This is a genomic window from Pseudomonas sp. NPDC090203 (assembly GCF_044746765.1).
Lineage (GTDB): Bacteria > Pseudomonadota > Gammaproteobacteria > Pseudomonadales > Pseudomonadaceae > Aquipseudomonas > Aquipseudomonas putida_AD.
Map to the genome: position 1 here is coordinate 1 of NZ_JBIVCV010000018.1, position 45,779 is coordinate 45,779.

At 61.1% G+C, this 45,779-nt stretch carries 40 protein-coding genes; 24 read left to right on the plus strand and 16 right to left on the minus strand.

Features of this window, described 5'->3' with window-relative positions; genetic code table 11:
- Nucleotides 1–310 precede the first annotated feature (310 nt).
- Together ACIPO9_RS24665 and ACIPO9_RS24670 are read right to left on the minus strand one after the other, a co-directional pair.
- Nucleotides 311–1,531 carry a CaiB/BaiF CoA transferase family protein gene (locus ACIPO9_RS24665; protein WP_400784038.1) on the minus strand — a complete coding sequence of 407 codons (1,221 nt, stop codon included), beginning with the start codon at nt 1,529–1,531 and terminating at the stop codon, nt 311–313.
- Nucleotides 1,532–1,541: 10 nt separating this feature from the next.
- Nucleotides 1,542–2,723 carry an acyl-CoA dehydrogenase gene (locus ACIPO9_RS24670; RefSeq protein ID WP_400611195.1) on the minus strand — a complete coding sequence of 394 codons (1,182 nt, stop codon included), beginning with the start codon at nt 2,721–2,723 and terminating at the stop codon, nt 1,542–1,544.
- 175 nt (nt 2,724–2,898) lie between these two features.
- On the opposite strand from ACIPO9_RS24670, the gene ACIPO9_RS24675 reads away from it, so the two are divergent.
- From ACIPO9_RS24675 to ACIPO9_RS24720, 10 genes are all read left to right on the plus strand, one after another.
- A complete protein-coding gene (locus ACIPO9_RS24675) occupies nt 2,899–3,795 on the plus strand; it encodes a LysR family transcriptional regulator (protein WP_400784039.1) in 897 nt (298 codons plus the stop codon).
- Nucleotides 3,796–4,233: 438 nt separating this feature from the next.
- Entirely contained in the window at nt 4,234–5,355 is a 1,122-nt protein-coding gene (locus ACIPO9_RS24680) for a Re/Si-specific NAD(P)(+) transhydrogenase subunit alpha (protein WP_274135294.1), read from the plus strand.
- Nucleotides 5,356–5,366: 11 nt separating this feature from the next.
- Nucleotides 5,367–5,693 carry an NAD(P) transhydrogenase subunit alpha gene (locus tag ACIPO9_RS24685; RefSeq protein ID WP_062386518.1) on the plus strand — a complete coding sequence of 109 codons (327 nt, stop codon included), beginning with the start codon at nt 5,367–5,369 and terminating at the stop codon, nt 5,691–5,693.
- Nucleotides 5,690–7,135 carry an NAD(P)(+) transhydrogenase (Re/Si-specific) subunit beta gene (locus ACIPO9_RS24690; RefSeq protein ID WP_274135290.1) on the plus strand — a complete coding sequence of 482 codons (1,446 nt, stop codon included), beginning with the start codon at nt 5,690–5,692 and terminating at the stop codon, nt 7,133–7,135. The genes ACIPO9_RS24685 and ACIPO9_RS24690 overlap by 4 nt, the downstream gene beginning before the upstream one ends.
- 190 nt (nt 7,136–7,325) lie before the next feature.
- Complete coding sequence (locus ACIPO9_RS24695) at nt 7,326–8,819, plus strand: acetyl-CoA hydrolase/transferase family protein (protein WP_400784040.1); 1,494 nt, start codon at nt 7,326–7,328, stop codon at nt 8,817–8,819.
- 320 nt (nt 8,820–9,139) lie between these two features.
- Nucleotides 9,140–9,355: a DUF1127 domain-containing protein gene (locus ACIPO9_RS24700; protein ID WP_274135287.1), complete on the plus strand. Its 216-nt coding sequence runs from the start codon at nt 9,140–9,142 to the stop codon at nt 9,353–9,355.
- Between the two features lie 465 nt (nt 9,356–9,820).
- Nucleotides 9,821–10,138 carry a DUF2388 domain-containing protein gene (locus ACIPO9_RS24705; RefSeq protein WP_274135286.1) on the plus strand — a complete coding sequence of 106 codons (318 nt, stop codon included), beginning with the start codon at nt 9,821–9,823 and terminating at the stop codon, nt 10,136–10,138.
- Between the two features lie 105 nt (nt 10,139–10,243).
- A complete protein-coding gene (locus tag ACIPO9_RS24710) occupies nt 10,244–10,549 on the plus strand; it encodes a DUF2388 domain-containing protein (RefSeq protein WP_400784042.1) in 306 nt (101 codons plus the stop codon).
- A 36-nt stretch (nt 10,550–10,585) separates the two neighbouring features.
- Nucleotides 10,586–10,906, plus strand: a complete 321-nt coding sequence (locus ACIPO9_RS24715; protein ID WP_274135281.1) for a DUF2388 domain-containing protein — start codon at nt 10,586–10,588, stop codon at nt 10,904–10,906.
- A complete protein-coding gene (locus ACIPO9_RS24720; RefSeq protein WP_400784044.1) occupies nt 10,903–12,864 on the plus strand; it encodes a DUF4105 domain-containing protein in 1,962 nt (653 codons plus the stop codon). The genes ACIPO9_RS24715 and ACIPO9_RS24720 overlap by 4 nt, the downstream gene beginning before the upstream one ends.
- Before the next feature lie 152 nt (nt 12,865–13,016).
- Here the strand turns inward: ACIPO9_RS24720 and ACIPO9_RS24725 are convergent, their stop codons facing one another.
- Nucleotides 13,017–13,418 carry a GFA family protein gene (locus tag ACIPO9_RS24725; RefSeq protein WP_400784046.1) on the minus strand — a complete coding sequence of 134 codons (402 nt, stop codon included), beginning with the start codon at nt 13,416–13,418 and terminating at the stop codon, nt 13,017–13,019.
- A 332-nt stretch (nt 13,419–13,750) separates the two neighbouring features.
- Between ACIPO9_RS24725 and ACIPO9_RS24730 the strand changes: the two genes are divergently transcribed.
- From ACIPO9_RS24730 to ACIPO9_RS24770, 9 genes are all read left to right on the plus strand, one after another.
- Complete coding sequence (locus ACIPO9_RS24730; RefSeq protein ID WP_274135275.1) at nt 13,751–15,058, plus strand: CitMHS family transporter; 1,308 nt, start codon at nt 13,751–13,753, stop codon at nt 15,056–15,058.
- A gap of 66 nt (nt 15,059–15,124) precedes the next feature.
- The gene (locus ACIPO9_RS24735) at nt 15,125–15,892 is read left to right on the plus strand and encodes a TerC family protein (RefSeq protein WP_274135273.1); all 768 of its coding nucleotides are present in this window, start codon (nt 15,125–15,127) and stop codon (nt 15,890–15,892) included.
- 260 nt (nt 15,893–16,152) lie between these two features.
- A complete protein-coding gene (locus tag ACIPO9_RS24740) occupies nt 16,153–17,805 on the plus strand; it encodes a Na/Pi cotransporter family protein (protein WP_274135271.1) in 1,653 nt (550 codons plus the stop codon).
- Between the two features lie 58 nt (nt 17,806–17,863).
- On the plus strand, nt 17,864–19,246 hold the full coding sequence (locus ACIPO9_RS24745; RefSeq protein ID WP_400784048.1) for a M16 family metallopeptidase: 1,383 nt from the start codon (nt 17,864–17,866) through the stop codon (nt 19,244–19,246).
- A 256-nt stretch (nt 19,247–19,502) separates the two neighbouring features.
- Nucleotides 19,503–20,678, plus strand: a complete 1,176-nt coding sequence (locus ACIPO9_RS24750; protein ID WP_274135268.1) for a DUF5924 family protein — start codon at nt 19,503–19,505, stop codon at nt 20,676–20,678.
- A 10-nt stretch (nt 20,679–20,688) separates the two neighbouring features.
- Complete coding sequence (locus tag ACIPO9_RS24755; protein WP_400784050.1) at nt 20,689–21,858, plus strand: MlaE family lipid ABC transporter permease subunit; 1,170 nt, start codon at nt 20,689–20,691, stop codon at nt 21,856–21,858.
- Between the two features lie 11 nt (nt 21,859–21,869).
- Complete coding sequence (locus ACIPO9_RS24760) at nt 21,870–22,661, plus strand: ABC transporter ATP-binding protein (protein WP_400784121.1); 792 nt, start codon at nt 21,870–21,872, stop codon at nt 22,659–22,661.
- Nucleotides 22,661–23,599, plus strand: a complete 939-nt coding sequence (locus ACIPO9_RS24765) for an MlaD family protein (protein WP_400784122.1) — start codon at nt 22,661–22,663, stop codon at nt 23,597–23,599. Before ACIPO9_RS24760 ends, ACIPO9_RS24765 begins: the two co-directional genes overlap by 1 nt.
- Nucleotides 23,596–24,234, plus strand: coding sequence for an ABC-type transport auxiliary lipoprotein family protein (locus ACIPO9_RS24770; RefSeq protein WP_400784052.1), 639 nt, complete (start codon nt 23,596–23,598; stop codon nt 24,232–24,234). Before ACIPO9_RS24765 ends, ACIPO9_RS24770 begins: the two co-directional genes overlap by 4 nt.
- On the opposite strand, the gene ACIPO9_RS24775 is transcribed toward ACIPO9_RS24770, so the two are convergent.
- The 6 genes from ACIPO9_RS24775 to ACIPO9_RS24800 form a co-directional block, all read right to left on the minus strand.
- Nucleotides 24,207–25,445, minus strand: coding sequence for a nucleoside recognition domain-containing protein (locus tag ACIPO9_RS24775; RefSeq protein WP_274135264.1), 1,239 nt, complete (start codon nt 25,443–25,445; stop codon nt 24,207–24,209). The two genes, ACIPO9_RS24770 and ACIPO9_RS24775, sit on opposite strands and share 28 nt — an antisense overlap.
- 222 nt (nt 25,446–25,667) lie before the next feature.
- Entirely contained in the window at nt 25,668–26,999 is a 1,332-nt protein-coding gene (gene gltP / locus ACIPO9_RS24780; protein ID WP_274135263.1) for a glutamate/aspartate:proton symporter GltP, read from the minus strand.
- A gap of 668 nt (nt 27,000–27,667) precedes the next feature.
- Complete coding sequence (locus tag ACIPO9_RS24785; protein WP_400784054.1) at nt 27,668–28,135, minus strand: inhibitor of vertebrate lysozyme family protein; 468 nt, start codon at nt 28,133–28,135, stop codon at nt 27,668–27,670.
- Between the two features lie 2 nt (nt 28,136–28,137).
- On the minus strand, nt 28,138–28,302 hold the full coding sequence (locus ACIPO9_RS24790; protein ID WP_025257796.1) for a DUF1328 domain-containing protein: 165 nt from the start codon (nt 28,300–28,302) through the stop codon (nt 28,138–28,140).
- A gap of 88 nt (nt 28,303–28,390) precedes the next feature.
- Entirely contained in the window at nt 28,391–28,675 is a 285-nt protein-coding gene (locus ACIPO9_RS24795; RefSeq protein WP_400784056.1) for a hypothetical protein, read from the minus strand.
- 336 nt (nt 28,676–29,011) lie between these two features.
- Nucleotides 29,012–29,866 (minus strand): BON domain-containing protein, encoded by an 855-nt coding sequence (locus ACIPO9_RS24800; RefSeq protein WP_400784058.1) that lies wholly within the window; start codon nt 29,864–29,866, stop codon nt 29,012–29,014.
- Between the two features lie 252 nt (nt 29,867–30,118).
- On the opposite strand from ACIPO9_RS24800, the gene algB reads away from it, so the two are divergent.
- Both algB and ACIPO9_RS24810 read left to right on the plus strand, forming a co-directional pair.
- Nucleotides 30,119–31,465 (plus strand): sigma-54-dependent response regulator transcription factor AlgB, encoded by a 1,347-nt coding sequence (gene algB, locus ACIPO9_RS24805; RefSeq protein WP_274135255.1) that lies wholly within the window; start codon nt 30,119–30,121, stop codon nt 31,463–31,465.
- 10 nt (nt 31,466–31,475) lie between these two features.
- Entirely contained in the window at nt 31,476–33,263 is a 1,788-nt protein-coding gene (locus ACIPO9_RS24810; protein ID WP_400784060.1) for a KinB sensor domain-containing domain, read from the plus strand.
- Nucleotides 33,264–33,366: 103 nt separating this feature from the next.
- Here ACIPO9_RS24810 and ACIPO9_RS24815 read toward each other — a convergent pair whose 3' ends face one another.
- The 6 genes from ACIPO9_RS24815 to ACIPO9_RS24840 form a co-directional block, all read right to left on the minus strand.
- Nucleotides 33,367–34,986: an EAL domain-containing protein gene (locus ACIPO9_RS24815; protein ID WP_274135252.1), complete on the minus strand. Its 1,620-nt coding sequence runs from the start codon at nt 34,984–34,986 to the stop codon at nt 33,367–33,369.
- A gap of 81 nt (nt 34,987–35,067) precedes the next feature.
- Nucleotides 35,068–35,844 carry an N-acetylmuramoyl-L-alanine amidase gene (locus tag ACIPO9_RS24820; RefSeq protein WP_274135250.1) on the minus strand — a complete coding sequence of 259 codons (777 nt, stop codon included), beginning with the start codon at nt 35,842–35,844 and terminating at the stop codon, nt 35,068–35,070.
- A 102-nt stretch (nt 35,845–35,946) separates the two neighbouring features.
- On the minus strand, nt 35,947–38,040 hold the full coding sequence (locus ACIPO9_RS24825; protein ID WP_400784062.1) for a diguanylate cyclase: 2,094 nt from the start codon (nt 38,038–38,040) through the stop codon (nt 35,947–35,949).
- Nucleotides 38,037–38,915 (minus strand): endonuclease/exonuclease/phosphatase family protein, encoded by an 879-nt coding sequence (locus tag ACIPO9_RS24830; protein WP_400784124.1) that lies wholly within the window; start codon nt 38,913–38,915, stop codon nt 38,037–38,039. The genes ACIPO9_RS24825 and ACIPO9_RS24830 overlap by 4 nt, the downstream gene beginning before the upstream one ends.
- Before the next feature lie 9 nt (nt 38,916–38,924).
- Nucleotides 38,925–39,560, minus strand: a complete 636-nt coding sequence (locus ACIPO9_RS24835) for a thiol:disulfide interchange protein DsbA/DsbL (protein WP_274135246.1) — start codon at nt 39,558–39,560, stop codon at nt 38,925–38,927.
- A gap of 202 nt (nt 39,561–39,762) precedes the next feature.
- Nucleotides 39,763–40,380 (minus strand): cytochrome c, encoded by a 618-nt coding sequence (locus tag ACIPO9_RS24840; RefSeq protein ID WP_274135245.1) that lies wholly within the window; start codon nt 40,378–40,380, stop codon nt 39,763–39,765.
- A 176-nt stretch (nt 40,381–40,556) separates the two neighbouring features.
- On the opposite strand from ACIPO9_RS24840, the gene yihA reads away from it, so the two are divergent.
- Entirely contained in the window at nt 40,557–41,192 is a 636-nt protein-coding gene (gene yihA / locus ACIPO9_RS24845; RefSeq protein ID WP_062386430.1) for a ribosome biogenesis GTP-binding protein YihA/YsxC, read from the plus strand.
- 325 nt (nt 41,193–41,517) lie between these two features.
- Here the strand turns inward: yihA and polA are convergent, their stop codons facing one another.
- Nucleotides 41,518–44,283 carry a DNA polymerase I gene (gene polA, locus ACIPO9_RS24850; RefSeq protein ID WP_400784064.1) on the minus strand — a complete coding sequence of 922 codons (2,766 nt, stop codon included), beginning with the start codon at nt 44,281–44,283 and terminating at the stop codon, nt 41,518–41,520.
- Nucleotides 44,284–44,355: 72 nt separating this feature from the next.
- Between polA and ACIPO9_RS24855 the strand changes: the two genes are divergently transcribed.
- Together ACIPO9_RS24855 and ACIPO9_RS24860 are read left to right on the plus strand one after the other, a co-directional pair.
- Entirely contained in the window at nt 44,356–44,646 is a 291-nt protein-coding gene (locus ACIPO9_RS24855; RefSeq protein WP_400610483.1) for a DUF2782 domain-containing protein, read from the plus strand.
- 33 nt (nt 44,647–44,679) lie between these two features.
- Nucleotides 44,680–45,630, plus strand: coding sequence for a homoserine kinase (locus tag ACIPO9_RS24860; protein WP_400784066.1), 951 nt, complete (start codon nt 44,680–44,682; stop codon nt 45,628–45,630).
- The last annotated feature ends 149 nt before the right edge of the window (nt 45,631–45,779 follow it).

Here is a 45,779-nt window from a genome sequence, read left to right on the forward strand (position 1 = left end):
TCAGCGGGAGGCGAATTCTACAGCGTTACAACCTGCTGTCAACCACCTTTTTCACCGCTGCCGATTCAGTGACCTGAACCGAAGCACTTCCTCGCTATCCTGAACGTCTAACTCGTTGATATTCAAGGAGTTTTCCGTTCCGACTGCGCCGGAAGTGGGGCGAATTATAGAGAGATTCGAGGGGGCGTCAACACTTAATGTGAACTTTCTATGAAATAAGCGAAACAGCAGGAAAATCAGCAAGCTCCTTCAGTTTATATATAGGAGGGCGGCTATCGCCGCCCACCTATCGCCCACCTATATAGAAGCGCTACAGAACACCCGCCTCGCGCAGCGCCATGACGGCCTCATCCGACAGGCCCAGAACACTCGTCAGCACCTCCAGCGTGTGCTGGCCCAGCAAGGGCGGCGCCCGGCGATACTCCACCGGCGTACCCGAAAGCCGGATAGGACTCGCCACCTGGGGCACCGTGCCGCCCAACGCATGGGGCAGCTCGACTTTCAACCCGCGCGCCTGCACCTGGGGATCAGCAAAGACCTGTGACACATCATTGATAGGCCCGCAGGGCACGCCGGCACGTTCAAGCGCTTCCACCCACTGCGTCGTGGTCTTGAATACAGTGGCCTGGCGAATCAACGGGATCAGCTCGGCCCGATGCGCCACTCGCTGCTTGTTGGTCGCGAACCGCGGGTCATCTGCCCACTGGGGCTGCCCGGCCACTTCCGCGAATTTGCGGAACTGGCTGTCATTACCCACGGTAAGAATGAAGTCGCCATCGGCCGTGGGAAAATCCTGGTACGGCACAATGTTCGGGTGCGCATTGCCAAGACGCTTAGGCGGGATGCCCGTGGTCAGGTAATTCATCGCCTGGTTGGCCAGGCAGGCCACCTGCACATCCAGCAGCGCCATGTCGATGTGCTGACCCACGCCGCCCTGATCGCGATGCGCCAAGGCTGCAAGAATCGCAGCAGTCGAATACAGCCCCGTCAGGATGTCGGTCAATGCCACGCCTACCTTCACCGGCCCTGCACCTTCCTCACCATCCGGGCGCCCGGTCAGGCTCATCAGGCCGCCAAGACCCTGGATCATGAAGTCGTAGCCGGCACGCTTCGCATAGGGGCCGGTCTGGCCGAACCCTGTAATCGAGCAGTAGATGAGCCTCGGGTTCTCGGCCTGCAGTGACTCGTAGTCCAGACCATAGGCCTTGAGGCCACCGACCTTGAAGTTCTCGATCACGATGTCGGACTTCGCCGCCAGCTCCCGCACCAGCTTCTGACCTTCAGGCCGGGTGAAGTCGATGGTGACCGACTGCTTGTTCCTGTTGGCCGAAAGGTAATAAGCCGCCTCGGACGTATTCTCGCCCCGCGGATCTTTCAGAAACGGAGGACCCCAGGCACGCGTATCGTCGCCGTTTCCCGGGCGCTCGATCTTGATGACGTCCGCCCCCAGATCCGCCAGGATCTGGCCCGCCCAGGGTCCGGCCAGGACCCTGGACAAATCCAGCACACGAATATGCGACAGCGCGCCCATGGCAGGCTCCTTAGTAGAAGGCCTGAATGCCGGTCTGCGCGCGCCCCAGAATCAGTGCATGCACGTCATGGGTGCCTTCGTAGGTGTTGACCACCTCAAGGTTGACCAGATGACGGGCAATGCCGAACTCGTCGGAGATCCCGTTGCCGCCGAGCATGTCCCGCGCCATGCGCGCGATGTCCAGGGACTTGCCACAGGAGTTGCGCTTCATGATCGAGGTGATTTCCACCGCCGCAGTGCCTTCGTCCTTCATCCGCCCAAGACGCAGGCAACCTTGCAACGCGAGGGTGATTTCAGTCTGCATGTCTGCCAGCTTCTTCTGGATCAACTGGTTTGCAGCCAACGGGCGGCCAAACTGCTGGCGATCCAGCGTGTACTGACGCGCGGTGTGCCAGCAGAATTCGGCTGCGCCCAGCGCACCCCAGGAAATGCCATACCGGGCGGAGTTCAGGCAGGTGAACGGCCCCTTGAGCCCGCGAACATCCGGGAAGATGTTCTCTTCAGGCACGAAGACGTTATCCATGACCACTTCACCGGTGATCGAAGCACGCAGGCCCACCTTGCCGTGGATTGCCGGGGCGCTCAGACCTTGCCAGCCTTTCTCCAGAATGAAACCGCGAATGTCACCGGCATCATCCTTGGCCCAGACCACGAACACATCGGCAATCGGGCTGTTGGTGATCCACATCTTGCTGCCGGTCAGCCTGTAGCCGCCTTCCACGGAGCGCGCACGAGTAATCATCGCGCCCGGGTCGGAGCCATGGTTCGGCTCGGTCAGACCGAAGCAGCCGATCCATTCGCCGGACGCCAGCTTGGGCAGGTATTTCTGCTTCTGTGCTTCGGTCCCGAATTCATTGATCGGCACCATGACCAGCGAGGACTGCACGCTCATCATCGAGCGGTAGCCCGAATCGACGCGCTCGACCTCCCGGGCGATCAGGCCATAGCAGACATAGTTCAGGCCGCTGCCACCGTACTGCTCGGGGATGGTTGCGCCCAGCAGGCCGACTTCACCCATCTCACGGAAGATTGCAGGGTCGGTCTGCTCATGCCGGAAGGCTTCGAGCACACGAGGAGCGAGTTTGTCCTGGGCGAACTGTTCGGCGCTGTCACGAACCATGCGCTCTTCTTCGGTGAGCTGCTGATCCAGCAACAGCGGGTCGATCCAGTTGAAGCTTGCCTTACCGCCCATGACGTTCTCCTCGTTGAATGGTGCTCTCGGGCCAGGCCGAGAAAAAGCTGTGGAGTGAGACTAGGCCCGGATCGGCGCCGGGGCAAACGAGGATTTCGCATAGTCTTGTGCTAATTTCTCACTCCGTAATAGCGAAAACAGCCCTGTTAGCATCCGACGAGTGAGGTTCACGTACATGCGTCGCAAGATCCCCAGCACTGCCGCACTCGTCAGTTTCGAGGCCGCCGCTCGCCACGAAAGCTTCACCAAAGCCGCCGAAGAACTTTCCCTCACGCAAAGCGCCATCTGCCGACAGATTGGCAGCCTGGAGGAGTTCCTCAACGTGGAACTGTTCCGACGCTCGCGCCGGGGAGTGAAGCTGACAGAAGCAGGGCTTTCCTACAGCCGACGGGTCGCAACGCAACTGGATGCCGTGGAACGCGACACGCTTTCGGTGATGGGCCACCAGGGCGCTAACGTGATCGAGCTTGCGGTGGTCCCGACCTTCGGCACCCAGTGGCTCTTGCCGCGCCTGAAGGACTTCCAGCAACAGAACCCCGACGTGACGATCAATCTGACCAACCGCACCCGCCCGTTCCTGTTCGCCGACACCGACTTTGACGCCGCCATCTACTTCGGAGATGCCGACTGGTCGGGCACGCAATCCCATCGGCTGATGAGCGAAAACCCCATGCCGGTTTGTAGTCCTCATTTACTGGGCAACAAACCCCGACTCAGCGCGCGTGAATTATCCGAGATGCCATTGCTGCAGCAGACCACACGACCCTACGCCTGGCGCCAGTGGTTCGGCTCAATGGACATGAATATCGCTCGCGACATGACAGGGCCGCGATACGAGCTATTCTCCATGCTCGCTCAGGCGGCGATGCATGACATGGGCGTCGCGCTGATCCCGCCGTTTCTGATTCAGCGAGAACTGGCGGAAAAGCGTCTGTTGGTGGCCAATTCCCACGCATTGTCGAGCGTGAAAGCCTATTACCTGATGATTCCAGAGCGAAAAGTCGAATCCGCGTCATTGAAAGCCTTCCGCGACTGGCTGGTGCAACAGGCTGAAACCTACGCCCTGCCTTGATTTCAGGCGATTGAGTCAAATTTACTGACCCTGTAGTCAATTAAATTCAAGGACTACAGATATCTTGTAATGTCGCATTTAAGAAACACCTCTGTTCTTTATCCAAAACAGGCTGCACACGTTATATGACGGGGCTTCCAGCCAGATTGACCACTGTTTTCACCTCGCAGACGAAAAAAACTTCAAACACTGAACATTTCGCTACACGCCTCTAAATACAAGGCCTGTAGCGGTTTGTTGCGTCAAACGGTCACAGGGTGACTTGTAGTTAAAGTCACGTCCCGTTACAGAATTCCTTGAAGCACCCCTGTTACACCTGCAAAATGCCGCGCCCCTCTTGTTATAGAGAGGGCGAGGTGATCGCTGCACCAGACGCGCCATACGCAGTGCGCTGGCCTACTTTTTAAAAGATAAAAAAGATCACGCAGGAGATTTGACGTGCACATTGGTGTCCCTCTAGAAACCCAGTCCGGTGAAACTCGGGTTGCTGCTACTCCGGAAACCATCAAGAAGCTCATTGGCCAGGGTCATAAGGTCACCGTCCAGTCAGGCGCAGGCATTACCGCCTCCGTGACGGACAGTGCCTATGAGGCGGCAGGTGCTTCGATCGGCGGCGCCTCTGATGCCTTTGGCGCCGAGCTCATTCTCAAGGTCGTCGCCCCAAGCGACAGCGAACTGGCCCTGATCAAGAGCGGTACCGTGGTCATCGGGATGCTCAACCCGTTCAACAACGAGATCATCGCCAAGATGGCCGAGCGCGGGATTACCGCCTTCGCCCTGGAAGCGGCGCCGCGCACCTCGCGGGCGCAAAGTCTCGATGTACTGTCCTCGCAAGCCAACATTGCCGGTTACAAATCGGTCCTGCTGGCGGCCCATCACTATCCGCGCTTCATGCCAATGCTGATGACTGCTGCCGGTACCGTGAAGGCTGCTCGCGTGCTGATCCTCGGTGCAGGCGTTGCCGGTCTGCAGGCCATCGCCACTGCCAAACGTCTTGGTGCAGTGATCGAGGCTTCCGACGTTCGCCCTGCGGTGAAGGAGCAGATCGAGTCGCTGGGTGCCAAGTTCGTCGACGTGCCTTACGAGACCGACGAAGAACGCGAAGCAGCAGTGGGTGTGGGCGGTTATGCGCGTCCGATGCCGGCCAGCTGGATGCAGCGTCAGGCCGTGGCCGTTCACGAGCGCGCCAAGCAGGCGGACATCGTGATCACCACCGCGCTGATTCCGGGCCGCAAGGCCCCAGTGCTGCTGAGCGCCGAAACCGTCTCGCAGATGAAACCAGGCTCGGTGGTCATCGACCTCGCAGCGGCCCAGGGCGGCAACTGCCCGCTCACTGTCGCTGATCAGGTGGTGATCGAGCACGGCGTGACCATCGTTGGCCACACCAACCTGCCTGCGCTGGTGGCTGCTGACGCGTCGGCGCTTTATGCACGCAACCTGCTGGATTTCCTGAAGCTGGTCTTCACCAAGGAAGGCCAGTTCGAGATCAACCTCGAAGACGACATCGTCGCCGCGTGCCTGATGTGCCGCGACGGCCAGATCGTGCGCAAGAACGGCTGAGGATAAAAACAATGGAAGACATGCTGATCTCTCACGGCGTCTACAACCTGATCATCTTCGTGCTGGCGATCTACGTCGGCTACCACGTGGTCTGGAACGTCACCCCTGCGCTGCACACCCCACTGATGGCCGTGACCAACGCCATCTCGGCCATCGTGATCGTCGGCGCCATGCTGGCGGCTGCACTGACCGTGACCCCGCTGGGCAAGACCATGGGGACCCTCGCGGTCGCTCTGGCAGCCGTCAACGTGTTCGGTGGCTTCCTGGTCACCCGCCGCATGCTGGAAATGTTCAAGAAGAAGGCTCCGAAAGCCAAAGCTGAGGATGCCAAGCAATGAGCATGAACCTCGTCACCCTGTTGTACCTCGTTTCGGCGATCTGCTTCATCCAGGCCCTCAAGGGCCTGTCGCACCCGACCACATCGCGCCGCGGCAACCTGTTCGGCATGTGCGGCATGGGTCTGGCAGTGCTGACCACCATCGGCCTGGTGTTCAAGCTGGCGGCGTTGTCCACCGACGGCGCCAGCGCGGGTATCGGCTACATCATCGTGGGCTTGCTGGTCGGCGGCACCGCCGGTTCGATCATGGCCAAGCGCGTCGAAATGACCAAGATGCCGGAGCTGGTCGCCTTCATGCATAGCATGATCGGCCTGGCAGCGGTGTTCATTGCCATCGCCGCCGTGGTCGAGCCTCAGTCGCTGGGCATCGTTGCACACCTTGGCGACGCGATCCCGACCGGTAACCGCCTTGAGCTGTTCCTGGGTGCGGCGATCGGTGCGATCACCTTCTCAGGTTCGGTCATCGCCTTCGGCAAGCTGTCGGGCAAGTACAAGTTCCGCCTGTTCCAGGGCGCACCGGTACAGTTCGCCGGCCAGCACAAGCTGAACCTGATCCTGGGCCTGGCCACGCTGTTCTTCGGCCTGATGTTCATGTTCACCGGCAGCCTGTTCGCCTTCAGCGTCATGCTGATCCTGGCGTTCGTGATCGGCGTGCTGCTGATCATCCCGATTGGCGGCGCCGACATGCCTGTGGTCGTGTCGATGCTCAACAGCTATTCGGGCTGGGCAGCGGCGGGTATCGGTTTCTCGCTGAACAACTCAATGCTGATCGTGGCTGGCTCCCTGGTGGGCTCCTCGGGTGCGATTCTGTCCTACATCATGTGCAAGGCCATGAACCGCTCGTTCTTCAACGTGATCGGCGGCGGCTTCGGCGGCGCAGCAGACGCGGGCGATGCAGGCGGTGCGAAAGAGGCGCGTCCGGTGAAATCCGGCTCGGCTGACGACGCGACCTTCCTGCTGACCAACGCCGACACCGTGATCATCGTCCCGGGCTACGGCCTTGCGGTGGCACGTGCCCAGCACGCCCTGAAAGAGCTGACCGAGAAACTGACCCACGCCGGTGTGACCGTGAAGTACGCGATCCACCCGGTGGCAGGTCGTATGCCTGGGCACATGAACGTTCTGCTCGCCGAGGCCGAAGTGCCTTACGACCAGGTGTTCGAGATGGAAGACATCAACTCCGAGTTCGGCCAGGCCGACGTGGTGCTGGTGCTCGGTGCCAACGACGTGGTCAACCCGGCAGCGAAGAACGATCCGAAGTCGCCTATCGCGGGTATGCCGATCCTGGAAGCCTTCAAGGCCAAGACCATCATCGTCAACAAGCGCTCGATGGCCAGCGGCTATGCCGGTCTGGACAACGAACTGTTCTACCTCGACAAGACCATGATGGTCTTCGGCGACGCCAAGAAAGTCATCGAAGACATGGTCAAAGCGGTGGAGTAAGCGCTCTAGCCTGCAGCAAAACCAACCCTCGGCGCGTGCATCGGCCGGGGGTTTTTTACATCCGGCGTAAAGGTGTTTTGTCCTGAAAGCCGCTAATTAGAGCCCTCGAATGCGACCTTGGTCGTGGGACGAAAAAAATCCAGTTCTCTAGACTTGGGCCCTCGCATCCTCGTCCTGAGACAAGAAAACCATGCACCGTGAACGTATCCGCCTGCCTTCTTTGATGAGCAAGGTAATGAGCGCAGCCGACGCCGCTTCCCTGATCCAGGACGGCATGACCGTCGGCATGAGCGGCTTCACCCGCGCCGGTGAAGCCAAGGCCGTACCCAAGGCCCTCGCCGAGCGCGCCAAGGCCTCGCCGCTGAAGATCAGCCTGATGACCGGCGCAAGCCTGGGCAATGACCTGGACAAGCAGCTGACCGAGGCAGGCGTGCTGTCGCGCCGCATGCCGTTCCAGGTCGATAACACGCTGCGCCGCGCAATCAACGACGGCACGGTGATGTTCATCGACCAGCACCTGTCGGACACCGTCGAGCAGCTGCGCAACCGCCAGATCAAGCCGGTGGACATCGCCGTCATCGAATGCGTGGCGATCACCGAGGAAGGCCACCTGGTGCTCAGCACCTCGGTCGGCAACTCGGCCAGCTTCGCGATTCTCGCCGACAAGGTGATTATCGAGATCAACACCGCACAGCCGCTGGAGCTGGAGGGCCTGCACGACATCTATATACCGACCTACCGCCCGACACGCCTGCCCATCCCGGTATTGAAGGCTGACAGCCGCATCGGCAGCCAGGCGGTGAAGATCGACCCGGCGAAGATCGTCGGTATCGTGTTCAGCGACCAGGCCGACTCACCTTCATCTGTATTGCCCGCCGATCACGAAACCCAGGCCATTGCCGGGCATCTGGTGGAGTTCTTCAAGAACGAGGTGCGCCAGAACCGCCTGACCAACCAACTGATGCCGTTGCAGGCGGGTGTCGGCACCATCGCTAACGCTGTGATGACCGGCCTGATTGACTCGCCTTTCCACGGCATGGCGATGTACTCGGAAGTGCTGCAGGACTCGACGTTCGACCTGTTCGAAGCGGGCAAGCTGGATTTTGCATCGGGCTGCTCGATGACCCTGTCCGAGCGCAAGCACGACGCGGTGTACAACAACCTGGAGCAGTACAGATCGAAACTGTTACTGCGCCCTCAGGAGATTTCCAATCATCCTGAGATCGTGCGTCGCCTGGGCATCATCGGAATCAACACGGCGCTGGAGTTCGACCTCTACGGTAACGTCAATTCCACCCACGTCGGCGGGACCCGCATGATGAACGGGATTGGCGGCTCCGGGGACTTCGCCCGCAACGCCCACCTGGCGATCTTCGTGACCAAATCCATCGCCAAGGGCGGCGCGATTTCCAGCGTGGTGCCGATGGTCAGCCATGTAGACCACACCGAGCACGATGTCGACATCCTCGTCACCGAGATCGGGCTGGCCGACCTGCGCGGCCTGGCGCCTCGCGAGCGGGCCCGGGTGATCATCGACAACTGCGTACACCCGGCCTACCGCGAAGCGCTCAATGACTACTTCCGCAAGGCTTGCGCCATCGGCGGGCACACGCCCCATGTGCTGCGTGATGCACTGAGTTGGCACCTGAACCTGGAAGAAACCGGCCGCATGCTGGCGGTGTAGGAAATACAGTTGGGACGTGGCGACGACCTTTCGTCGCCACTGCGTTTGAGCTGAACGCTATTCTGGCGAAAATTGTACTGCTGTACCGGTCGTTTTTACCCCTGAAACGACACTTTTCACTAAATCAGCGCACAAAATGCACCATTTAGGTGCTAACCGGTACAGTTGCCCCATTTCCGAACAAAACAGTGCCCTTGAACAGTTAACTGAAGCAGCACAATACAAGTGAACTGTGTCTGGAGAGAGGAGGGCAACGAGAGGAAGATGGGCACCAATCAAGTCACTATCTAATCCCGCCACAAGCGGAAGGAAGAAGCACCATGGAACGCACCGTAAGTTCCGAACTGTTCTACGAAGAAACCGCTCAATCGGCCAAAGGCTCCCTGGTTCTGCGCATGTTCGCCAACCTGATGCTCTGGCAGCGTCGCCTGTCCAGCCGCCACCAGCTGGCCCGTCTGGATGCTCGCCTGCTGGCTGACGCCGGTATCAGCGAATCCCAGCGTTACGAAGAGCTGAGCAAGCCGTTCTGGCGCTAATTTAGCGCTCGCTGGTCCAGGCCTTAAGCCTACTGCCAGCACCCTGAATTGTTCACACAAAGCCCGTCGCAGGTCACTGCTGACGGGCTTTGTTGTTTCTGGCTTCCAGCGATTTCTTCCGTAGCAGCACGGCTTGCCGGCGGGAGCGGTGTGTCAGTCGAAAATGATTCGTCTGATACGACGCCCCCGCCGGCAAGCCGTGCTGCTACGGGTGCGAGTACAAATTCCAAGACCAACAGGTACAGTTTTATATAATCGCTTTGATACCGGTACAGTGCTTGAGTTATAAGGCGTACAGATCCGCAGCGGTGCCTCGGCAAAGCAGCTGGCACATCGCCCTGATAGTCCTTTAGCCCCCTGTTACGCTAGTCTTGCGCCATCTTCTGCCCCGTCGCTTGCGAGACAGCTCTGGCTCCTCTGCGAATTTGCGCGTGTGGTTTCGATTGACCCTTGTGGAGTTCCAACATGTCTCGTCTTCGTCTCATGACCGCCGCTGCGCTTCTGATCGCGGCAACCGGCGCCCAGGCTTCCAGCTTCGTGGTGACCACCGACACACTGGTTCGCGCGCTCGATGCTTCGTCCAACGCCACCTCGAAAATCTCCTCGTCCTTCCACGATGACAAGATCGTGCTGGCCGCCCGTGACGACGCCGCAAGCTTCGTCGCCTCCCAAGGGGAGATTCGCGGCGTTCACCTGGAAGGCGCCTTCGCCCACATCCGTGAAATAGCACCTGGCCTCCAGGCTTCGGATGCACAGCTGGCTCAGGCGATTCTCGCCATCTGATTCAGCTTCGCGACAGCTTTGGCAACGCTTGCCCCGCTACCTTCACTGGCTCTGGCCGGGGCATTGCGCTAGCCTTGCGGCTCGTTCCGTCATTACCGAAGACTCATGCACTTATTGTCTCGCCTGTTGATTGCAGCGACTGCCAGCCTGATCTGTGTGACCCAGGCTCAAGCGTTCGACACAACCACACAAAGCCTGATCAAAAGCGGGTACGGCACCAGTCAGGTGACGACCGGGCCTTTCGATAACAAACTGATACTTGCCGCCCAGGATGATGCTGCAGCGTTCATTGCCAGTGATGGCCAACTGCGAGGAGCGCAACTGGAGTCGGCGTTGATGTATCTGCGTCAAACCTCTCCAAAACTTCATGCCAGCGACCTTGAACTGGCGCAGGCAATCCTCGTCCAATAATTACTTTTTGTATCTTCTGTCTTTTGGAGACGTTCCATGCGTACCCCGCTTATCGTTGCGGCCCTGGGCTTGCTCGTGCTTACCGACGTGGCTCAGGCTCAAACCTTGAAAGCGACCAGCAACATTGTTGTTCGTGCTTTTGGCCGCAGCGTTGATTTCACGTCCGACACCACCTCTTCGGTCCGCAACTGGAAAATGGTTGTGGAAGCCCAGGACGACGCCGCCAGCTATGTCGCCAGCAACGGTGACATCCACGGTGCCCGCCTGGATGCGGCCTTCGCCACCCTGCGCGATCGTCTGCCCGAAGCCCGCAATGCCAGTGACCAGGATCTCGCCGAAGCCATCCTCGCATTGTGAGGCGCGTAGCCGCCTGGCTGCTGGCATCGGCGCTCTCGCTGATCTGCACGAGCGCCTTTGCCGACCTGAGCCTGTCGCTGTACACCGACGGGCTCGATCCTGCACAGCAGAAAGCCAGCCAGACGCTACTGGATGAAGCCCTGGCGCACCTGCCGCCCATGTTCATCACCAAGCTGGACCGCAAGGTGGAGGTGCGCTGGACCGATGACATGCCGACCAATGCCTATGGACGCGCCGACGGCCCCTACCGCCTGGACCTGAATCAGAAGCTGCTGGCAGGCCTGACCGACGGCAGTGCCGCCACCACCAAGACCAATCGCCCCCACGGTACCGTTCGCGAAGAAATGCTCGCCACGGTGCTGCATGAACTGACTCATATCTACGACCACGCCCAGTTGTGGTCGGCGCAAGAGCGCAAACTCATCATCGCCTGTTCACGCCAGGGCAACAGCCTGGGCAAGATCGGCCTGCGCGACAGTTGCCGCGGCCAGACGGACCGGCGCTTTACCTTGAGCGACGATCCGCGCCTGCTGGATCTGGCCGGGTGGCCGCAATACGTCGGGCGGCGAGGAGAGCGCGAAGAGCGCAACGGCCAAGTGGCCCGCAGCCCTGACATCTACGAAATCAGCAGCCCGCTGGAGTTCGTGGCGGTGAACATGGAGTACTTTCTCCTCGATCCGGCCTACGCCTGCCGCCGCCCGGCGCTGTACGACTATTACCGGCAGCAGTTCGGCTGGGCCCCTGCGGCCAAGGAAGACTGCCCGACTTCCTATCCTTACCTGAACGCCGGTAACGATTTCGCCCGCGAGCCGCTGGGCAAGCTCGACCCCGAGCGCGTGTATGAGGTTGATTACCTGCTGGCCGAAGCCAACCAGAATCTGGTCAGCCGCTGGGGGCACAGCATGCTGCGGCTGGTCATCTGCAAGCCCGGTCGCCCACGAGGGCCGGATTGCCGCCTGGATCTGGATCAGCATCTGGTGCTGTCATATCGCGCCTTCGTCAACGACCTGCAGCTGTCGAGTTGGAGCGGCCTGACCGGCAAGTACCCTTCGCGACTGTTCGTGCTGCCGTTGGGCCAGGTGATCGACGAGTACACCAAGACCGAACTGCGCAGCCTGGCGTCGGTTCCGCTGAAACTGTCGCGCCAGCAGATCGATGGCCTGGTGCAGCATGCCGCCGAAATGCACTGGGCGTACGACGGCGATTACTGGTTCCTGTCCAACAACTGCGCGGTTGAAAACCTCAAGCTGTTGCGCAGCGGCACCAACGACCCACGCCTCGTAGGCCTCGACAGCATTCTGCCTAATGGCCTGCTCGAAGTGCTCAAGGGCAGGGGGTTGGCCGACACCAGCGTGCTGGACGACCAGAAGCGGGCGCTGCGCCTAGGCTATCGCTTTGACTCGTACCGTGATCGCTATCAGGCGATGTTCGATGTGCTGCGCAAAACCACCAAGGTGAAGGAGGCGACGGTGGAGGACTGGCTGACGCTGTCCGCCAAGGAGCGACAGCCGTACTTTGCCAAGGCCGATTTGCGCAGCAGCGCGGCCTTGTTGTTGCTGGAGCAGGCCAGCATGCGTCGGCAGTTGTTGCTGGCGCAGGATGAGGTGAAGCAGCGTTATCTGAGCGCAGTGGAGAAGAAAGACAACCGGGTTTCCCAGGCCACCGGCACCTTGCAGGACATTCTGGCCAACAGCGGCTTCTTGAGCCGTCCGGCTGAGTTGCTCGGCAGCGGCGGTTATGGCTTGCCCCAAGAGGGTGAGTGGAAACGGCTGGAGGCGGAAAGCAGCGAGCGGCAGAAGCAGCTCCAGCGCTTGAGCGGCGACCTGGACAAGGAGGTGAGGGCGCTGCTGGAACCGGATCGCGCCGCCGAAATCGCCGCCACCGAAGACAACCTCAAACAGATCGGCGAACACCTGCGCGCGTTGCACAAAGCCGCTGGCGGATTGGAATTGCCGTAAACACATCCCATGCACCCCCAAATCCCGTAGCAGCCGGGCTTGCCCGCGGGTCGATCTCGAGGCCGCCCCCGCCGGCAAGCCGTGCTGCTACAGGTACGGCGGTGAGGCGCAAACCCCGCGTTACCCCCAATCCCGTAGGAACGCACAATCGCTTAGATCGTTTCTTCGCGCTCTTCTGGCAAATGCTCATCAAGGTGCAACCACGGCAACCGGCTGTCGGTCCAGATATGCCGCTCGGCCGGTGCGTTTTCCGGATGGTCGAGGGTGCCGATGGTCACGTCCATGGTGTCGGGACTGTGCTGGCTGAACAACGCCATCTGTGCCCCACAGTTGCTGCAGAAAAACCGCACGCAGGTGGGGCCTGAATCGTAGGCCGCAGGGCTTGCCCCCAGCCACTTGAAGGCGTCGAGCGGCACGGTGATCCAGGTGACCACGATGCCCCCGGAAGTACGCCTGCAGATCGAGCAATGACAGTGGGCGATGTCGCGCAATGGCGCATCGAATTGATAACGCAGGCGGCCGCAATGGCACCCGCCAGTATGACTGTGTGTCATGGCCGCTCTCCCTTACGTGTCTTCCCTCTGACTGCCAAAAGCCCGATTTGCTGCATTTTTCCGACGGCGACGAGCGAAACCCCGGCGAAAGCTGGCTGAAAGCTTGGCCCTTTAGGATCGCCTCACCTCCGGCGACAGACCGGTCAGCCAGGACGAACGCACCTCGACGTTCTCCGGCCCATCTACAACAACAATTTCGGTGATTCTGATGCTTGCTCTTGCTACCCCTGCGCTGCACCTCCCATTCGCACCCTCACTCCTCGCGCCGCTCGTCCTGAGCTGATTGCTTCGTATCAAACGTTCTTTCGTCGCGTAACGCCTGGAGTATTTCTATGTTGACCTTCCTCGGCTTCGCCATGGTCGTCGCCTTCATGTACCTGATCATGAGCAAACGCCTGTCGGCGCTCATCGCCCTGATTATCGTACCTATCGTATTTGCCCTGTTCGGCGGGTTCGCCACCGACATCGGCCCGATGATGCTCGCCGGTATCAGCAAACTTGCGCCCACCGGCGTGATGCTGATGTTCGCGATTCTGTATTTTGCCCTGATGATCGACTCCGGCCTGTTCGACCCGGCCGTGCGCAAGATCCTCAAGCTGGTCAAGGGCGACCCGGTCAAGGTATCGGTCGGCACCGCCGTGCTGGCACTGGTCGTCTCGCTGGACGGCGACGGCGCCACCACCTACATGATCTGCGTGGCCGCCATGCTGCCGCTGTACAGCCGCCTGGGCATGAGCCCGCGAATCATGGCTGGCCTTATCATCCTGGCGGGCGGCGTGATGAACATGACGCCATGGGGCGGCCCGACCGCCCGTGCGGCGAGCGCGCTGCATGTGGATCCGTCCGACATCTTCGTGCCTATGATTCCTGCAATGCTCGCCGGCGTAATCGCCATCCTGGTCATCGCCTACTTCTACGGCAAACGCGAACGTGCTCGCCTCGGTGAACTGCACCTGCCGGGCGATGAAGTCGATCACAGCGAAATCAGCGTCTCGCAGTTTCCTGAAGCCCGTCGCCCCAAGCTGATCTGGTTCAACGGCGCGCTGACCCTGGTGTTGATGATCGCGCTGATCATGGGCGTGCTGCCGCTGCCGGTGCTGTTCATGATCGCGTTCAGTATCGCCATGATCGTCAACTACCCCTGCCTGCAGGCGCAGAAGGATCGCATCGCGGCCCACGCCGGTAGCGTGCTGGCCGTGGTCGGCCTCATCTTCGCCGCCGGTATCTTCACCGGCATCCTGTCCGGCACCGGCATGGTCGATGCCATGTCCAAGAGCCTGCTGGCTGTGATTCCTGACGCGATGGGGCCTTATCTGGCGGTCATCACGGCGGTGGTCAGCATGCCGTTCACATTTTTCATGTCCAATGATGCGTTCTACTATGGTGTGCTGCCGGTGCTGTCCGAGGCCGCTGCGCATTACGGCATCAGCCCGGTGGAAATGGCACGTGCCTCGATCGTCGGCCAGCCCGTCCACCTGCTGAGCCCGCTGGTGCCATCGACCTATCTGCTGGTCGCGCTGGCCGGCATCGAATTTGGCGATCACCAGCGCTTCACCCTGAAATGGGCGGTGCTGGTCTGTGTCTGCATACTGATCGCCGCGCTGATGATGGGCATCTTCCCTGCATTCAGCAGTCTATAAATCACAATGACAGTCGGGCTTGCGCACACGCGGGGGCTGGGCTCAACAAGCTCAAAGGAAAACGTAATGGAATGGCTGACCAACCCTGAGATCTGGGTTGCTTTCTTGACCCTGACCGCGCTGGAAATTGTTCTGGGTATCGATAACATCATCATGATCTCGATCCTGGTCAGCCGCATGCCCAAGGCCATGCAGCCGCGCACGCGCATCTTCGGCCTGGCGCTGGCGATGGTCACGCGCATCCTGCTGTTGCTGTCGATCACCTGGGTCATGCGCCTGACCGACGACCTGTTCGTGGTACTGGGGCAGGGCATCTCCGGGCGCGACCTGATCCTGTTCTTCGGTGGCCTGTTCCTGCTGTGGAAAAGCTCCCAGGAGATCTACCACGGCCTGGAAGGCGAGGAAGAGCAACTGGAGGAGCCCAAAGGCAAGGGCGGCCAGTTCCTGTACACCATCGTGCAGATCGCGATCATCGACATCGTTTTCTCGCTGGACTCGGTCATCACCGCCGTGGGCATGGTTTCCCACGTGCCGGTGATGGTCGCGGCGATCATCGTCGCCGTGCTGGTCATGATGCTGTGCTCGGGCGTCATCAGTGACTTCATCGACAAGCACCCATCCCTGAAGATGCTTGCGCTTTCGTTCCTGATCGTCGTCGGTACGGTACTGATCGCCGAATCCTTCGATGTGCATGTGCCAAAAGGCTACGTGTACTTCGCCATGGCGTTCTCGCTGGCGGTGGAAGCGATCAACATCAAGATGCGCACAGCCATGGCCAAGAAGCGGGCTTTGAAGGACCCTGTGAAACTTCGCAAGGACGTTCCGGGTCAATAACAACCGATGCGTTGTAGCTGAATGGAACGGGGCATTGAAAAATGCCCCGTTTTTCATGCGCGGGTATCGCGCTTCAAATGGCTGATTTGTTACAGTTTTGTTTCACTGAATAATCGTCTGTGCCATGCTGGCAATAAGGCCTCGGGCCGACTAAAGCTTTAGTTGAGCATGCTTATCACGATAAGACCCAAGCGCTGTCGCTCGCTACACGCTGTACTTTCAATCCTTGCCCATTGGGCACACTACAGGGGGCTTTTTGTATGCTGACCCTGCTCGATTTGCTTTCCGCCGTCGCGCTGTTGATCTGGGGCACGCACATCGTTCGCACGGGCATTCTGCGCGTCTATGGCACGCAGCTTCGCCTGGTGCTCAGCCAGAACATGTCCAAGCGACCGCTGGCCTTCATCGCCGGCATCCTCGTCACCGCACTGGTGCAGAGCAGCAACGCCACTGCCATGCTGGTGACCTCGTTCGTCGGCCAGGGGCTGATGGGCCTCACGCCCGCGCTGGCGATCATGCTCGGTGCCGACGTCGGTACTGCGGTCATGTCCCGAATCCTCACGTTCGACCTGTCGTGGCTCTCGCCGCTGCTGATCTTTCTCGGGGTGATTTTCTTCCTTTCGCGCAAACAGACCCGCATCGGCCAACTGGGACGCGTCGGGATCGGCCTGGGCCTGATCATTCTGGCGCTGCAGCTGATCGTCACCGCAGCGGCGCCCATCACCCAGGCCGCAGGCGTCAAGGTGCTGTTCGCCTCGCTGACCGGTGACATCCTGCTCGACGCCCTGGTCGGCGCCATGTTCGCGCTGATCTCCTATTCAAGCCTGGCGGCGGTGCTGTTGACGGCCACCCTGGCCGGTGCGGAAATCATCAGCCTGCCGGTCGCCATCGGCCTGGTCATCGGCGCCAACATCGGCAGCGGCCTGCTGGCGTTCATGAGCACCAGCATGCAAAACGTCGCCGGGCGCCAGGTGGCGCTGGGCAGCCTGCTGTACAAACTCATCGGCCTGTTGCTGATCATCCCGGTGCTGACACCACTGGTGCACTGGATGGACTCGCTGGAGCTGAGCCCGGCCAGCCTGGTCATCAGCTTCCACGTGATCTACAACTCACTGCGCTGCCTGCTGATGCTGCCGACCGTTGCGCCGATGGGCCGCCTGTGTGCGTCGATCCTGCCGCAGCCGGCCGAGGCCAACGGCCAGACCAAGCCTCGTCATCTGGACCTCTCGGCGCTGGCCACGCCGAGCCTGGCGCTGGCCAACGCGGTGCGCGAGACCCTGCGTATCGGCGATCTGATCGAGAGCATGCTCAGCGCCATGCAGGAGGTGCTGCGTGGCAACCAGACCGCCGTGACCCAGGAAGTGCGGCGGCTGAACGACGACATCGAAGTGCTCTACAACGCGATCAAGCTGTACCTGGCGCAAATGCCTCGCGAAGACCTGAGCGATCAGGACAACCGCCGCTGGGCCGAAATCTTCGAGCTGTCGATCAATCTGGAACTGGCCAGCGGCCTGATCGAGCGTATGCTGCGTAAGGTCCAGCAGCAGAAGACCGCCCAGCGCCGCTCCTTCTCAGAAGTGGGCCTTGAGGAGCTTTCCGGGCTGCACGAACAACTGATCGCCAACCTGCGCCTAGGGCTGTCGGTGTTTCTCAGCGGCGACCCCGAGAGCGCGCGCCAGCTGCTTCGGGAAAAACGTCGTTTCCGGGCACAGGAAAGGCGTCTGGCCCATGCCCATGTCAGCAGACTGCAACGTAAAATCGTGCAGAGTATCGAGACCAGTTCGCTTCACCTCGAGCTGATCGCCGACATGAAACGTCTGAATTCCATGTTCTGCAGCAGCGCCTATGCCGTACTTGAAACCAGCGACACCGGGGCCTTGTCCAGCGAAAGCGAGCCTGAACAATCGAGGTGAACGCCAGGGCCGGTCTGAAGTCTGTTACACATACCGGCCCGCAAGGAAGCCCGTTTTTATGCGTTGCCTGCTGTTCGTTTGCCTGTTTGTGACATCCCTTTCCTCCATGGCCATCGACCGCTTTCGGGTGGAAGGCTATGTATTGCCCAACGGTTTGCAGTTGCTGCTCAAACCGGCTGAAAAAGGGCACGTTTCCATTCGCCTGGTGGTGGGCGTCGGCTTTGACGATTTTCCCTGCCAGGACAAAGAGCTGCCGCACCTGCTCGAACATCTGCTGTTCAGCGGCATCGACGACTCCGGCGAGGGCGGCCTTGAGCAGCAGATGCAGGCGTTGGGCGGGGAGTGGAATGCGTTCACCAGCAACACCGACACCACTTTCGTGATCGAGGCGCCCGCGCAGAACCAGCGCAAGGCGCTGGACCTGCTGCTCGATGTGCTGACCCACACCCAGATCAACCAGACCAACCTGGATACCGCCAAGCGCATCGTCGAGCGTGAAGACGGCGGCCACTATTCGCACCTGCAACGCTGGCTGGACAAGCGCGACCTGGGCAACAGCGCTGGGAGTCAATTGGCGGTTGAGCTGGGCCTCAAGTGCGCTGAACGTCCGCAGGTCGATCATCTGACGCTGGAGCAGATCGAGCACATCCACGACAACTGGTACGCGGCCAACAACATGACCCTGATCATCGTTGGCGAGCTGGACAAGCTGCTGCCGGCCTATCTGGAACGTACCTACGGCCAGCTCAACGCGGTGGACCCCAGCGAGCACCCGCCACTGGCCACCGTCACCGACAAGGCCGAGCCGGAACGCACGCTGATTCGTGGCGCTTTGGGCGATGGTGCCAAGCTGCACCTGTTGTTCCCTGAACCGGACATGGGCGAGCAACATGATGAAACCTGGGATCTGGTCAAAGCCTATCTGGACTGGGCGCTGTACAGCGATCTGCGTCTGGACAAGGGGTTGTCCTACGGCCCCTCGGCGGAACGCGAAGCCTATGGCGACACCGGTTTTCTCAGCCTGAACGCCGACCTTGATCGGGACGATGTGGATGCCGCGGTCAACGCCGTGCGCGGGATGCTTGAGCGGCTGCGCAAGGAAGGCATGGACCCTGCGACCTTCGCCCGCCTGCAACAGGCCTCGATTGCCAGACAGGCATGGGCGGTGCAGGGCAACAGCGCGCTGGCCGACTATTACTGGGGCGCGCTGAATGATTACGAAGACGGACGCTTTGAGGACCCGGCCAAGCGAACCCGCGCCGTAAGCCTGGACCTGGCCAACCGCGCCATGCGCCAGATGCTGGCGCAGCCGGGGTATCTGCGGATTGAAAAGCCGCTGGTCAGTTATGACGAGGCGTACGAGATCGGGCTGGGGTTGCTGGCGTTGGTGGTGCTGCTGATCCTCTGGCGCTGGCGAGCGTATAGAAAGCGGCACATCTGACCCTGTGGTGATCTTGAGGTCGCTCCCGCCGGCAAGCCGTGCTGCTACGGGATCGGAGTTAGACCCAGACTCTGCGAACACCCCGATCCCCGTAGCAGCCGGGCTTGCCCGCGGGAGCGATCTTGAGGACGCCACGCCGGCAAGCCGGACTGCTACGGTGTTGGCGATTTCGGGGCTGCCATGAATATTGATCGGCGGTAATGGGGATGTTGGTATCCTGCTCAGGATTTTTCCTAACGCCAAAGTGATGACCGCAATGCCCGACCTCAACGCCCTCATACAGAACTCACTGGTACAGCGCGTTCTGGAGTTCATGAAACGCTATCCGGGGCTGATTGCGCTGTTCGGGTTCGGCTCGGGGATTGCCAGTTTCATCATGGTGGACCGCCAGTCCCGCCCCGGCAGCTGGATTGCGGCCATCCTGCTCATCAGCTGGGTGTGGCTGATGGTCGAGAACAGTGCTGTAAGGCTGATCGCAAAGATCTTCAAACGCGAAATCCCGCAGCCGCTTCTGCGCTATGCCACGCAGATGATCCATCAGGAAAGCCTGTTCTTCGTACTGCCGTTCTTCTCCATCACCACCACCTGGAACAGTGGCCAACTGGCGTTTACCGGCCTGTTGGCCATCGCGGCGCTGATCTCCATCATCGACCCGCTCTACTACAAATGGCTGGCACCGCGCCGCTGGCTGTTTCTGGCCCTGCACACCCTGACCCTGTTCGCCGCCTTGCTCACGGCGATGCCGATCATCCTGCACCTGACCACCGCCGAGAGCTACAAGCTGGCGCTGATCGCTGCCGTGCTGCTGTCATTCCCAAGCCTGGCGTCGAGTTTCCCGATCAACACCTGGAAGCGCGGCGTGGGCCTGGTCGCGATGACGCTGGCCATCGGAGGCGCCGGCTGGCTGCTGCGTTCCTGGGTGCCGCCGGCCACGCTCTGGCTGACGGAAGTGGCGGTCAGCACGCAATTCGACAACCAGAACCGCACCCCCGGCGAGAGCATCCAGGAAGTCGGCGTCAAGCAGTTGCGCAGTGGCGGGCTGTACGCCTACACCTCGATCAACGCGCCCCGTGGTCTGGATGAGCGGATTTATCACGTTTGGAGACACAATGGCGAAGAGGTTGATCGAATTGCTCTAGACATCCGAGGTGGACGTAAGGAAGGCTATCGGGCCTGGACGCACAAACAGAATTTTCCACCGGATGTGCTCGGCAAATGGCAGGTGCGAGTGTTGACTGAAGACGGCCAGATGATCGGCGTCTTGCGTTTCGAAGTCACTGACAGGGACCAGCCCGCCGTGACCCGGAAAAAGATCACGCCAGCGGGCCTGAAGCCCGGCGCAGACACCTTGAGCCCGGATGACCCGGACGCTGAAAAACCTGATGACAAAGCGCCTGCGGACAACACGCCTGACCCGGCCAAAACCAACTAAGCTCGTCGCTATGACCTCAATCACCCACCTTGCTGTCAACACGCCGAAGGTCACGGGAACCGTCTCGCTGGACACTTCGGCCCAGCCTGCACAGCTCTGGATCGCCGGAGACTGGACGCTTGCCCATTACCACCAGCTCAAGCGCCAGACCGACGCCCTGAATGCAGGCTTCAGCGCCGATACCCAAGTGGACATGAGCGGCCTGGGTGCGCTGGACACCGCGGGGGCGTCGTTGCTGGTCGAGTTGCTCGGGGTCCAACGGCTGCGGCTGCTGGCCGTTCAGGCGCCCAACCTGCCCGAATCCAGCCGTGCCCTGATGCAGACGATCCAGAGCGCCCTGTGCGACTACTGCCAGCCGCAGAAAGACCCGGAAGTCGCGGTCGGCACCCAGCTGCTGGCGCGCATCGGCTCGGCGGTGGAGGTGATCTGGAAAGACACCCTGCAATTGCTCGGCTTCGTCGGGCTGATCCTGCAGACCTTCGTCGCCACCCTGTTTCGCCCCAAACGCTGGCGCACCACCTCGGTCATCGCCCACATCGAGCAGATCGGACTGGACGCCGCGCCTATCGTTGCGCTGCTGACGTTCATGGTCGGCGCCGTGGTGGCGTTTCTCGGCGCCACGGTGCTCAAGGCATTTGGCGCGACGATCTTCACGGTCGACTTGATCGGCTTCTCGTTCCTGCGCGAATTTGCCGTGCTGCTGACCGCGATCCTGCTGGCCGGCCGCACCGCCAGCGCCTTCACCGCGCAGATCGGCTCGATGAAGGCCAACGAAGAACTCGATGCCCTGCAAACTCTGGGGCTCAGTCCTACAGAGATGCTGGTGCTGCCTCGCGTGCTGGCACTGCTGATCTCACTGCCGATGCTGACGTTTCTGGCGATGATCTGCGGCATCGTCGGTGGCGGCGTGGTCTGCGCCTTGTCACTGGGGATTTCCCCGGCCATGTTTCTCTCGCTGATGCAGGCCGACATAGGCGTTCAGCATTTTCTGGTGGGCATCGTCAAAGCGCCGATCTTCGCCTTCTTCATCGCCGCCATTGGTTGTCTGGAAGGCTTCAAGGTAGAAGGCAGTGCCGAATCCGTGGGCGCTCATACGACATCGAGCGTGGTGCAGTCGATTTTCGTGGTCATCGTGCTGGACGCACTGGCTGCGATGTTTTTCATGGAGCTTGGCTGGTGACCCGACGTTGTGTGCAACCCAGTGAAGCGGTGATTCAAGTGCGCGGCCTGTGCAATCGCTTCGGCCCGCAGGTGGTCCATGAAAACCTTGATCTGGACCTGTATCGCGGGGAAATCCTCGCGGTGGTCGGTGGCTCGGGCAGCGGTAAATCCGTGTTGCTGCGCAGCATCGTCGGCCTGCAGCGGCCGGCGGAAGGCAACGTGCGGGTGTTGGGACAGGATCTGCTGAACCTGCCGGACAAGGCCCGCTCCCAGGTCGAGCGACGTTTCGGCGTGCTGTTTCAGAAAGGCGCGCTGTTCTCGTCGCTGACCATCACCGAAAACGTCGCCCTGCCGCTGATCGAGCACGCGGGATTGAGCCGCGAAGAAGCCGAGCACCTGGCCGGGATCAAGATGGCGCTTTCGGGCCTGCCGCTGTCAGCCGCCCACAAATATCCGGCTTCGCTCTCTGGCGGCATGATCAAGCGTGCTGCCCTGGCCCGGGCGCTGGCGCTGGACCCGGACATCCTGTTTCTCGACGAGCCCACGGCGGGTCTGGACCCCATCGGCGCCGGCGCTTTCGACCAGTTGATCCTGACCCTGCGCGACGCCCTGGGCCTGAGCGTGTTCATGGTCACCCACGACCTGGACACCCTCTACACCATCACGGACCGCGTCGCGGTGCTGGCTCAAAAGCGCGTACTGGTGGCCGATAGCATCGACAAGGTTGCGGCGACCAACGACGCCTGGATTCACGAATACTTCCATGGCCCGCGCGGCCGTTCGGCCTATGCAGCGGCCACCCACCCACACGAGGTCTCATGATGGAAACCCGCGCCCATCACATTCTGATAGGCCTGTTCACGGTGATCGTGGTGGTCGCCGCACTGCTGTTCGGGCTGTGGCTGGCCAAGTCCAGCGTCGACACGGCATTCAAGGATTACCAGGTGGTGTTCAACGAAGCCGTGACTGGCCTGTCCCGTGGCAGCCCCGTGCAGTACAGCGGCATCAAGGTCGGTGACGTGGTGCAACTGCGCCTGGACCCTCAGGACCCGCGCCGCGTGCTGGCACAGATCCGCGTGACCGGCGAAACCCCGATCAAGCGCGACACCTTCGCCAAGCTGGCGTTGAACGGCATTACCGGGACCTCGATCATCCAGCTCAGCGGCGGCACGCCACAGAGCGAACAGCTCAAGGGCGAGGACGGCAACCTGCCGGTCATCATCGCTTCGCCCTCGCCGATCTCGCGCCTGCTCAACGACAGCAACGACCTGATAACCGGGGTCAACGTGTTCCTGCACAACGCCAACGAGTTGCTGTCGTCGAAAAATGTCGAGGCACTGAGCAACACCCTGGAGCATCTGGAAAAGACCACGTCGGTGATCGCCGACGAGCGCGACGACATTCGCCAGACCCTCAAGCAGCTGCTGGCACTGAGCAAGCAGGCCAGTACCACGCTGGACCAGACGTCCACCGCCATGCGCAACGCGAATCTGTTGTTCACGGTCGATGGCAAGCAGGCGATTGCAACCGGCCAGGCGGCCATGCTGTCGCTGCAACAGAGCACCGACACCATCAACCAGCTGATAAAGGCCAACAAGGGTTCGGTGGATGGCGGATTGCAGGGGCTTGGCGAACTGGGCCCGGCGATTCGCGAACTGCGTGAAACCCTCAGTTCACTCAAAACCATTTCCCGCAGCCTCAATGCCAACCCCAGCGGCTACCTGCTCGGTAGCGACAAGAACAAGGAGTTCGAGCCATGAGGCTTGCCGGTATTCCCTTCACTCGACTGTTGCTGGTGAGCGCACTGCTGTCACTGGGGGCTTGTTCGATCCTGCCTAAACAGGAACCCTCCGACGTCTATCGCCTGCCCACGGCCCAGACCAGCAGCAAAGCCGCAGCGCCGACGCCCTGGTCGCTGCGGGTGGCCAAGCCGAAATCCAGCGAAACCCTGGACAGCCCACGCATCGCGGTGATCCCTCAGGGCGATGTCATCAGCAGCTACAAGGGCGCACGCTGGAGCGATCCGGCGCCGGTGCTGTTGCGTAACCGCCTGACTGACGCCTTTTACCGCGATGGCCGGGTGCAGTCGATCAGCACCGATGACAGCAACCTGCAGGCCGACTTCGAACTGGGTGGGGAATTGCAGGCGTTTCAGAGCGAGTACCGCGGCCAGGCCATCGAGGTGGTGATTCGCCTGGACGCGCGCCTGGCCGACGATCACCAGCGCATCGTCGCCAGCCACCGTTTCGAAGTGCGTCAGCCGGTAGCCGACAAACAGGTGTCAGCGGTGGTGGCAGGCTTCGGACAGGCCAGCGACACGCTGACCGCCCAGGTGTTGCAGTGGACGCTGGAGCAGGGCCAGCGGCGTTACACGGCCGACGCGAAGAACCAGTAGCAGACGAAGATCGCCGCCACCACACCCGCCAGCTCCGCCAGCAGCGCACAGCCCACGGCGTGGCGTGCGCGCTGGATGCCGACCGCGCCGAAGTACACCGCCAGCACGTAGAAGGTGGTTTCGGTGCTGCCCTGAATCGTCGCGGCCACCAACGCGGGGAAGCTGTCCACGCCTTGGGTTTTCATGGTTTCGATCAGCATCGCCCGGGCGGCACTGCCCGAAAACGGCTTGACCAGCGCGGTGGGCAAGGCATCGACGAAACGGGTGTCCAGACCCATCCACTGAATGCCGTGGCGGATGCCTTCGAGCAGTAGATCCAGCGCCCCCGACGCCCGCAGCACGCCCACGGCGCAGAGCATCGCCACAAGATACGGCAGCAGGTTCTTGGCCACGTCGAAGCCTTCCTTGGCGCCTTCGACGAAGGTTTCGTACACCTTGACCTTGCGCAGCGCGCCCACCACCAGAAAGATCATGATGATGCCGAACAGCGTCACGTTGCCCAGTACCGACGACAGGCTCGCCAGTGCAGTGGCCGACAGCCCGGCCAGGATCGCCATGAAGCCGCCCAGCAGCAGCGCGCCGGGAATCAGGTAGGCCAGCACCACCGGGTCCCACAGGCGCAGGCGCTGCATGAACGCTACCGAGAGCAGGCCCACCAGGGTCGAGGCGCTGGTGGCCAGCAGGATCGGCAGGAACACCATGGTCGGGTCCACGGCGCCTTGCTGGGCGCGGTACATGAAGATGGTCACCGGCAGCAGCGTCAGCGACGAGGCGTTGAGCACCAGAAACAGAATCTGCGCGTTGCTGGCCACGGTCTGGCTGGGGTTGAGCTCTTGCAGCGAACGCATGGCCTTGAGGCCAATGGGCGTGGCGGCGTTGTCCAGGCCCAGGGCATTGGCGGCGAAGTTCAGGGTGATGAGGCCCAGCGCAGGGTGCCCGCGAGGCACTTCGGGCATGAGGCGATGGAACAGCGGGGCAAGGATCTTGCCGAGCCAGTCGACGATCCCGGCCTTCTCGGCGATGTTGAGAAAGCCCAGCCACAGGGTCAGGGTGCCGAACAGCAGGACCATGACCTCGACCGACAGCTTGGCCATGGCGAAGATGCTCTCGACCATCGCGGCAAAGATGCCGGCGTTGCCACCAATCAGCCATTGAGCCAGTGCGGAAACCGCCGCCACCACGAAAAAGCCAAGCCACAGGCCATTGAGCATCAGTAAATCCCCTCGCTAGATGCGGGGATGATAGCGGCGGGGGCGCAAACAACAAACCCCACGACCGTTGTAGGAGCGCGCTTGCCCGCGATTGCGGTACATCTGCAACACATTTGTTGTCTGACACACCGCAGTCGCGGGCAAGCGCGCTCCTACAGCCAAAGGTTCTGCAGAAACAACAAACCCCGGACAGGCCGGGGTTTGTGTTCAACGCGGGAGCGATCAGTCGGTGGTCGACTGGCCAACCGGCATCGATTGCTTGCTGCGCAGGTTCGGCAGCGAGTTCCAGTAGCGCTCGCCCTTGGCGTCGTCGTACATGCCTTCCCACCGTGCGATGACCAGCACCGCCAGCGCGTTGCCGATCACGTTCAGCGCGGTGCGCGCCATGTCCATGATGCGGTCGACACCGGCGATGAACGCCAGGCCTTCCAGCGGAATACCAACGCTGCCCAGGGTCGCCAGCAGTACCACGAAGGACACGCCCGGTACGCCGGCGATACCCTTGGAGGTGACCATCAAGGTCAGCACCAGCATGATCTGGGTGCCGACGGACAAGTCGATGCCGTACAGCTGGGCAATGAACAATGCCGCGATGCTCTGGTACAGGGTCGAACCGTCGAGGTTGAACGAGTAGCCGGTCGGGACCACGAAGCTGCTGATAGCCTTCGGCGCGCCGTAGGCTTCCATCTTCTCGATCACGCGCGGCAGCACGGTTTCGGAGCTTGCGGTGGAGTAGGCCAGCACCAGCTCATCCTTGAAGATGCGCATCAGCTTGATGACCGAGAAGCCGAACAGGCGGGCGATCAGGCCCAGTACCACGAACGCAAAGAAGGCGATGGCCACGTAAACCAGGATCACCAGCTTGGCCAGCGGCAGCAGGGAGGCGAAGCCGAAGTTGGCGACGGTCACGGCGATCAGCGCGAAAACACCGATCGGCGCGTAGTTCATGATCATGTGAGTGACCTTGAACATGGTTTCCGAAACACCTTGGAATACCTTCACCAGCGGCTCACGCACTTCGGCGTTGAGGCTGGACAGACCCAGGCCGAAGAACACCGAGAAGAAGATGATCGGCAGCATGTCGCCACGGGCAACGGCGGCGAAGATGTTCGACGGGATCAGGTTGAGGATGGTCGCGATCAAGGCGTGATCGTGCTGCACTTCAGCCGTGGTTTTCTCGTATTGCGAGATGTCCACGGTGCCCAGCGTGCTCATGTCGATGCCGGTGCCCGGGTGGAACACGTTGGCCAGTAGCAGGCCGACAACAATGGCAATGGTTGTGACGATTTCGAAGTAGATGATCGTCTTCAGGCCAATGCGGCCCAGTTTCTTCGCATCACCGACGCCCGCGATACCCACCACCAGGGAGGAAATCACGATCGGGATCACGATCATCTTGATCAGACGGATGAAGATATCGCCGGCGGGCTGCAGGATGTTGCTGATCCACCACGCCTTTTCAGCGCTGAAGTGGTTGAGCAGCGCTCCGAGCGAGATACCCAGGACCAGACCGATGAGGATCTGCCAGGCGAGGCTCAGTTTTGCCTTCTTCATTTCAATAACCTTTGTTGTAGTTGGCGAGAACAGCTTCCATCGACGCTTTGGAGCCGCTCTTGTGAAGCGACTGGGTGGCGCGAATGCCCTTGAAACTGTTCAGAGAAGGTCACCGCAATTGAGCATCCAAGCTCTCGGCAAGCGGAAAAAAGGCGCAACTATTCCCACGCAAGAGGCCATCGTCTAATGCCGTAAATGACTACCTCATGCCGAATCGGCATGAGGAAAATCAAATACTTAGCAAAAAACGCCCTGAAACGGAGCATAAGACCTGTGCAGGAATCTGCTGAGAAGTGGCTAAAACGTCGCCTGTAGCGCGATGAGATGCGTGAAGCGGCAAGCAAGTGACAAATTGGTCATGGGTGGCCAATCCGCAAGAAGGGGGAAGATATTTCTCGATATACGGTCGCAGGGAGGGAAAAAACGGAAGGGAAGATCGATTGCGCGTCGCAAGTCCATGATCGGATCGCCTCGCGAGCGGCTCTGACAATGGACTTGCTTGGCGGCTTCCTGACCCGGCCCACGAATGGGAGCACTCCCTGTGCACCTGAGACGCTGCGACCACTCCCTTGGTCAGAACGTCCCGACCCCTTGGTCACGCGCAGACCCTCCTCGGGTTGCGCGGCTGTCGGGAAGACCAAATGCAGTTGTGTCTTCCGTCATTCGAATCAGTACCAGTTTGGATCTTTCTTGAGCTGCTCCTTCAAAAGGCCCTGCATGCCTTCATCGGGCTTGCCGAGGAAACGGTAATCGGCGTGGCGAGTTGGCGACTTGTCTGCCGGCAAACCTGCCGGGACCTCGACCAACATGGCGTAGGCATGGGACTTGTCCATGCTGAAAGCCACAATCAGACGCTTGTTGATACAAGTGTCCTGGGTTTCGCAAAGCGGCCCTACCAGATACTTGTCACCATCTTCTGTTACGGCGTTCATTTGATCCGACGTACCGGACAGGTTGATCACCCAGTCCGGCAGGCGTTCTTCTTTCTTTACTACACCTGACCAGGTCTGGCGGTACGCAGGGTCCGAGCTAAGCAGCTCGTTGACCCGGGCCTGACCATCGTTGGCCGCCATCGCGATGGCGCTGGCGCTTGCGAGAAGCGCCAGAGTCAATGCATGGAAATGCTTGCCAGCCATGGTCAGCCTCGTCCGCGACGACCGAAGAAGAACGACACGACGAACATCACCAGGAACACGATAAAGAGAATCTTGGCGATACCCGTTGCAGTGCCTGCGATACCACCGAAGCCCAGAACCGCTGCGACGATGGCGATGATCAGAAATGTGATTGCCCAGCTCAACATGGTGATTCTCCTTACTGTTTTTAATTTCTAGCTGCACCGAGGTGTCACATACGACCCTGGGTGAAGGTCACGTCTTTGAACACGAAGCTCAGAAGACCCAACTCTGTTGACGAGGCGACTCATCGTTGACGGCCGCCGCGTCTTCAACCGATTGCAGGCTCAGGGCCACATCCCGTGCTGTCAGGGCGCTGGCCTTGGCGAAGGGCGCGCTGTGAATGTAGACAGGCTGGATCTGAGCGGTGTCTTGATGCTGGTTCCAGTGAGCGAACTGCTGAGCGACGATCAGCGTGACCATCAACGCCAGGCTGGCAAACAGACCCTGCTGCAAGTGCAGAGGAGAAATGCGCAGTTGGGCGAGGCGTTGAGTGTTCATTCGGTTGGCTCCAGGTGATCTTGTTGTCCGACGGTGCAGACTTGTTATCTGAAGTATTGCAGCGGTTGTGCCAGCTTTTTGAACGCCATAAAAACGTTATAAATCAATAAGTTAAATATTTTTGAGGGACGACTCTTACAAGCAGGCTGCACGATTGAACATTTGGCATCGTGCGCAATGCACGACCGGGATCGAGCGGAACTGCATGGCCGATGGCGACGCCACTTGTAGGAGCGCGCTTGGTCTGGGCCGCATTCGGACGACGGCGGTGTATCTGAAAAACATATTGGTCTGGCACACCGCTGGTCGCGGGCAAGCGCGCTCCTACAGGGTTGATCAGCCGGCGCTACGTGCCACCACCCGCAACGTGTCGGCATCCACGCCCTTGACCCCTCTGATATTGCGGGCGATCTCCACCGCCAATTCCTTCTCGGCGTAATTGGCCACCACGCCATCAAGGCTGACCACCCCGTCCTTGGTCTGCACCTTGATGTTGAGCCCGTCGAGGGTGCGGCTATAGATAAGGCTGGATTTCACCTTGCTGGTGATCCACGCATCGCTGAGCTCTTCCTTGACGCTGTTGGCGGTGGCCTCGTTCTGCTCCTTGATGGCCTGGGTGTCACGCGCGCTCACGCTGATAAGGTTGTTCACCTCGGTCACCCCGTCGGTGTTGCTCGCAAGGCTACCGGCAAGCTGCTTGGCGTCGGCGTCCTTGGCCTGGCCTTTGAGCGTCACCACGCCCTGATTGGCGCTGACCTCGATGTTCAGCCCCTCGGTCACGCTGTTCCACAGCAGCTTGGACTTGATGGTCGCGGTCAGCGTCGCGTCATCGAAACGCTGGGCCATGTTGGCCTTGGTGCCGGGTTCGGAGGCAACCTGCGGGTCGATCTCCAGCAAGTTCTCGACCTTATTGATGCCCTGGACGTCGCTGGCGATCTGCGTGGCCAGATCCTTGTCCACCTGATTCTCCACCTTGCCCTTGAGCGTGGCGGTGCCCTGCTCGACCTGCACGCTGATGTTGAAGGGGCTCAGGTGCCGGTTCAGGGCAAACGCAGTCCAGATCGACCCTTCCTGACGCGCTTGCTGCAACTGTGTAGGCAGATCGCCCTGGGCCGCCTGGGCAACGACAGGGGTCATTCCCAACAGGCTGGCGGTGGTGATGGCAAGGGCGATCTTCTTCAGCGGGTGCATGGCAAATCTCCAGACATTTCCAAAAAGGTACTCATGGAAAGACTTTGCATTCGCCCAGATGTTCTGTCCGGCTTTCCTGTCACGCCCTGTATTGCGAGGCCTGACGGGTGTCAGGTGCGACAAATCATGGTGTTCTCGGTTTTTTCGGCAGATCGCTACCATGCCGCGCACGGAATCAATCAGAATGAACCATGCAACTTGCCCGATCTTTCCGGGACTAACCAAGACAATTCATTTAGGAGCGTAGGAAAAATGGAAGAAGCCACTGAGAATCAGGGCCGTATTCTGCTAGTGGATGATGAATCCGCCATCCTTCGCACCTTCCGCTATTGCCTGGAAGATGAGGGTTACAGCGTTGCCACCGCCAACAGCGCAGCCCAGGCTGAAGCCTTGTTGCAGCGGCAGGTGTTCGACGTGTGTTTTCTGGATCTGCGTCTTGGGGAAGACGACGGTCTGGTGGTTTTGGCGCAGATGCGCATTCAGGCGCCGTGGATGCGCGTGGTGATCGTCACCGCGCATTCGGCGGTAGACACTGCCGTGGACGCCATTCAGGCCGGCGCGGCCGATTACCTGGTCAAGCCTTGCAGCCCTGACCAGTTGCGCCTGGCAACCGCCAAGCAACTGGAGGTCCGCCAGCTTTCAGCACGCCTGGAAGCGCTGGAAGGCGAAGTGCGCAAACCCAAGGACGGCCTGGATTCCCACAGCCCGTCGATGATGGCGATCCTTGAAACCGCGCGCCAGGTGGCGGGCACCGACGCCAACATTCTGATTCTCGGCGAGTCCGGCACCGGTAAGGGTGAACTGGCCCGCGCGATCCACGGCTGGAGCAAGCGGGCGAAAAAGGCCTGCGTCACCATCAACTGCCCGTCGCTGACGGCGGAATTGATGGAGAGCGAGCTGTTCGGTCACAGCCGTGGCGCGTTTACCGGTGCCAGCGAAAGCACGCTTGGTCGGGTCAATCAGGCAGACGGCGGTACATTGTTCCTCGATGAGATCGGCGATTTCCCACTGACCCTGCAGCCGAAACTGCTGCGCTTCATTCAGGACAAGGAATACGAGCGCGTCGGTGACCCGGTGACACGCCGCGCCGATGTGCGCATCCTGGCGGCGACCAACCTCAACCTGGAAGACATGGTCCGCGAAGGGCGCTTCCGCGAGGACCTGCTGTACCGCCTGAACGTGATTACCCTGCACCTGCCGCCCCTGCGCGAGCGCAGCGAAGACATCCTGACCCTGGCGGACCGGTTCCTGGCGCGCTTCGTCAAGGATTACGGACGCCCGGCCCGTGGCTTCAGCGAGGAGGCGCGCAGCGCACTGCTCAATTACCGCTGGCCAGGCAACATCCGCGAGCTGCGCAACGTCATCGAACGGGCGAGCATTATCTGTCCGCAGGAGAAAGTGGAAATCAGCCACCTGGGCATGGGCGACCTGCCGACCAACAACGCACCGCGGGTCGGCGCGGCGTTGAGCCTGGACGAACTGGAGAAAGCCCACATCGGCGCGGTGCTGGCGACCAGCGACACCCTCGATCAGGCGGCACGCACCCTGGGCATCGACGCCTCGACGCTGTACCGCAAACGCAAGCAGTACAACTTGTGACGGATCGCTCATGAAGTTCGCGATGACACTGCGCACGCGGCTGTTCCTCAGCATCTCGGCGCTCATCACCGTCGCCTTGCTGGGGTTGATTCTGGGACTGGTCAGCGTCATGCAGATGGCCAAGTCCCAGGAATCGCTGATCCATCACAACTTCATCACCCTGGATATCGGCCTCAAGCTGCGTCAGAACCTGGGCGATCAACTGGTCATCCTGCTCAAGGACACCACCGACCGCACGGCCTTGCAGAAGGATCAGCAAGACTTTCAGGAACTGCTCGGCCAAGGCATCGATCACGACCTGCAAACCGCCACCCACAGCGGATTCGAGAAAGCTCGCCAGGATTTCGAGCTGTTCCTGGCTGCGCTCAAGCAAACCAGCGATCCGGCCAACGCGATCAGCGACGACCCGGCGGTGACCAACACCTTCAACGCGGTGCGCAACGATCTGGTCGAGGCTCATCGCCAGGCGCTGGATAACATCAGCGAAGCTGAAAAGGCATCGAGGATAAAGGCGCTGTGGGTCGCTGGCCTGCTGGGCCTGGTCGGCCTGGCGGTTCTGGCCATCGGCTTTATCACCGCCCACGGCATCGCCCGGCGTTTCGGGGCGCCGATCGAAGCGCTGGCCAAGGCCGCGGACCATATCGGGCAGGGCAACTTTGACGTGACCCTGCCAATCTCCTCGGCTTCGGAGATGAACCAACTGACGCGACGCTTTGGCATCATGGCCGAGGCGCTGCGCCAGCATCAGGTCACCAATGTCGATGAACTGCTGGCAGGCCAGCAACGGTTGCAGGCGGTGCTGGACAGCATCGACGACGGGTTGCTGATGATCGACCGCCAGGGACGCCTCGAGCACCTCAACCCCGTAGCCCAGCGGCAATTGGGCTGGGAAGAAAGCAAGCTGGGGCAGGGGCTGGGTGAAGCGCTGGAGCGACCGGAGATGGACCAGCAACTGTTGCTGGTGCTGCGCGGCGGATCCCTTGAACGTGCGCCAGAAGACCTGTCCATCGAAATAGACGGCGAAACCCGGCTGCTGACCTACAGCATGACCCCGGTGAGCCACACTCAGGGCCATATCCTCGGGGCCGTGATGGTGCTGCACGATGTCACCGAGCAACGGGCTTTCGAGCGCGTGCGCAGCGAGTTCGTCCTGCGGGCCTCCCACGAACTGCGCACGCCGGTCACTGGCATGCACATGGCCTTCGGGCTGTTGCAGGAGCGCGTGAAGTTCGCGCCGGATTCCCGGGAGACGGACCTGTTCAAGACCGTCAACGAAGAGATGCAGCGGCTGATGCAGCTGATCAACGATTTGCTCAATTTCTCCCGCTACCAGAACGGGCTGCAAAAGCTTGCGCTCGAGCCGTGTGACGTCAGCGAACTGTTGAACGCGGCCCGTCAACGCTTCGCCGAATCGGCCCATGAACAGGACGTGATGGTGCTGCTGGAAATGCAGGAGCCGCTGCCACGCCTGCAAGCCGACAAGGCCCAGCTGGATCGCGTGCTGGACAATCTGCTGGACAACGCCCTGCGTCACACACCGCAGTCAGGCCTGATCCGCCTGCAAGCGCGGCGTCATGGCGAGCGCCTGATTATCAGCGTCGACGACAACGGCGAAGGTATACCGTACGGTCAGCAGGCGCGGATCTTCGAACCCTTCGTGCAGGTGGGCCGCAAGAAAGGCGGCGCGGGGCTGGGGCTGGCGCTGTGCAAGGAAATCGTGCAGTTGCACGGCGGACGCATGGGTGTGTATTCACGGCCGGGGCAGGGTACGCAGTTCTACATGGCGTTGCCGTTGTAAAAGCCGGCCCGCAGGGCATAGCAGCATGGCTTGCCAGCGGGGCGATCTTGGGAAGGTCCCCGCCGGCAAGCCGTGCTGCTACGGGGCTGTCGTGCGAATCCGTCTACGCCACATCATCAGCCCGGCGTCCGGCATTGCGCCGTCCGCCGGTGACAAGCTCGGTGAATTTGGCGGCGGTCAGTGGCCTTGCGAACAGCCAGCCCTGGCCGTAGATCACCCCTTCGCTCTTGAGCAGCAAAGCCTGGGATTCGAACTCGATGCCTTCTGCAATGACCCGCAGTTCCAGGGCGTGAGCCATGCGAATGATGTGCGGGGCCACCCCGCTGCTGGCGGCATCGTGGCCCAGGGCGTCGATGAAGGCCTTGTCGATCTTCAGGCAATCCACCGGCAGGGTCTGCAGATAGGCGAGGCTGCAATACCCGGTGCCAAAGTCATCGATCAGCACCTGATGCCCGCGATCGCGCAGGGCCTGCAAGTGATTGCGGGCGACCACCACATCAACCAGGCCACGCTCGGTGACCTCGAAGGCAATCTGCCGGGGTGCCACACGGTGCAGCGCCAGCAGCTTGGCCGTCACTCGGCCTATGCGCGGCGCCATCACATCGCACGCCGCCAGGTTCACCGAAACGTACAGATGCGGGTTGGCGCGCAGTAACTGGCCCAACTGTTCCAGCAACTGCTGCAGGACGAAATCGGTGATCTGGCGGATCTGCCCGGTGTTTTCCGCAAGCGGTATGAACAGGTCCGGGCTGGTCAGGGTGCCATCAGGTCGTCGCCAGCGCACCAGGGCCTCAGCCCCCACGCACAGCCGGGTGTTGAGGTCGAAAATGGGTTGATACAGCACCTTCAGCTCGCCACGGCGCAGCGCCCCGTGCAGCTCGCCACCCAGCGAAAGCCGCTGCCTGACCAACTGCAATACCAGGATCCCGATGCAGAGCGACACCAGCATGCTTGCCGGCACCAGCAGCCACCAGGCACCGGTGACCTTCTCTTGCAGGCCACTGCGCGGCGTAATCAGCACCAGTTGGTAGTCCGGGTTCTGCGTCGGCATCCGGTACACCAGTTTGTCCTGGGTGGTGCTCAAGGTGTCCGTGGACGTCGGGGACCAGTCAGGCGTCGGCGGCCAGGTCTGCGCGGGGCCCAGCACCGGAACGGCCTTGGTGCCTTGATCGAGCACCACCACCAGGCTGCCGCCGGGGGGCAAGTCCACGACATCGGTCAGGTGCCCGCGAGAGGTCGATACGCGAAATTCCCCGCGCCCCAGCATCAGGGAAGCGAGGTTGTCGTCAGGTTGGGTGGACGTGTTCAGCCAGTAGTCGTAGGTCGGCCCGCGGATGTCCGGCGCCCGGGGCTTGCCGATCATGCTCTGGCGGGTCCAGCTGGAGCAGAACTGGGTGTCGTCGACGTAGGCCACTTCATAGATGAAGCGATAGCGCGAGTTCACCTGGCGCAACTGCTCGATCATCGCCGGCCCGCAGCCGCGCAAGGGCTGCGCTTCAAGCTGATCGAGGCCGGCCCGCAACTGTCCGAACAACTGGTCCAGACGCACCAGAAAGCGCTCGCCCTGGGCGTTCATCTGGGCACTTTCTTCCTGACGCGCCTGATGCATCGCCAGCCCGAAACTGCCCGCCAACAAGACAGCAGCACTCAGCAACGCGGCCAGCAATGCCAGGAGCGAAGGGCGATAAAGAGCTGAGCGCAGCTGCGTTGACGCCGTGAACATCGGCTGATATCCAGATGAATACCAATGAGGTATAGCAACAAGCGCGCAAATAGCCCGTCAGAAACCGACGTTACGGGTAATTTAATGCTTCAGGTTCAGCACTTGAAGAATAGCTGCACTTTGCAGATCAGCTTCGCCGTCGAATTTCTGCGGCCGATAGTGCATCTGGAACGCTGCCAGCACATGACGGCTGGCGATGTCCCATTCGCCCGTCTGTGGCGTCGGGTAACCCAGCAAAGCCAGTTGTTGCTGGAACCAGGCGGCACTCGGGACCACGCCCATCATCTGCGCCTGACGCTGCGCAACCTGTGCCTCATCCGGCCAGATCCCCAGGCCTTCTTCGGCCAGACGCTTCCACGGGAACAGCGGTCCCGGATCGAGTTTGCGCAGCGGCGCGATGTCGCTGTGGCCAATCACGTGGCGAGGCTCGATGTGGTGGCGCTTGACGATGTCCTTGAGCAGCACGATCAGCGCCTGGATCTGCGCCTCGCTATAGGGATACCAGAGCCGGCCGGCAGGCGTGTCGCGGTAACCGGGATTGACAATCTCGATGCCGATGCTGCTGGAGTTGAGCCAGGTGCGGCCGTCCCACTCGCTCTCGCCGGCGTGCCAGGCGCGCTGGGTTTCATCCACCAGTTTGTAGGTCGTGGCCGGGCCGTCGCCGATCAGGTAATGCGCACTGACCTCGCCGTGGGTCAGCAGCTCCAGCGAACGGTCAAGCGATGCCGAGGTGTAATGCACCACCACGAACTGCACGCGGCTGTCGAAGTTGACGGAAGGATGGCTGGTGTCCAGCCTGGGACCGCTCGAACAGGCGGTGAGCAGCAGGAGCAGGCAGAACGCGGCGAAAGACTTCATAAAAAGGCACAACACATGGGCAGATAATGCAACAGTGTAACGTAATGCCGACCCGCCGCCCAAGATTGCGCGTCGGCATCTGCCAACCGATGTTGTGGGAACTCAGCCTTTTTCGATGCGATTTCGCCCTTCGTTCTTGGCTTTGTACAACGCCTGATCCGCGCGCTTGAGTACCACGTCGCTGCGCTCGCCGGGCCGGAAGAGGGTGACGCCCATGGACACGGTGATCGTGACCGGCTCTCCCTTGAAGTGGAACGGGCATTGTTCGATGGCCTCGCGCAGGCGCTCAAGCAGTGCCAAGCCTTCTGCCATCTGGGTATGGGGCAACAGGACCACGAATTCTTCACCCCCGAAACGGGCAATGAAGTCTTCAGTGCGAAGGCGTTTTGCCCACTGGCTGGCGACGATCTTCAGCACCTTGTCCCCGGCCAGGTGGCCGTAGCCGTCGTTTATGCGCTTGAAGTGATCCAGGTCGAGAATCCCCAGCAGCAGGCTGGATTTGTGCTTGTCCAGTTGCTCGATCTCATGATCCAGCCGCTCGTTCCACGCCGCCCGGTTGGGCAGCCCGGTCAGGGTGTCGATCAAGGCTTTTTGCCGCTGTTCTTCGAGGTTCGCCCGGAAACCCAAGGCTTCCTGTTCCATGGTCGCCACGCGCCCGGCCAGGGATTGAAGCCGCGAGGCCACTTCCTGCTCGCGCTCGTCGCGCTCCTTCTGGTGCTCGTCCATGGCGCCGAGCAAGCCTTCGAGCCGGCGTTCCAGCACACTCTTGAGGCTGGTGAGGTCCGACGCTTCCTGCACGCTGCTCTGCAACCCGCCTACGTGTTCACGCAGCTGGTCGGTCATGTCCCGGGATGCGGATTGCTGGCCTGCGTGATCCTCGGTGGCCGCCTGCAAGTTGCTCTGGAAGGAGGCCAGCCGCTCGTTCAACTGCTTGAGATAGCGCTCGAACTCGTGCTGTTCGCTGTTGGTGATCGCCAGCATCAGCACCGCAAGATCGTCGAGAATCGGCAGCAGTTCGTACCAGTTCAGCCCATGTTCCAATCGTTCACGCATGGCTTGCGCTTGCGGACGGTGGTGTTCGGGCAGGGTCAGGTCGTTGAGCAGGCCCAGCAGTGTCTGTTCGATGTGTACCGCGACCGAGCTGTAGCTGGGCTCGGGGGATGACGGCAGCGCGAAGGGGCCGTCTTCTTCGATCTCGGCTTCGTCGACTACAGCTTCTTCAACGCCTTCAACGTCTTCAACGTCTTCGACGTCTGCATTCTCGGCCTCTGGGGGCTCCTCGCTCGCTGGCGGGGCTTCATTGTCCTGATCGTCTATCGCAGCTTCGGCCTGTTCGATGGCCTGCTCTTCGCTGATCGACGCGGGCTCATCGGTGGCTTCGACGGGCGCAGGCTCGGCAAGTGTCTCATCCGAATCCGGAGGCGCCGTGTCGTCAATCACAGCAGGCTCGGCAGTGGCGGCCTCAACTTCTTGAGGGGGCGCGGGCTCAGGCGCCTCGACCTGAGGCGATTCAGCCAGCACTGTCTCAGGCTCCGACGACCTGGGCTCGGCGACTGGAGCGGGTGATTCAGGCGCGTGCGCAGGTTGCGCAGCCGCAGGCGCCTCCACAGCCGGGGCGACGAGTGCCGCAACTGGGGTTTCGGCGGGGGCCGGCTCTGCCCCGTCCGAAGCATCCCGGCTACCAAACAGCCGCTGCAGGAATCCTGGCCGCGCCACTTCCTCCGGATGCTCAAGCTGAGAAAACGCCTGGCCCTGCAGGCCGCTCAGCTCGCTGAGCAGCAGCGGCAGCTCACGGGCCTGGGTGACGCGATCTTCCAGGTTCTTGGCGAAGCGCTTGAGGGGTTTGGCGACTTCCCGGGGCAGGGGCAGGCTTTGCAGTTGTGTCACCAGCGAGGTCAGGGCCGTGGCCATCTGCTCGACACGCTGTTCGCGACGCTGCTCGGAATCGAGTACGGCTTTTTCAAGGCGCGGAATCAGCGCGGCCAGGCCTGCGTCCATGTCGTCCTTGCGCACGACTTCGCGCATTTCCTTCATGCACTGGTCTACCGCCTTGTCGGCACCTTCCGCCGCAAGGCTGCTGCGCACCAGGCCGCGACGCAACAGGTCGAGGCGGGCATTCCAGCGCTTTTCGAGCTTGTCTTGGCGCTCGATGCTCTTGAGGTATTTTTCTTTCCAGCGTTCAGCTTCGTCGCTCATTCCGAGGATCCGCGAGGAGATGGGCTTGTTATCGGCAGGGAGTCCCCAATTAATGAGGCCGGCAAGCGAATCTCCACCGCGACGGGCAGATGATCGGAGATGGGCTGAGCCAGTACCTGCACTTTCTCAAGTGTCAGGGTCGGGCTCAAGAGGATGTGGTCCAGGCAGCGCTGCGGGCGCCAACTGGGAAAGGTGGCTTCGATCTGTGGCGCCAACAGGCCCAGATCACGCAAGGGCGAGGTTTCCAGCAGGTCGGCGGCATGGGTGTTCATGTCGCCCATCAGCACCTGGTGCCGATAACCGCCGATAAGCTCGCGAATGTAGGCCAGCTGACGGGTACGGGTGCGTGCACCCAGCGCCAGGTGCATGACCACCACCACCAGCGCGTCTTCGCCTTCGCCGAAGCGAACCAGGATCGCGCCGCGCCCGGCAGGGCCTGGCAAGGGGTGGTCTTCGATGTCATGGGGGCGCAAGCGGCTCAGCACGCCATTGCTGTGCTGGGCGAAGCGTCCGAGGTTGCGATTGAGCTGTTGATGCCAGTACGGGAAGGACCCGAGCTGAGCCAGGTGCTCGACCTGATTGACGTAGCCTGATCGCAGGCTGCCGCCATCGGCTTCCTGCAGGGCGACGAGATCGTAGTCGTTGAGCAGGTTGCCGATCTTCTGCAGATTGGTGGCACGACCGTTGTGGGGCAGCAGGTGCTGCCAGCCACGGGTCAGGTAGTGCCGGTAGCGCTCGGTACTGATGCCCACCTGAATGTTGAAGCTGAGCAGACGCAGCCGGCCATCGGACGGCAATCCGGTCTGCTCCAGGTGACGCTCGTTGACCTTCGCCGAATGCCGGGCAACGGCGCGTTCAGTACCCCAGCGCGTGATCACGGGCGCTTACTTGGCTGCTGCACGTTCTTTGGCGATCAGCTGATCGGCCACGTCCAGCGTCTGCTCCGGACCACCGGCCGAGGCCAGGTCGAAGCGGTACTTGCCGTTGACGATCATGGTCGGAACGCCGGAAATCTCGTACTTCTTGGCCAGTTCCTTGTACTGGGCGATCTTGCCCTTCACAGCGAACGAGTTGAAGGTTTCCAGGAACTTGGTCTTGTCGACGCCCTGGGTGGCGACGAATTCGGCCATGTCATTCGGGTCGGTCAGACGCTTGCCGCCTTTCTGGATGGCATCGAACACGGCGGTGTGGACTTTTTTCTCTACACCCATGGTGTCCAGGGTGATGAACAGCTGGCCGTGGGCATCCCATGGGCCGCCGAACATGGCAGGGATGCGGACGAAGTGAACGTCGGCCGGCAGTTTTTCAATCCATGGATTGATGGTTGGCTCGAAGGCGTAGCAGTGCGGGCAGCCGTACCAGAACATCTCGACGACTTCGATCTTGCCTGGCTCGGAAACAGGGACGGCGCTGCTCAGCTGGACATATTGCTTGCCAGCTTCGATAGGCTCTGCAGCTTGAGCGGTCAGACCGAACAGGCTGGTGAACACCAGAGCGGCGCTGAGAATCAGATTACGCATGCTTAACTCCTGGGCATGAAAGGCCACCTCGATACCGGCAGTTGGACCGGAGGAGGTGATACGAGTTCGCAAGTGTAACGCCTGCGCGCACAAAAAAGGGCAGCCGTTCGCTACCCTTTTTAGCCCGTCTGCACGGGAATCGTGAAGAAGTGTGAAACCGCGCCTAAAGCCTCTAGATCAAGGGCTTCGCGTTAATCCGGCGTTAATGCAGACCCTGTATGTAGGCCGACAACGCGTCGATATCCTTGTTGCTGAGCTTGGACGCAATGGTGCGCATGACCATCGTGTCGCCATCGTTGGTGCGCTCCCCTTCGCGGAACGCCGTCAGCTGTTTCTTCACGTAGTCGGCGTGCTGCCCGCCCAGGTGCGGAAAGCCTGCGGCAGCGTTGCCGGCGCCATTGGGCGAATGGCAGCCCGTGCAGGCCGGCATGCCCTGATCCAGCTTGCCGCCCCGGAATAAAGCCTCGCCCCTGGCGACAAGGTTCGCATCGGCGGCGCCGACACTGCCGCGCTGACTGGCGAAATAGGCCGCGATGTCGGCCAGGTCCTGGTCGCTCAGGTTATTGAGCAGGCCAGTCATCTCCAGCACCACACGCTTGCCGTCCTTGATCTCGTGCAGCTGCTTGAGCAGGTAACGCTGGCCTTGCCCTGCCAGCTTCGGAAAATTGGGCGCCATACTGTTGCCGTCCGGCCCGTGGCAGGCACCGCACACAGCGGTTTTCGGCTGGCCAGCGGCGGGATCGCCCACCGGGATGTCAGCAGCTTGCGCGGCGCCAGAAATACCCAGGGTCAACAGCAGACTCACCAGTAGTTTGTTCATCGGCTAATCCAATGGATTTTATTGTTGGTGTAAGGTTAGCCCGACTTGCGCGAACTTCTATCCTGCTGACGCACAAAGCACACACAAAATCTGCGGCATTATATACTTGCGCCCATCAAACGGAAAAAGACACCCCGCTGGCGCCAAACCGCGCCAACGCCCTCACCGGATATCCCATGCAACTCAAGAACCCGATCCTCGGTTTGTGCCAACAAGCCAAGTTCATGCTCAGCGCCGCCAAAGTCGATCAGTGCCCCGATGACGAAGGCTTCGAAGTCGCCTTCGCCGGGCGTTCCAATGCCGGTAAATCCAGCGCGCTGAACACCCTGACCCACGCAAGCCTGGCGCGTACCTCGAAAACCCCGGGCCGCACCCAGCTGCTGAACTTCTTCAGTCTGGACGACGATCGCCGTCTGGTCGACTTGCCCGGCTACGGCTACGCGAAAGTGCCAATCCCGCTCAAGCAGCACTGGCAGCGTCACCTTGAGGCGTACCTGGGCAGCCGGGAGAGCCTGAAGGGGCTGATTCTGATGATGGACATTCGCCATCCGATGACCGACTTCGACCTGCTGATGCTCGACTGGGCCATCGCCAGCGGCATGCCGATGCACATCCTGCTGACCAAAGCCGACAAACTGACCTTCGGCGCGGCCAAGAACACGCTGCTCAAGGTCCAGTCCGAAATTCGCAAAGGTTGGGGCGACGCCGTCACCATCCAGCTGTTCTCGGCACCCAAGCGCATGGGCCTGGAAGAGGCCTACACCGTGCTGGCCGACTGGATGGAGCTGGAAGACAAAGCGCCTGCGGCCTGAATCGCAGGCAAAAAAAACCCCGGACTTCATATGGGGAGGGGAAGTTCGGGGTCCAAGTCCAGACCGCTCGGGAGTGGTCCGGATATCTGCCAACACTTAACACAACATAGGAGCATGAGCGGCTACGTCAGCCACTCGCAAGCTCTGACCGGGTAATGTTCGCGGAAGTTCAAAATCCGCGGAAATTTAATGTTGGCAAGGTCGCAATTGATCACCTGTAGGAGCGCGCTTGCCCGCGATTACGGTGCATCAGCCGCCACCCTGGGCAATGACACACCGCAGTCGCGGGCAAGCGCGCTCCTACAGGCGGGAGTAGCCATTTTCGTCAGTGCGCCTCATCCCAGTTATTGCCCACGCCCACTTCCACCAGCAGCGGCACGTCCAGCTCGGCGGCGCCGCTCATGTGCACGCGGATTTCCTGGCTGATCTGCTCGACCAGGTCCTCACGCACTTCCAGCACCAGTTCGTCGTGCACCTGCAGGATCACGCGGGCGTCGAGCCCTGATGCATCCAGCCAGCTGTTCACCGCGACCATCGCGCGCTTGATGATGTCAGCCGCCGTGCCTTGCATCGGCGCGTTGATCGCCATGCGTTCGGCGCCTTTGCGCAGGGCCTGGTTCTTAGCGTTGATGTCCGGCAGGTACAGGCGACGACCGAAGATGGTTTCGACGAAACCCTGCTCGGCGGCCTGGGCACGGGTGCGTTCCATGTACTGGAGCACGCCGGGGTAGCGGGCGAAGTAGGTGTCGACGTAAGCCTGGGACTGCTTGCGGTCAACGCCGATCTGCTTCGCCAGGCCAAACGCGCTCATGCCGTAGATCAGGCCGAAGTTGATGGCCTTGGCGCTGCGGCGCATGTCGCCAGTAACGTTTTCCAGTTCAACGCCGAAGACTTCGGCGGCGGTTGCACGGTGCACGTCCAGGTCGTTGCGGAAAGCGTGCAGCAGGCCTTCGTCCTTGGCCAGATGGGCCATGATCCGCAACTCGATCTGCGAGTAGTCTGCCGCCAGCAGCTTGTAGCCCGCAGGCGCGACGAACGCCTGGCGAATCCGGCGGCCCTCGGAGGTGCGGATCGGGATGTTCTGCAGGTTCGGGTCGCTGGACGACAGGCGCCCGGTCACGGCCACGGCCTGATGGTAGGAGGTGTGAATTCGCCCGGTGCGCGGATTGATCTGCTCCGGCAGGCGGTCTGTGTAGGTGCTTTTCAGCTTGCTCATCGAGCGGTACTGCATCAGCACCTTGGGCAGCGGAAACTCCTGCTCGGCCAGTTCCGCCAGCACTGCTTCAGCGGTGGAAGGCTGGCCGGTTGCGGTCTTGCTGATGATCGGCATGCCGAGTTTTTCGTAGAGAATCACCCCCAGCTGCTTGGGCGAGCCCAGGTTGAACTCCTCACCGGCGATGGCAAACGCCTCGCGCTCAAGCTCGGTCATCTTGTTGCCCAGCTCGACGCTCTGGATGCCCAGCAGCTTGGCATCGACCAGCGCGCCCTGGCGCTCGATACGCGCCAGTACCGGCATCAGCGGCATTTCGATGTCATTGAGCACCGGTGCCAGGCTTGGGGTTTTCGCCAGTTTTTCCTGCAGGATTTCGTGCAGGCGCAGGGTCAGATCGACCTCTTCGGCGGCGTAGGTGCCGGCCTGTTCGAGGGCGATCTGATCGAAAGTCAGTTGCTTGGCGCCCTTGCCAGCGATGTCCTGGAAGTTTACCGGTGTGTGATCCAGATACTTGGCGACCAGACTGTCACGGTCGTGGCGGGTGGCCGTGGAGTCCAGTACATAGGACTCGAGCATGGTGTCGAACTTCACGCCCTGCACGCTGATGCCCTGGGCGTGGTCGCCATCGATGGCACAGTTGGCCAGCAGGTTGATCGCGAACTTGGCGTGCTGACCGACCTTGATCTTGCTCGCGTCTTCGAGCATCGGCTTGACCGACTTGAGCACCGCGTCGCGATCCAGTTGCTGCGGCACGCCCATGTAGGAGTGGGTCAGCGGGATGTAGCAGGCTTCGTGAGTCTTGATCGCGAACGACAGGCCAACGATCTGCGCGCGCTGGGCGTCGGTGCCATTGCTTTGCACCACAAAGGCGAACAGCTTGGCGGCTTCAAGCTTCTTCAGCCAGGCATCGAACTGGGTCTGCTCCAGGATCAGCTCGTACTTGGCCTCGATGACCGGCGCTGCCTCCTGCACCGGCGCGATCTCGGCGCCTTCCTGTTTGGCTTCGCGTTGCAGGTCGGTGATCCAGCTCTTGAATTCAAGCTCGGTATACAGGGCCAGCAAGGCTTCCCGATCAGGCTCGCCGCAATGCAAGGCGTCCAGCTCGATGTCCAGCGGCACATCGACCTTGATGGTCGCCAGCTCATAGGAGAGGAACGCCATTTCCTTGTGCTCTTCAAGCTTGGCAGGCAGGGTCTTGGCCCCGCGAATGGCCAGGGTCGGGACCTTGTCGAGGTTCTCGTACAGTTCCTTCAAGCCACCATTGATACCCAGAAGCAAGCCGGCAGCGGTTTTTTCGCCCACGCCGGGAACGCCGGGGATATTGTCGACTTTGTCGCCCATCAGCGCGAGATAGTCGATGATGTGCTCAGGACCGACACCGAATTTCTCTTTCACGCCGGCCACGTCCATCACGCTACCGGTCATGGTGTTGACCAGCGTAATGTGCCCGTCGACCAGTTGGGCCATGTCCTTGTCGCCCGTGGAGATGATCACCGGGCGATCGGCTGCGGCACTGCTGCGCGCCAGGGTGCCGATCACGTCGTCGGCCTCGACGCCTTCGACGCACAGCAGCGGATAACCCAGGCCTTTCACGCAGTTGTGCAGGAAGTCGATCTGCACCCGCATGTCATCGGGCATGCTGGGACGATTGGCCTTGTACTCGGCAAACATTTCATCACGGAACGTGCCGCCTTTGGCGTCGAAAACGACGGCAAACGGGCTATCCGGATACTGTTTGCGCAGGCTCTTGAGCATGTTCAGCACGCCCTTGACCGCACCGGTGGGCAGGCCTTTGGACGTGGTGAGCGGCGGCAGCGCGTGGAAAGCGCGATACAGGTAAGAAGAACCGTCCACCAGGACGAGGGGCGCAAGACTCATGCAGGATCAACCTTTTCGGCGGGGTCGGCGCTAGAATGCGAGGACCGTTGACGACAAAGGAGCAAGGTTATCATGCGCACGCTAAATCGCCTGTTGCTGGTCAGTTTGATGGTTGCTTGCCCACTGATAGCACTGGCTGCCGAAGACGAGGCGCCGTCCGCCGAACCTGACGTCACGATCCGCAAGGACGGTGACAATTTCGTGCAGGAATACAAGGCGAACGGCTTCGTTTATGCGGTCAAAATCACGCCAAAATACGGAAAGCCGTATTATCTGGTGCGGGCTGACGGCACCAGCGGGCAATTCATTCGGGCCGATCAGCCGGACATGCTGATCCCCCAATGGGTATTATTCAGCTGGTAGGCCTTACATTCACCTTTTGCTGGCAGTGTTCATATGTCCGTTTTTACTCCCCTGGCTCGGCCCGAGCTGGAAGTTTTTCTCGCCCCGTACGGGCTTGGCCAACTGCGTGATTTTCAGGGCATTGCCGCCGGAAGTGAAAACACCAACTTCTTCATCAGCATGGAGCAGGGCGAGTACGTCCTGACGTTGGTCGAGCGCGGCCCCGTGCAGGAAATGCCGTTCTTCATCGAACTGCTGGACGTCCTGCACGATGCCGACCTGCCAGTGCCCTACGCCTTGCGCACCACCGACGGCCAGGCGCTACGCGAGCTCAAGGGCAAGCCTGCGCTGCTGCAACCGCGGCTGTCGGGCAAGCACCCGACCGAGCCCAACACCCAGCACTGCATGCAGATCGGCGAGCTGCTGGCGCACATGCACCTGGCAACCCGCGACAACCCCATCGAGCGCAAGACCGACCGGGGCCTGGACTGGATGCTGGAAGAAGGCCGCAATTTCATCTCGCACCTGGGTGAAACCGAAGGTGCGCTGCTGAAGAAATCGGTGGATGAAATCGAGCGTGAACAGGCCAGGATCATGGCTCTGCCCCGGGCCAACGTGCACGCCGACCTGTTCCGCGACAATACGCTGTTCGAAGGCACGCACCTGACCGGCGTGATCGACTTCTACAACGCCTGCTCCGCGCCGATGCTGTATGACGTGGCCATTGCGGTGAATGACTGGTGTTCGTTCGAAGACGGCGCCATCGACGCACCACGGGCCCGTGCACTGCTGGGCGCCTATGCAGCCCTACGTCCGTTCACTGCAACCGAAGCACAGTTGTGGGCAACGATGCTGCGCGTGGGTTGCGTAAGGTTCTGGCTGTCGCGCCTGATCGCCGCTGAAACCTTTGCCGGCCAGGACGTGCTGATCCACGATCCTGCAGAATTCGGCAAACGCCTGGAACAGCGCCAGGATGTGCACATTCCGTTGCCGTTTGCGTTGTAATCCATAAAGACGCCGTCGCGGGGGGGGGGGGGGCGGGCCGGGGCCGCCGGGCGGGCCCCCCGGGGGGCGGGCCCCCCCCCCCGCGGGCAGCGCGGGGACACACCCCCAAAAAACCCCCCCCAACAACCCCCCCCAGCACCACACACCAC

Excerpts from the sequence above, each read along its gene's own strand:
- algB (WP_274135255.1), top strand. The coding sequence starts at position 30,119 with ATGGAAGAAGCCACTGAGAATCAGGGCCGTATTCTGCTAGTGGATGAT.
- yihA (WP_062386430.1), top strand. The coding sequence starts at position 40,557 with ATGCAACTCAAGAACCCGATCCTCGGTTTGTGCCAACAAGCCAAGTTC.
- ACIPO9_RS24715 (WP_274135281.1), top strand. The coding sequence starts at position 10,586 with ATGCGTACCCCGCTTATCGTTGCGGCCCTGGGCTTGCTCGTGCTTACC.
- ACIPO9_RS24860 (WP_400784066.1), top strand. The coding sequence starts at position 44,680 with ATGTCCGTTTTTACTCCCCTGGCTCGGCCCGAGCTGGAAGTTTTTCTC.
- ACIPO9_RS24690 (WP_274135290.1), top strand. The coding sequence starts at position 5,690 with ATGAGCATGAACCTCGTCACCCTGTTGTACCTCGTTTCGGCGATCTGC.
- ACIPO9_RS24840 (WP_274135245.1), bottom strand. The coding sequence starts at position 40,380 with ATGAACAAACTACTGGTGAGTCTGCTGTTGACCCTGGGTATTTCTGGC.
- ACIPO9_RS24705 (WP_274135286.1), top strand. The coding sequence starts at position 9,821 with ATGTCTCGTCTTCGTCTCATGACCGCCGCTGCGCTTCTGATCGCGGCA.
- ACIPO9_RS24770 (WP_400784052.1), top strand. The coding sequence starts at position 23,596 with ATGAGGCTTGCCGGTATTCCCTTCACTCGACTGTTGCTGGTGAGCGCA.
- ACIPO9_RS24765 (WP_400784122.1), top strand. The coding sequence starts at position 22,661 with ATGGAAACCCGCGCCCATCACATTCTGATAGGCCTGTTCACGGTGATC.
- ACIPO9_RS24685 (WP_062386518.1), top strand. The coding sequence starts at position 5,367 with ATGGAAGACATGCTGATCTCTCACGGCGTCTACAACCTGATCATCTTC.
- ACIPO9_RS24785 (WP_400784054.1), bottom strand. The coding sequence starts at position 28,135 with ATGGCTGGCAAGCATTTCCATGCATTGACTCTGGCGCTTCTCGCAAGC.
- ACIPO9_RS24825 (WP_400784062.1), bottom strand. The coding sequence starts at position 38,040 with ATGAGCGACGAAGCTGAACGCTGGAAAGAAAAATACCTCAAGAGCATC.
- ACIPO9_RS24775 (WP_274135264.1), bottom strand. The coding sequence starts at position 25,445 with ATGCTCAATGGCCTGTGGCTTGGCTTTTTCGTGGTGGCGGCGGTTTCC.
- ACIPO9_RS24700 (WP_274135287.1), top strand. The coding sequence starts at position 9,140 with ATGGAACGCACCGTAAGTTCCGAACTGTTCTACGAAGAAACCGCTCAA.
- ACIPO9_RS24735 (WP_274135273.1), top strand. The coding sequence starts at position 15,125 with ATGGAATGGCTGACCAACCCTGAGATCTGGGTTGCTTTCTTGACCCTG.
- ACIPO9_RS24730 (WP_274135275.1), top strand. The coding sequence starts at position 13,751 with ATGTTGACCTTCCTCGGCTTCGCCATGGTCGTCGCCTTCATGTACCTG.
- ACIPO9_RS24675 (WP_400784039.1), top strand. The coding sequence starts at position 2,899 with ATGCGTCGCAAGATCCCCAGCACTGCCGCACTCGTCAGTTTCGAGGCC.
- ACIPO9_RS24670 (WP_400611195.1), bottom strand. The coding sequence starts at position 2,723 with ATGGGCGGTAAGGCAAGCTTCAACTGGATCGACCCGCTGTTGCTGGAT.
- ACIPO9_RS24695 (WP_400784040.1), top strand. The coding sequence starts at position 7,326 with ATGCACCGTGAACGTATCCGCCTGCCTTCTTTGATGAGCAAGGTAATG.
- gltP (WP_274135263.1), bottom strand. The coding sequence starts at position 26,999 with ATGAAGAAGGCAAAACTGAGCCTCGCCTGGCAGATCCTCATCGGTCTG.
- ACIPO9_RS24665 (WP_400784038.1), bottom strand. The coding sequence starts at position 1,531 with ATGGGCGCGCTGTCGCATATTCGTGTGCTGGATTTGTCCAGGGTCCTG.
- ACIPO9_RS24835 (WP_274135246.1), bottom strand. The coding sequence starts at position 39,560 with ATGCGTAATCTGATTCTCAGCGCCGCTCTGGTGTTCACCAGCCTGTTC.
- ACIPO9_RS24795 (WP_400784056.1), bottom strand. The coding sequence starts at position 28,675 with ATGAACACTCAACGCCTCGCCCAACTGCGCATTTCTCCTCTGCACTTG.
- ACIPO9_RS24815 (WP_274135252.1), bottom strand. The coding sequence starts at position 34,986 with ATGTTCACGGCGTCAACGCAGCTGCGCTCAGCTCTTTATCGCCCTTCG.
- ACIPO9_RS24800 (WP_400784058.1), bottom strand. The coding sequence starts at position 29,866 with ATGCACCCGCTGAAGAAGATCGCCCTTGCCATCACCACCGCCAGCCTG.
- polA (WP_400784064.1), bottom strand. The coding sequence starts at position 44,283 with ATGAGTCTTGCGCCCCTCGTCCTGGTGGACGGTTCTTCTTACCTGTAT.
- ACIPO9_RS24710 (WP_400784042.1), top strand. The coding sequence starts at position 10,244 with ATGCACTTATTGTCTCGCCTGTTGATTGCAGCGACTGCCAGCCTGATC.
- ACIPO9_RS24725 (WP_400784046.1), bottom strand. The coding sequence starts at position 13,418 with ATGACACACAGTCATACTGGCGGGTGCCATTGCGGCCGCCTGCGTTAT.
- ACIPO9_RS24790 (WP_025257796.1), bottom strand. The coding sequence starts at position 28,302 with ATGTTGAGCTGGGCAATCACATTTCTGATCATCGCCATCGTCGCAGCG.
- ACIPO9_RS24755 (WP_400784050.1), top strand. The coding sequence starts at position 20,689 with ATGACCTCAATCACCCACCTTGCTGTCAACACGCCGAAGGTCACGGGA.
- ACIPO9_RS24810 (WP_400784060.1), top strand. The coding sequence starts at position 31,476 with ATGAAGTTCGCGATGACACTGCGCACGCGGCTGTTCCTCAGCATCTCG.
- ACIPO9_RS24820 (WP_274135250.1), bottom strand. The coding sequence starts at position 35,844 with ATGAAGTCTTTCGCCGCGTTCTGCCTGCTCCTGCTGCTCACCGCCTGT.
- ACIPO9_RS24750 (WP_274135268.1), top strand. The coding sequence starts at position 19,503 with ATGCCCGACCTCAACGCCCTCATACAGAACTCACTGGTACAGCGCGTT.
- ACIPO9_RS24745 (WP_400784048.1), top strand. The coding sequence starts at position 17,864 with ATGCGTTGCCTGCTGTTCGTTTGCCTGTTTGTGACATCCCTTTCCTCC.
- ACIPO9_RS24855 (WP_400610483.1), top strand. The coding sequence starts at position 44,356 with ATGCGCACGCTAAATCGCCTGTTGCTGGTCAGTTTGATGGTTGCTTGC.
- ACIPO9_RS24740 (WP_274135271.1), top strand. The coding sequence starts at position 16,153 with ATGCTGACCCTGCTCGATTTGCTTTCCGCCGTCGCGCTGTTGATCTGG.